Consider the following 43,320-nt stretch of genomic DNA (forward strand, 5'->3'; position numbering starts at 1 on the left):
CGGTTATAGTATTTAACCCTTTAGGAACATCCGTTAAGTTGATTAGAAGATTTTTCCCAGCCGCACCCACCTCAACAGGTATATTGAAAAACACCTGCCTGTAATTATGGATCAACAAGTAATATTTCCCTTCGTATTTACTTACCAGGCGTATCCTGAGCGAATCATCGATTATTGCCTTACTCACCGTTATCACCGGGCCTTTGCTTAATATTTTCGGCAGCTGATAGATAGAATCATTTGTCCCGATCAATCTTACTTCATATTTACTATCCTGCATTGGTATCAGCTTAAATCGGCCCATGCCATAGCTATCGGTATAAATGGTATCAATGGGGTGTTTGTCTTTATATAACACTGCATTCAATTTTACCGGCATTCCATAAGCATCTTTTGCTTCCCAACCAATAACGCTTTGTGTTGCATGAACCAGGCTACCACCTTCCGGATAAAACTTGATATTCAATTTATTTTTAGCAACGGGCATCACAATCTGAACATTTTGATTGTCTTTTTTGTACACGATATCAGCAGATAATATATTGTTGTTCGCTTCTACTTGTCCGGTTGAGATCAACAATTCCGACTGCCCAATTTGATCTGTTTTTGCCTTACCCAATATCTTGCCAAGGCGATAATTTATCATCGCGCCGGACAGAGGTCGTCCATCCTTGTCTGCCACCTTTACCATCACTTTGTGATAACCTAATTTAGACGTATCATCCAGGGTTAATACAGCCGAGATTGCAGGTTTTGAAGTAGCTTTTATTGTAATGTGTTGGGTGAACGTATCGGCAGGTCTACTGTTACGCAATTCGTTGGTGTAAAGAATAAAACTGTAATCTCCTGGCGGAATCGTATCTGGTATTAAGATATTACCAAAGGAAAGGCCATCTGCCATTACAAATCTTTGTTCAATTGAGATTGACTTATTTCGGTCGCTTACCAGCAACGCTGTAAGAAAGGTGGGATTATTCTTTGCTTTGTTATAGTTCAACAAATAAGCAGTGAACCATGCATTCTCATTGTTTACATAAATAGTTTTATCAAAATGCGCGAACAAAACAGATTGCGATTTTTTTATACCATAATAAGTGATCTTTGACAATAACGAATCTGGAGCCCCAGACCCTGTTTGTGCATAAATGCAACAAGGACTAAGAATTACATATAGCAGTAGAATAAAAGAGACGGCAGAATATTTTCTCATTAAAACCCAGGCTTAGATAAAACTCCGATCAATTGGAAAACCGGAACATTAATCAAATATAAATTATTGAAAATATATTTTAGTTGTTAAGGCACCTGTAATGTAGTGGTTTTGTATTTTTACAACCCAAATCCGCTTATGGAAAACAAACCCATTGCCCGTACGCTCCGACTGCTGTCGCAACTGATGGAATTGCACGATGAGAACCCGTTTAAGGTGAAGTCGCTGGCCAATGCTGCGTTTAAGGTGGATAAGCTCCCGTATCGCATTGCAGGTAAAAGCCTGGCCGAGATGGAGAAAATTGACGGCATAGGGAAAAGCACTGCTACCAAAATAGTGGAGTTGCTGGAAACTGGCGCTATAACAGATCTAACAGATTTGCTTGCAGCTACACCGGAAGGGATTGTGGAGATGCTAGGAATCAAAGGCATTGGGCCTAAAAAGATCGGCATCATATGGCACGAGCTGGGCATCGAAACTGTTGGCGAATTATACTATGCCTGTAACGAAAACCGATTGATAGAAGCCAAAGGTTTTGGGTTAAAAACACAGGAAGAGATTGTTAAAGTCATCGAATTCAGGATGGCGAGTAATGGCAAATTCCTGTATGCCCAAGTAGATGCATTAGCTGGTGAGTTGTTCCAAAAGTTACAGGGCATTCTCACTAATTCCAGTATAAGCTATACCGGTGAATTCCGTCGCTGTTGTGAGATCATTAATGAATTGACTTTCCTGGTGGGTTCTGATAATCCGAGATCAGATATAGAAATACTAACGCAATCGGATATTTTACAGAACCTAACGATTAATGAACATACTGTCAGCGGTGAAACTGCGAATGGTTTATTGGTGAGTATTTCAGTAGTAAATAACTTGTCGTTCCATTACGAATTGTTTGTGCAAACGGGTGCTGACGATCATGTTCAGGCTGTTTTGGCTCGAATATCTGATGATACTAAACAGGCAGAAAGCGAAGAAGCGATCTACAAAAAGGCTGGTTTGCCTTATATGCTGCCTGAACTTCGTGAAGGCAATACCTTTATAGAAAAAGCAGCAAACAATGCCTTACCGCAGCTGGTTACTTACCAGGATTTGAAAGGCACATTGCACAACCACAGTACCTGGAGCGACGGTGTAAATACGCTGGAAGATATGGCCTTGTATTGCCGTGATGAGTTAAAGTTGGAATATTTGGGGATTTGCGATCATAGCAAAAGTGCATTCTATGCAAAAGGTTTAAGTATAGAGCGGGTATTGCAGCAGCATGAGGAGATCGACCACCTGAATAAGAAGATTACAGGCTTCCATATTTTCAAAGGGATCGAGTCGGACATTTTGAATGATGGCTCATTGGATTATCCTGATGAAATATTGCAGCGCTTTGATTTTATCGTAGCCTCAGTTCACTCCAACCTGAAAATGGATAAAGAAAAAGCGACTGTACGTTTGATAAAAGCGGTTGAAAATCCTTATACCACTATTTTAGGACACCCTACTGGCCGATTATTACTGAGTCGCAAAGGTTATGAGTTTGATTACCAAAAAGTAATTGATGCCTGTGCTGCAAATAATGTGGTTATCGAGATCAATGCGAACCCCTTGCGTCTTGATTTGGATTGGCGGTGGCATCAATATGCGCTGGATAAGGGTGTAAAACTATCTGTCAATCCGGACGCACACCGCGTAGAAGGTTTTTCTGACATGCATTATGGTGTTTTAGCGGCACGAAAAGGTGGCTTATATAAGGAAATGTGTTTAAATACGTTCTCCCTTGAAGAAATTAAAAAAGAATTTGAATCAAAAAAGCAGGTAAATGCTCATAGATAAAGTACGTCACATTCAACAACAGCAAAATCCGCCTGCTATCCTCGTCATCGGCGATCTGATGATCGACCATTATATCTGGGGCGACGCCACCAGGCTCTCTCCCGAAGCGCCGGTTCCGATAGTCAATGTAAAAAACGAATCAACAACTCTGGGCGGAGCGGCAAACGTTGCCCAAAACCTGGTTGCTTTAGGCGCAAAAGTGACACTTGGGGGATTGATTGGTGACGATGCCTATGGCTTGAGGTTGATTGAAATATTAGAAAGTGAAGGCATTGCCACAGATGCTATTTTGAAGGATGCCAACCGTCCAACGACCGTAAAAACGCGCGTTGTGGCTGGTAGCCACCAATTGGTTAGGGTCGATAGGGAAATTACCGATCCGGTATTGAGCGAATTGGAAGATGAACTTGTTAATCAGTTAGATCATTATATCAATGAGGCTAATATTGTGCTGTTTTCCGACTACGGCAAAGGTCTGTTCTCAGAAGATCTGACCCAGCGACTAATCAAACTTGCCAAAAGCAAAGAAAAGAAAGTGATCATCGATCCGAAAGGATTGAATTACGAGAAATATAAGGGTGCCTTCATCATTAAACCTAACCGTAAAGAATTGGCAGAAGCTGCCAAAACTGAGCGGATTAAAAATATTGACGATCTGCAAAAGGCATCAAAAGTGATATTTAAGCAAACGGGTGCTGACTACCTGATTGTTACCCTGTCTGAAGAAGGCATGGTGATATTAGATGAATTGGCATACAAGCTATTACCTGTAAAAGCAACTGCCGTATTTGATGTGACAGGTGCTGGTGATACTGTATTGGCAACTATCGCCTACTTTATGGCTTCAGGTTTGACTATTGAAGAATCCTGCGAGCTGGCGAACCATGCAGCAGCTATTGTGATACGCCGTGTAGGCAGTGCAACCACAACTATTGACGAAATTTTAGAAGACATAACTAACGGTCAAAACTAAAGACCAACGATGTACAAAATGAATAAACTGGTTATTGAGGAACTAAACGATCATCAGCAATTGATACAAAAAGTGATTGATTCGCTTAGTGCAGATATTGAGAAAGCATGCGAAATAATTGTGAGCACCCTGAAAGAAGGCAAAAAAGTTTTATTAGCCGGAAATGGCGGTAGTGCCGCTGACGCCCAGCACATTGCAGCTGAATTGAGTGGAAGATTTGTGAAAGAACGCAGGGCGTTACCGGGTATTGCTCTAACTACTGATACATCCGCTTTAACCTCTATAGCTAATGATTATGGCTACCAGTTTGTGTTCTCACGTCAGTTGGAAGCTTTAGCTCAATCTGGTGACTTATTTATTGGAATATCTACCAGCGGAAACAGTGAAGGAATATTAAAGGCCTTTGAATCAGCACAAAAGATGCAATGTAAAACATTAGGCCTGTCCGGCAGAAATGGCGGGAAAATGAATGGCATGTGCGATCTGAACATCATAGTTCCATCCGATATTACCGCCCGAATACAGGAAATGCATATCCTGATCGGCCATATTCTGTGCAAGGCCGTTGATAATGAATTTTAAATAACAAACTTACGAAGTTTTTAAAACTTCGTAAGTCTTATGCGATATAGATGAGAAACAACCTTGAAAAAACCTTGCTCAGCAAAATTAGTGATCTGCAATCACTTAAAACCTCTATTGCTCAATGGCAAAGTGAAGGCAAGAAGGTTGTTTTTACTAATGGTGTTTTTGATCTGCTGCATATTGGACATATTACTTACATGGCGAAAGCAGCAGATCTGGGTGATAAATTGGTGATCGGCTTAAATTCAGACAGCTCTGTAAAACGGATCAAGGGTGAAGATCGACCTGTTAACGACCAAAATAGCCGGGCTGCACTACTGGCCGCTTTATTTTTTGTGGATGCGATCATAGTATTTGAAGAAGATACTCCGATTAATCTAATTACGACCCTGATGCCTGACATTTTGGTTAAGGGTGCAGATTATTCCATCGAAAATATTGTAGGCGCCAAAGAAGTAATAGCCAACGGCGGCGAAGTAAAGACAATTGATTTTGTAGAGGGCTACTCCTCTACTTCTATCATCAAAAAGATCAGGGAACAGTTCACGAAATAACATGAAGATACTGGTTGTCCGCTTCAGCTCGATGGGTGATATTATTTACACAACGCCTGTGGTGCGATGTCTGAAGACGCAACTACCTGATGCAGAAATACATTTTCTGACCAAGCCAGCCTTCAAGTACATTTACGATAATAATCCCTACCTAGACAAACTGCTCTTATTAAAACCGACTTTAGCCGAGACCATTGAAGAGATAAAAGCAGAAAAATATGATTACCTGATCGATCTGCATAATAACTTGCGAACTTCATTGATCAAATTGCGGACGGGAATTAAATCATCTACCTACAAAAAGCAGCGTATTCGTAAGTGGCTGAGTCTCAAATTTAATTTAAAGCTTGTTCCACCGGTGCACTTGGTGGAGCGTTATATGAAAGCTGTCAAATTTCTGGGAGTCAAAAATGATGGCAAACCTATAGATTACTATATAAAAACGGAACATGATCTTGCAAAACTGCTGCCTGTTTCTCATCAGTCTGGCTTCGTAGCTTTCATTATTGGAGCCACACATTTTACCAAGCGTATGCCAAATGAGAAGATCATCAGTATATGCCGTAGGATCAATTTTCCCGTTATTCTACTTGGTGGAAATGATGTAAAAGAAAACGGAAATGAGATTGCAAATGCCATTGGATCAAATATTTACAACGCCTGTGGCATTACTTCACTGGATGAATCTGTATATTTAGTTTCGAAAGCGAAACGGGTGTTGGGGTTTGACACGGGGCTAACACACATTGCCGAAGCATTTGACAAGCCGATTGCTTCTATATGGGGGGGGACTGTACCGGAATTACTTGGTGTACAGCCTTATATGGTAAAAGATGCGGAAGTGATCGGGATAAATTTACCTTGTCGCCCATGCTCAAAGTTCGGCCTTGAGAAATGTCCGCTTGGGCACTTTAAATGCATGAACAATATACCCGAACAAACTGTTATAGATTTCGCTAACGAAGCTTAAACCCAGGCAGTATGAAGAAGTTATTATTGGTTCGCCATGCCAAAGCTGTTCACGACGACAGTTATGGTGATTTTGAAAGGCCCCTTAAACATTCCGGTATGCGGGATACTACCATCATGGCCGAACGGATAGAAAGTGCGGGGGCGGTTCCTCAAATATTGATAACCAGTCCTTCCCTGCGCACTTTAGCAACAGCTAATATACTTTCAGAACATTTGAGCCTGCACAAACCAACAGAAGATTCGCGGATTTATGATGCCAGTCAGCAATCATTGCTGTATGTGATCAGCGAATTCCCTGATAACCAAAATTTCATTGGATTGGTCGGCCACAACCCTGGAATAGCACAATTAGTTCATTATTTTACCGGGGAGATACGAGAAGTATCGCCTGGTGCAGCTGTTCTGATCAGGTTTGAGTTTGACTCGTGGCAGGAATTAACCTATGATTCGGGTAAATTGGAGTGGTTTAGCTCACCAAAGGAAGGTCAATAATTTGAAGATTGGTTAGTTTGAAGATTTGAAAATTGTTTATCTCTTATAATTTTCAAATTGGTACATTTCCAAATTTTCAAATTAATTAATACAATACGTTTTTCCCGGCAACGATCGTATAAATCCCTGCATTTCCATATTTAACAGGTTCATAGCGAGTTGGCTCATCGGCATATTAGCTTTCAATGTTAGTTCATCAATAGCCAAAGGTGATTTATGCTGATGGATTATATCCAAAATAACCCTTTCCTCATTAGACAAGTCCATTGGAAGGGATAATTGCTCCACAGCAGGCCTTCCATCATCCATCTTTTCCCAACCTAAGCAATAGGCCAGATCAGCAGCGCAGGTTAATAACCCCGCTTTATTGTGACGGATCAGGAAATTACAGCCTTCCGAGAATTCATCATCAATCCTGCCGGGAAAAGCATAAACGTCACGATTATAGGAATTTGCGATCTCTGCGGTGATCAACGCACCGCCTTTAATACCGGCTTCCACCACAATGGTCGCGTCGGCCATACCCGCTACTATGCGATTGCGTTGCGGAAAATTCTCACGATCTGGTATGGTTCCGGATGGATATTCGGTTAATACACCACCATTTTCTTGCATTTTCTCGGCTAATGAGCGATTTTGTACCGGGTACATTCGGTCAAACCCATGTCCCAGTACGCCAACCGTCTGTATGCTATGCTTTAAGCATTCTTTATGAGCATATGTATCAATTCCTAGGGCGAGTCCACTAACAATCAAAACATTGTATTGCTGCAGTTCTTCTACTAATTGGCGGCAAAGCTGTTTGCCGTACTCGGTTGCTCTTCGGGTGCCTACGATGCTTACCACATGACGAGGATTGAGATTAAAATTACCCTTCCCATACAGTAATATTGGTCCATCAATACAGTTCTTCAATCTTTTGGGGTATTCCGGATCAGTATAAAAGATAGGCTTGATATTATTCTTTTCAATATAATTCAATTCCTCTTCTGCCCGTTCAAGTGCAGCTTTGAAATTGATATCGAAGTATCTTTTCTCTCCAATGCCGGGTATTTGTGTCAGCTTTGCCTTGGACGCTTTAAATATTTGCTCTTCATCACCAAAATGAAAAAACATAGATTTGGCCAGCGCAGGGCCAATATTTTTAATAAAAGTTAAAGCAAGACGATGAAGTAACGACATATTTTAAAGCTCAGGTATCTGGCGTTGAAATTACAAAAAAATATAATTTGCTCAAATTTTTAGCAATTTATTATTGATAAAAATTAACATAAAAGCATTATGAAATGTGGCTTTTCAGAATAATTTTTTAATAATTTAGATCATCTCAAAATCAGGAGGCATGATGAAGAATACTACAAAAAGAAAAGGTTATTCAGCCGGGCTGAAATACCTGCTTATTGTTCCGTTATTCCTGGCTTTTCTTTGCATTTCAACCCACGCATTTGCGCAAAGCCAGCCATCACCTCCTCCCGGTGGACCGCCGCCTCCACCACCTCCAGATGAACTTTTTAAAAAGATCAATCCTTTTAAAAAGCATAAAAAGGACACAACCGGTAATAAAAAGAGCGACGATAAAACTACTACGACAACCAATAATCCACCGTCCGGACCGGCTGCACAACCTGCAGGGCCGCCTCCGCCGCCAAATCCTTTGAATATTTTCAAGAAGAAAAAGAAGGATACAACGAAGAATGGTAAGAGTTAATGCGGTGAATTATTAAAAAATGTCATTTCGATGAGCATGTATGGGGAATGAAGGGCCGGGGCGAAGAGAAATCTTCTGCTATTTGCAAAGTCCGCTATGCATGTCGTATAAGATTTCTCCTCACGCCAAACGTAACCCAACGCTGTTCGTTCGAAATGACATTTTTTTATTTACCTCCGATGTAGATCACCTGCTTGGTATCGAAGAATTCTTCAGCAAAATAATCCTTGAGATGATATTGCTTTACCTGCAAGCCCGACTCTTTAATCTCTTGTGATAGGTCTCCGCCTTTTAAATATAATATACCGTTGGGCAGTTTATTTTTTGATTCTTTATTGAATTTCCCTTTCACCCAGGGATAAAAATCCTTTAACTGAGTTACCGCACGGGAAACCACAAAATCGAACTTTCCGGGTACCTGTTCAGCCCTGATATGTTCAGCTTTCAAGTTTTTCAGGCCGATGACTTTGGCCACTTCGTTTACCACTTTTATCTTTTTCCCGATAGAATCGACCAAAAAAAACCGTGTTTCAGGAAACATAACGGCCAACGGTAAGCCTGGAAAACCGCCTCCCGTGCCCACATCTAATACGGTTTCACCAGGCAAAAAAGGCATTACTTTGGCTATGCCCAATGAGTGCAGAACATGCCGTTCCAATAAAGATTCGATATCTTTCCGGGATATAACGTTGATCTGGTTGTTCCAGAAATTGTATAGTTCGGGCAGTTGCTGGTATTGTTGCTGTTGTGCAGGACTTAGATCAGGGAAATATTTGAGTATGATATCAGATGTCATCCCTGTTAAAGCGGTTAATGATATTGCCCAACAGATATCTTGCCCTAAATAGCTGTGCTTTAACCGTACCCAAAGGCAGGTCAAGTTGCTGTGCTATTTCTTCATAAGAGAGCTCGTCAAAATATCTCAGGGTGATCAGGTTACGATAACGGGCCGGTAAGCTTTCTATCAATACTTTTAACTCCTGTGTTTGTTGCTTCTTTATAGAAGTTTCTTCAGGGTTCAGCACATCTGCTTTTATCTGCAACGTTTTTTCTTCTCCGTCATCATCCACCATTCCGTGAATGGACATGGTGTTCAGCTTTTTTTTGCGGATGAAGTCGATACAGTTATTGGTAGCTACACGGAACAGCCAGGTGCTGAATGCATAATCAGGCTGATATTTATCCAGTTTTTCAAACGCTTTGGCAAAGGTTTCAACGGTGAGGTCCATAGCGTCCTCCTTGTTATTCACCATCTTAAGCGCCATAAAGTAAATGGAATCCTTATACCTGTGCATCAGGTCGGCATAAGCTTTTTGATTTCCCTCGCGTGCTTTCACAACAAGGTGAAAATCGTTTTTCGCGTTTTCGGTAAAATTTGCGTTTACTTCCACTGTGTAGTTTTTATAAAAGTACCTATCAATCCAAAAATATTTAAATAAACGTAATAAACAAGGTCGAAAAATGGCAAACTCCACAATAAGTTTTTCACATTCAGTTTGGCGAACACCTTTGAATATACGATTAATTGCGCAATAAGCCTGAACAAAAATAATCCCAAAGCAGGCAGCGGATCATAATCCAGAACCAGGGATAATATAAGCAGTATATAGAAGAAAAAGCCTGTTAGAGCATCGAAACTCAGCATACGGCGATGATTATTCTTATACAGCTTCCCTACGCCCATGTGCCTCCTCTTTTGAACAAAGAAAGTGGCAAAAGTGTTTTTGGCCGGACTAAAAGTGAAGGACTCCGGATGTATTTCGATCGTTGTATTCTCAGCAGTAGCGTTCTGATTTACGAACAGATCGTCATCTCCTGACATCACGTGCATATGTGATGCAAAGCCTTTATTCTTAAAAAACAATGTTTTGGTATACGCCAGATTACGGCCTATGCCCATATATGGGTTACCTGCAAGCGCGGCCGAAAGATAATTGACAGCAGTCTTTGTGGTCTCGAATCGTATAAGTGAATTGAGAAATCCTTTGGCTTTATAATAAGGAGAATAACCCAAAACAATCTGCGTATCGCCTGTGAAATTTGCCGCCATACGGGCAATCCACTCATCAGAAACCGGTTTGCAATCTGCATCTGTAAATAACAAATGTTCGTTTTTAGCTGCTTTAATGCCCATGGTCAGGGCGAATTTCTTGCCTGTTTTATGGCGCTCGTTCTCGTTAATGGTACACACCTTTAAACGAGGGTATTTTGCACTTAGCTCCTTTAAAACAAGCTCTGAATCATCCAGCGAACAATCATTTACCAGGATCACTTCAAAATCGGGGTAATTCTGTTCTAATATTAAAGGTAGATTTTCTGGTAATTTTTCAGCCTCGTTACGGGCGCTGATGATCACCGAAATAGGAAGTGTGGAACGTACCAATTCATGAGCTGGTTTATATACCCTCAGCCTGTTATGGTAATAAATAAGATAAAACAGCTGAACAATAAAACAGAAGGTTAGCAGTATAAATAGCGCGTCGGGTAAATAGGTTTCCAATATCGGGTGAATATATAATGGGTAAAATTGTAAAAAAAACCATGATTGTTTAGTAGTGGTGGATAAGTTTTGGCCCGAAAGCGCCTATTGTGGAAAAATTGGGGAAGGTTGGAATGGTTGTAAGGGTTGTAGTGGTTGCAAAAGATAGAATAGTTGCAAATGTAGAATATAGAAAATAGTGAGAATCAATCCACTTCAACCTCTACAACCCTTACAACAACTTCAACCCCATCTACATCAAATCAAACATAAATGACTAATTTTGCAGCCTCGAAATGAAATTCAGTTTAACAGCACAAGACCCGTTATCAAAGGCACGCGCAGGCGAAATCACCACCGATCACGGCACTATACAAACACCGATTTTTATGCCTGTAGGTACCGCAGGCACCGTAAAAGCCGTTCATCAGCATGAGTTGAAGGACGATATAAAGGCGCAGATCATATTGGGCAACACCTATCATTTATATTTAAGACCGGGGCTGGATACACTTGAAAAAGCGGGCGGATTGCATAAATTTAATGGCTGGGACAAACCCATTTTGACTGACAGCGGCGGTTACCAGGTTTATTCGCTTACCGAAGTGCGTAAAATAAAGGAAGAGGGTGTTACGTTTCGTTCACATATTGACGGTTCAAAGCACCTGTTTACGCCTGAAAATGTAATGGATACTCAACGCACCATCGGCGCCGATATCATTATGGCTTTTGATGAATGTACGCCTTATCCGTGTGAGTATGGCTATGCGCGAAAGTCTATCGAAATGACTCATCGCTGGCTTAAACGTTGTTGTGACAGATTCGATAGTACGAAGCCTAAATATGGATATAGCCAAACGCTGTTTCCTATTGTACAAGGGTCGGTTTATAAGGATTTGCGTATCAAATCAGCTGAAGTTATCGCTTCTTTTGAACGCGAAGGCAATGCGATAGGCGGTTTATCCGTTGGTGAACCGGCTGAAGAAATGTATGCTATGACCGAATTGGTTTGCAATATATTACCGCAGCAAAAACCGCGTTATCTAATGGGTGTGGGTACACCTGTAAATATATTGGAGAACATTGCTTTAGGTATTGATATGTTTGATTGCGTAATGCCTACCCGCAATGCCCGCAATGGCATGCTTTTTACCAAAGAGGGTATTATCAATATCAAAAACGAAAAGTGGAAGAACGATTTTAGTCCGATTGAAGCTGATAGTGACCTGTTTGCAGACAGAAATTACACAAAAGCCTATCTTCGGCATTTGATTCACTCGGGCGAGATATTAGGGGCGCAGATAGCTACCTTACATAACCTGCATTTTTACCTGTGGTTAGTGAAAACAGCACGTGAAAAGATCATTTCGGGAGAGTTTTATAACTGGAAAAATATAATGGTAAACCGCCTGGGCCAACGACTATAAATGAGAAGCTTTTTAAGAAAATATCTAAGGGTTATTGACCGGTATATTATCAGAAAATATCTGGGCACATTCATATTTACGCTGGCTATTTTCTCGGTGGTGATGGTGGTTTTTGATGTGTCTGAGCACCTTGATAACTTCCTGAAAAAGGCAACTACCTTTCATGATATCGCCTTTCAATACTATGCCGGCTTTATTCCGTTCTACCTTAATTACCTGTCGCCGCTGATTAATTTCCTGGCGGTAATCCTGTTCACAGCCAAGATGGCTAACCAGACAGAGATCGTACCGATACTGACATCAAAGGCCAGCTTTAACCGTTTTTTGAGACCCTATTTTATAGCCGCATCATTGCTGTTTATCGTATCATTTTTCGCTAATGTATACCTTATACCTTACACCAATCGCCTTAAAGTAGACTTTGAAGCCACACACTTTAGCGATAGCGACCCAACAAAAAATGAGGTGCACATGCAGCTGGATAAGAATACTTTCATATACGTACGATCATTCGACCCTGCTTCAAAAACGGGTTATGAGTTCATTTTAGAGAAGTTTAAGGGCGATGTAATGACCCGTAAAATTGTCGCCAGCAACGTAGTATACGATTCTGTAAAACGTGTATGGACAATGAAAGCTTATTCTGACAGGCAAATCAACGGCTTAAAAGAAAACATGCTGTGGCATGGCGGATCAAAAGATACAGTACTCGATATGCGCCCGGAAGATTTTGAAATAAAAGATAATCAGTACAGCGCCATGTCTATGAGCGTTCTGAACAAGAATATTGATAAGGCAAAATTGCGCGGAACAGGTGAATTATTGGATATGGAATTTGAAAAATATCACCGTTTTGTGTACCCTTTATCTACTTATGTGCTCACATTAATCGGTGTTTCCATGTCGTCCAGGAAGGTGCGCGGAGGGGTTGGATTACCACTCGGAATAGGCATAATTTTATGTTTTACCTACATTATTGTCGAGCGATTTGCGCTGGTTTTCTCCGTAAAAGGTGGTGCTCCGCCATTGATTTCGGTATTCATGCCTAACCTTTTATTCTTCGCATTGGGCTACTATTTACTGGTAAAAGCGCCTAAATAATGGCAGAAAAAGAGGCACCGGCGCAACTAAATAAGAACCTGGTCATCCTCCATTTTACGGTTTTTATCTGGGGCTTTACAGGAATTTTAGGCAAGCTAATTTCCATCTCAGCGGTGCAGTTAGTGTGGTATCGCGTGCTCATCGCATCGGTCACTTTGTTCCTATATTTTAACTTTAATAAGACTACTTTCCGGGTAAACCGGAGCACATTTTTTAAGCTGATTTTTACCGGTGCGCTGGTCGGCGGACACTGGATTTTATTCTTCCTTTCTATCAAATTATCTACCGTTTCGGTGAGCCTGGTATGCCTTTCATCTATCACATTATTCACTGCTATTTTTGAACCTTTGATCAATAAAAAGAGGATATCAAAGCTCGAGATTATTTCAGGAGTTTTGATCGTTTTAGGCATCCTGATCATTTTCAAATTTGAAACCAAATACACTAAGGGCATCATAGCAGGGCTAACAAGTGCTGTTTGTGCGAGTCTTTTTGCCATCATCAACTCACGGCAAGTACAGAAATACGAAGCTCCGGTGATCGCATTTTATGAGCTATCCGGAGCCTTCGTTTGGATCTCGATCTTCCTTGCGGTGACTAGTGGATTCGATAAATCGATGATACTTGGCCGTGCTGATATCGGCTACCTTTTGCTCCTTGGCACCATCTGCACGTCGCTTGCCTACGTCGCCGGCGTGTCCGTAATGCGCGAACTTTCTGCCTTTCGGGTGGCCCTCATCACCAACCTCGAGCCGGTGTATGGCATCATTATGTCCTTCCTGTTTTTTGGTGACATGAACAAAATGACCATGGGTTTCTGGGTCGGAGCAATCATTATTTTGTCGACAATTTTCCTCTTTCCAATCGCCCAAAAGCAGGTGGCCAAGAGAAGAAACGGATAAACATTTCTCACTAATTTCCTTTTAAATTCCCAGATAAATTCTCAAAATCTGACGCCGATTTCTCGTCGCCAACAGCGTGATATCCCCAAAATACGCACCCCTTAAAACGCATTTTAAGGCTCTATAAACGACTCTAGAAAAATACCTGTCTGATGCCAACCAGAATCACTTCGAGCGACAAGGCGCAAAAATCGTTTTTGACTTAGTGTAATTAATCCTGATTAGAAAACCGTCAGCTTACCGGCCAAAATTTATGTATAAATCACAAATAAATTTTGAAAATTCAATTTATATAAAATATATATTTACATTAAAATCAAATAGTTAAATTGTTTATATAAAATTATAGTTTAACAAATCAAATTTTGAAAATTTTATAAAAACTAATATTTTTAGCATTTAAATTAACAGGGGCAAATATAAATACATATAAGTTTTATAATAAAGTATTTATTAAAAGTTAATTAACAAAAAACTTCACTCATGCAATTTGACTCGCATTTTCTTAAAGTGTGTACTGAATCAAAAAATGAGAGTTTCAAAAAAATCGATGCTTATGTAACTTTGTATGCGAAACAGATTTTAGCACGAAGATTTTCCTCCAATTTTCACCGGAGTTTTTGGCAAGAAATTGGCCAAGAAACGATGCGGATTTTTTGGACTCTGATGAATTATCCGACACCTTCTCTCCCACTTCAGCACAAAAATTCCCGAAAGAAATTTCGGCCCAAAAAAGTGCCCTTTCTTTAATTTTTTGATTTTCGATTTTTTGTAAAAAAGGAACGCGTACTTTATCAATTTGTGAGACCTCTGCCCTTTTTGTAGATTTATAAAAGGAGCGAAAGTTCATCGTGATTTTTTTGAGTTCCTAAAACCGCATCCGTTTCACAACAATTAAAATTGAGATCGTCATGAGAATAAAAACGATGTTCATCATCTTCGTCACGGTGCTGCTTACCGTGGTAGTGATGCAAAACGCTAAAGAGGTTCCTTTTACTTTTTTATTCGCCACCTACCATGTTTCCCAATTGATCATGCTGCTGGCAGTGGCTGCTGTTTCGTTTATTGTTGGCGTACTGGTTGGCCGGCCGGGCAGACCGAAATATGTCCCGGGTCGAGATGAGGAGATGGATGAATCAAAAACCAAACCTGATACACTAAGTCAGGAAGACAGAGATTATATAAGTTAAACTATGGAAAACAAACTAGGATTTATTGGACTGGGAAACATGGGCCTTGAGATGGCCAGAAATCTTATCGAGGCGGGCTATCATTTGCAAGTCTACAACCGCAGTGCGAACAAGGCAGATGAGCTGGAACAATCAGCCATCACCCGGTGCAAAACGCCTGCCGAAGCAGCGGCAAATGTACCGGTGGTGATCACCATGCTTTCGGACGATGAAGTGGTCACAGAAACCGTAATTGGCAAGGATGGCATACTGCAAACTTTGCAGCCTGGAGGCATTCATATTTCGATGAGTACCATCTCTCCTGACGCATCAGAAAAAATGGCCGCAGCACACGAAAAAGCAGGCAGCAAATACCTGGCTTCACCGGTATTTGGAAGACCCGAATCGGCTGCTGCTAAAAAGCTCTGGATTTGCGTATCCGGGGACAAGGAAGCAAAAGCAACCGTACAGCCGATTCTCGATGCATTAGGACAAGGCGTAATTGACTTTGGCGATAGCACCGGAGGCGCCAACGTGGTGAAGGTTATAGGAAACTTTATGATCTTCGCTTCTGTGGAAATGATAGCTGAAGCATTGGCATTATCAGAGAAGCAGGGACTGGATCGCGCACAGGTGGCCGACTTCTTCGGCTCGACTTTATTCAATGCGCCAGTCTATCAAAATTACGGCAGGCTCATCGCCAATAAATCTTACGAGCCTGTAAGGTTTAAAGCGAAGCTGGGTTACAAAGATGTCAGCCTTGCTTTTGATCTTGCCCAGCAAAGCGGCACACCAATGCCTTTTGGATCTGCCCTACTAAACCGAATGCTCACCGCTGTAGCCAAAGGCTGGGGTGACCGTGACTGCGTAGAAGCATTTGACCGGGGAGTTGCAGAGGATGCAGGACTGGCTTGATTTCGGAATGCGGATTTGGGATTTCGGAATTTTGTTATTTCGCTTTTTAAATCCGAAATCGAACATCCGAAATCCGAAATCAATAAAAAACCTGGTTTGTCTTTTCCAATCCTGACAGATCAGGTTTTTTGTTAAATATGCCGAATACTGAGGCTCCGCTGCCGCTCATGCTGGCGTAGATGGCACCGGCTTCATAGAGTACTGCCTTCACTCCTCTGATGACCGGATGATTTTTAAAAACGGATTCCTCAAAATCATTTTTGATATGATACTTCCATTCTTCAACAGGAAGTTGGATCAACTCTTTCAAAGATTCTTTTACAGGTGCAGGTTTCACTCCCCTATAGGCCTCGGCAGTGGACACATGCGCAGGAGGCATTACGAGGGCTATGTGGTAGCTTGAGAGATCAAGTTGGATATCTTCGAACCTGTCACCCTTCTCAAACGCAAATACAGGCTTATTTTCGATGAAGAAGGCACAGTCGGCACCCAACTGCCGGGCGTAGTCCAGCATTTGCTCAGTAGTCAGCTTTAAGTCGAATAAATTATTGATCAATTTAATAAAGAACGCTGCGTTCGCTGATCCACCGCCAAGCCCTGCCCCTATCGGGATATGTTTTAGCAGGTGAATGTTCACCGGAGGCAGATCATGATCCTTGCTCATTAAATGATAACCCTTAATGCACAGGTTATCCTCGATCCTGCCGGGGATATCCAGTCCGGACGAATGAAAGGTCAGCTCATCACCTGGTAAGGCCTCTAAAGCGTCGTAAATGGGCATAGGATAAAAAATGGTTTCGATATTATGATAGCCATCCGGCCGACGGCCGGTAATGTTTATGCCGATATTGATCTTGGCGCTTGGAAATACGATCATTCAGATTGATTAACATCGGATGTATTTTTGCACATCCGTAGGATACCAAAAATAGATTATTTTTATTTGTGATTGGAAATTAGTTGAAGAGGTTATAAATGTTGTAGTGGTTGAAGAGGTTGAAATACCAAACCAATACAACTTTTACAACTACTTCAACCATTACAACTCTTACAATTAACATGAAACAGTACCTCGATTTGATGAAGCATGTTTTGGAGACTGGTACCCAAAAGCATGACCGTACCGGAACCGGTACCCTTAGCGTATTTGGCTACCAGATGCGTTTTAACCTGCAGGAAGGCTTCCCGCTGGTTACAACCAAGAAACTGCACCTTAAATCGATCATACACGAGCTGATCTGGTTTTTGAAGGGCGACACCAATATTTCCTACCTGAAAGAGAACGGCGTGCGCATATGGGACGAGTGGGCCGATGAACAAGGCAACCTTGGCCCGGTGTACGGTCACCAATGGCGGTCGTGGCCAAAACCCGATGGCGGGCATATCGACCAGATCACCCAGGTGGTAAACACGATCAAAAAAAAACCGGACTCACGCCGCATCATTGTTTCTGCATGGAATGTTGCCGAAGTGGAACATATGGCCTTGCCACCATGTCATAGCCTGTTCCAGTTTTATGTGGCCGAAGGAAAATTGTCGTGCCAGTTGTATCAGCGCAGTGCCGATATATTTTTAGGTGTTCCTTTTAATATTGCATCTTATGCGTTGCTTACCATGATGATGGCCCAGGTATGCGATCTGCAACCCGGTGACTTCATCCATACTTTTGGCGATGCCCATTTATACAACAACCATATTGACCAAGCCAATCTTCAACTAAGCCGCGAACCGAGGCCGCTGCCAACTATGAAGATTAATCCTGAAGTAAAAGATATCCTCCAGTTTAAATATGAGGACTTTACTTTGGAAAATTACGATCCGTGGCCGCACATTAAGGGGACAGTTGCGGTTTGATAATAATTCCTAAATTTGTATATGACTTCCATTGAGATAAAAACCGAAATACAAAAGGTCCTTGATCAAGTTCCGGAAAGTGTGCTTCAAAACGTATTGGATTTTTTGAAGGAGCTGCAGACTAAATCTGCAGATAATATAAAATTCGCCAATAATTTAAGAAGGATTATTTCTGAAGATAGGGAATTGCTCGAAAAGCTTGCCCAATGATCGATTTATTAAAAGCGAACTATGCTCATAGTGAATTGATAGACGAATTTGGCGGCAGCAAAGGCATTAGAGACCAAGGTGGGCTAGAAGCTGCTCTTCATCGTCCATACGCTACTTTCGACGGAATCGATCTTTATCCAACAGTTGTTGAAAAAGCTGCAGCAATCTTCGAAAGCATAATTATCAATCATCCATTTATTGACGGTAACAAACGTGTCGCTTATGCACTAATGCGATCGATGCTAATTGAAAGCGATTTTGATATAGCAGCTTCTAAAGATGACAAATATGAGATGACCATTGCAGCAAGTAAAGGGGAAATTGGATTTGATGAAATAAAACAATGGTTAGCTATACGAATAATAGAAAACAATCAATGACTGTCACCATAGTAGTAGCCATCGCCGAAAATTACGCCATCGGTAAAAACAATCAATTGCTTTGGCATATGCCTGCCGATCTGAAACACTTTAAGCAGATCACTTCCGGGCATACGGTTATTATGGGCCGTAAGACCTATGAATCCGTTGGTAAGCCGCTGCCTAATCGCCGCAATATCATCATCACACGTCAAGGTATTACTATTCCCGGATGCGAAGTGGTGAAATCAGTTGAAGAGGCACTGGAGCTTTGCGCCAATGAAGAAGAAGTATTTATTGTTGGTGGCGCCGAGATTTACAAACTGTCTATGGACAAAACCGACCGCATTTATCTTACCATCATCCATCACTCTTTTGATGCTGACAGCTTTTTTCCCGAAATTGATTATATGGAATGGAAAGAAGCTTTAAGAGAAGACCACCAGTCGGATGAAAAACATAAATATTCCTATTCATTCATCACACTCGAGCGCGTTTAACATCTGAATGCAATAATTTGTTTGAAGATAAAATTTTATGGTTATAAAATTTTATTAGATTTGCCGTCTTGTTTAAAAAAGCTTATAGACTAATTTATTACATATTCTAATTTACAATGCAAGGTAAAGGGGTTATTAAATTTTTTGCAATTCTACTGGCACTCGTATGCTTATACCAGCTGTCATTTACATGGGTAGCAAATAAAGTAGAGAACGATGCAAAAACATACGCCAAAGGCAATTATGCCAAAGAAAGGGCGTACCTGGACTCGATGGAGACACAACCCGTGTATCCAATATTCAAACACACTTATCAATACTGCAGGGCTAAAGAGCTGCAGCTCGGCCTCGACTTGCAGGGTGGTATGAGTGTAACCATGCAGGTATCGCTGCGCGACCTGGTGAAAACCTTATCCGGTAATAACCCTGACGTTGTGATGGCCCAGGCTTTGGACAAAGCTGATATTGACAGCCGGACCAGTCAAAGCGACTATATCACACTTTTTGTAAGTGAGTATGAAAAATTAAATCCAAACGGTAAGCTGGCTTCTTTATTCGCTACACAGGCGAATAAGGACCATGTAAAGTTCAATTCAACCAATGCTGAAGTCGAAGCTTTCCTGAAAGATCAGGCTGACGTTGCGGTACAACAAACCTACACCGTATTAAATACCCGTATTGACCAATTCGGTGTTGTTCAGCCAAACATCCAGCAGTTAAAAGACCGCAACCAGATTTTGATCGAGTTGCCTGGTGTTACCGAACCTGACCGTGTTCGTAAACTGTTACAGGGAACTGCAAAACTGGAGTTCTATAAAACTTTTGATAACTCAGAGGCCTATGGTATTTTGAACAATGTTAACAGCATCCTTGCCGCAAAAGCAAAAAGCGCAGAAAAAGATACTGCTGCTAAAACCACTGCTGCAACAACTGCTAAAAAAGATACTTCAAAAGCCGGCTTGTCTTTATTGAATAAAGTAAACAAGAGTGCATCTAAGGATACTTCGCTGTTAAACAGCAAAGCCAAATTTGCGACTCAGAACCCTCTATTCTCTGTGTTGTCGCCTGCTATGTACCAGGGACAAAACGGACAAGCAGCCTTGTTGCCGGGTCCTGTAGTAGGTTTTGCTGCACAAAAAGATACAGCTAAAGTTAACGCTTACTTACATAGCCCTGATGTAAAATCGCAATTGCCTCAAAATATTAAATTCCTGTGGGGTGTAAAACCACGCGAGAATACTAAAACATTCGAACTGTATGCAATGAAGCTTGCAGGCGCCGATAACGGTCCTGTCCTTACCGGTGACGTTGTAAACGATGCAAGAAGCGATATCGACCAAACCAAGGGTGGCTGGGAAGTAACCATGTACATGAACCCTCAGGGTGCCCAGAAATGGGAAGAAATAACTGGTGAAGCCGCTCCGGCAAGTCCTAACCAGCCGGGTAAGGCTATCGCTATCGTCCTGGACGATAACGTTTACTCTGCTCCTTCGGTAAATGGTAAAATCTCTGGTGGTATCTCCTCTATCTCCGGTGGCAATTTTACCCAGGAAGATACAAAAGACTTAGCAAACGTATTAAAGGCAGGCCGTTTACCGGCTCCTGCAATTATCGTATCAGAATCAACTGTAGGTGCTACTTTAGGTCAGCAAGCTATCCATGCCGGTTTATTATCATCGGTAATGGGTTTTGTGGTGGTACTGATCTTCATGATCGCCTACTATAACCGCGCAGGCACAGTTGCCGTTATTGCAGTATTGATCAACGTATTCTTCCTGATGGGTGTACTGATCAGTCTTGGTTCGGTATTGACCATGCCTGGTGTTGCAGGTATCGTATTAACGCTCGGTATATCGGTTGACGCCAACGTACTGATCTATGAAAGAGCACGTGAAGAGCTGTTATTGGGCAAGTCGATTAAACTGGCAATAGCGGATGGTTTCAGACATGCATTATGGTCAATTCTTGACTCGAACATCAGTACATTCCTTACCGGTTTGATCCTGTTCACATTCGGTAGCGGACCTATCAAAGGTTTCGCGGTGGTATTGATGATCGGTATTGTAACTTCATTATTCTGTTCGTTGTTGCTTTCAAGGATCATTCTCGAATGGATGATCACCAAAGGCTGGGATATCAAATTCTCAAACCCATGGAGCTCGCACACATTCAAGAACGCCAATTTTGGATTCGTAAAGAATCGCTTCAAATTCTATATATTTTCTGGCGTGTTTATCACCGCCGGTATTATATCTATGTTTACACAAGGGTTTAACTACGGTGTGGATTTCGTCGGCGGGCGTAACTATATTCTCGAGTTTGATAATAAAAATGTGACTACCGAGCAGGTGCACAGCGCTATTGATAAAGTACTTGGCGCCACTGAGGTTAAAACATTCGGAGGTAACAAGATAAGTATTACCACTAAGTACCTAATAGAGGAAAATACAACAACTGCTGACGCGAAAGTTAGACAAACGCTGTTCAATGCTTTAAATGCGAACCCTGCAACAAAGGTTACTGACGATCCGGCAAAGACCCAATATCAAAAAGTTAAAGCTACTATTGCTGAAGGGCTTAAACGCTCCGCTTTCTGGACTGTGGCTTTCGCCATTATAGTAATATCAGCTTACATCCTGCTGCGTTTCCGTAAATGGCAGTTCAGCCTGGGCGCGATGGTGGCTACTGCACACGACGCATTGATGGTATTATCGTTCTTTACATTGTTTAGGCAATGGATTCCGTTTTTGGATATCGACCAGTCGTTTATTGCAGCCATATTGACAGTAATCGGTTATTCGATCAATGATACGGTGGTGGTATTCGACCGTATCCGCGAATTCCTGAGCCTGCACCATTCAAAAGCTGACGATCCTAAGGAAGTGATCAACCATGCGATCAATAAGACCTTAAGCCGTACCATTATCACTGCTTTAACGGTATTATTCGTGCTGATCGTGTTATTTATCTTCGGTGGTGAAGTGATCCGGGGTTTCTCGTTCGCCTTATTAGTAGGAGTATGTTTCGGTACCTACTCATCTATCTGTATCGCAACTCCGATCATTGTAGATTTTGGCAAAAAAGACCTGAAATAAAGTCAGATAACATTTATTAAAAGGCTCCAAACAACATTTGGAGCCTTTTTTGTTTAGAATAATATATACCTTCTAAAATATATTATTATGGAAACAACAAATTCATCCCGGTTCCCTTTGGTGGTGATAGTTGGAGGTGGTTTCGGGGGACTTGAAGTAGCTAAAGCTTTAGCCGATGAACCGGTAGAAGTATTAATGCTCGATAAACACAATTACCATACTTTTCCGCCTTTGTTATACCAGGTGGCAACCGGTAGTCTTGAGGCGGGTTCTATAGCCTTTTCTCTCCGTAAGAACTTTGACAACCAAAAAAACTTCCGCTTCAGGGTAGCTGAAGTGACTAAAATCAACCCTGAGAAAAACACCATTGACAGCTCTATTGGTGAGATCAAATATGATTACCTGGTAATTGCTACCGGATCGACAACAAATTTTTTTGGCAACAAGGAAATTGAATACAACGCTATGCCGATGAAATCGGTTCCTGAGGCATTGAACCTGCGTTATATGATACTGCAGCACCTGGAAGAAGCTGTTTTAAAGACTACTCCTTACGAACGCGAGCCTTACCTCAACTTTGTACTAGTCGGTGCAGGTCCTACAGGTGTTGAATTGGCCGGGGCTTTGGCTGAGTTAAGAAATAATATTCTTTGCAAAGACTACCCTGAGTTAAAGAAAGAGGAAATGAAAGTTTACCTCGCCGATTTTATGCCGAGGGTATTGGGTGCTATGTCGGAAGAAGCTTCTGAAGCTGCCAAAAACTTCCTGACTAAAATGGGCGTTGAAGTGATGCTGAATGCCAAAGTAGAGAATTACGATGGCGAAGTGATCACTTTTGAAGGCGGCAAAAGCATCCGGACCAAAAATGTGATCTGGTCGGCTGGCGTAATGGGTAATGTTCTTGAGGGGATCGATAAAGACATCATCCAACGGGGCAACCGTATAAAAACAGACAGCATCTGCCGTGTGGAAGGAATAAGTAATGTATTTGCCATAGGCGACGTTGCCGCAATGATAACTAACGATACGCCTAAAGGGCATCCCGGAGTAGCACAGGTAGCTATACAAATGGGTAAAGCTACCGGTGAAAACATCCTTCATATCATAAAAGGTGAAGCAACAAAACCTTTTAAATATTTTGATAAAGGCTCATTGGCCACAATTGGCCGAAACAAAGCTGTTGCCGATTTAGGCAAGGTCAAATTCCAGGGATTTTTTGCCTGGGTGGTATGGATGTTTGTCCACCTGATCTCGCTTTTAGGTTTCAGGAATAAGGCTATCGTTTTCATCAGCTGGATAGGAAGTTACTTTACTTATAACGGGGGTTCACGTTTAATTATCCGGAAATTTGTAAGGGGGAATCCATTGCATGACGAGGCTGAATTGGTCGCTCATGAAGAATAAGGAATATCCTGCTATATTTGCCTAAAATACGCTTATGAAAACATTGCTAATATGCATCGGTCTGGCCTTTATTACATTCGCAGGGTATGCGCAGGATGGAACAACGCGAAGTTACCAGGTAAACAGTTCATTACCTGTGCCTGAAGGAGATTCGGTAAAGCTGGTAATTGATGGCACCAGCGCTTACTATCAAAAAACGGTTAAAGTAGATACAGGGATTGGCGTTAGTTTGATCTATCTGCGCACACTACAGTTCATGGCAGCTAAAAACTTTCAGCAAACTTATGGTTATGAGCAGGAAGGGAAAGAGATATTCACCACTACGCAGGACTTGAATACCAATCCTTTTACAATTGGAAATTATTCGGATAATATCGATCCTTTTACTGTTCAATTTGCGGTAACTGTTGATATGAAGAAGCAACGGTACCGTTATACTATTCATAACGTGACATTTTACAGGCCGACTGAAACCGGCAATCTAAGGATGAGTCTTTATGAAGTGTATTTAAGGGCAACAAATGGTGATTCGCGATCTATAAAAAAGGACTCCAAAAAAGTGATCGATGCTTTTGAAAAATATATTGGTTCATTAACAGCCGAGCTCAGGGAAAGCATTGATCATAAGGCCATGATCTATAATACCAAATTTTAAATACATGGCCTCAGCTATCCAGATCACTGAATGTCCACGGGATGCCATGCAGGGGATACATAATTTTATTCCTACGGAGATTAAAGCGGAATACATCAATTTGCTATTACAAGTGGGTTTTGATACCATCGATTTTGGAAGCTTTGTTTCACCTAAAGCCATACCGCAGATGCAGGATACTGCCCAGGTATTGGAGAAGCTGGATTTGAGTAATTCACGGTCTAAATTATTAGCTATTATAGCGAACTACCGGAGGGCTGAAGAAGCTGCACAACATGAGGAGATCACTTACCTGGGGTTTCCGTTTTCCATATCAGAAACCTTCCAACAGCGTAATGCCAATACCAGTATAGCCGAGGCCTTTGAAATTGTAAAGCGAATAAAAGAGCTTAGTGATAGCAAAGAAAAGAAACTACTGATTTATCTTTCAATGGGTTTTGGCAATCCTTACGGTGATGAATGGCATAATGACATTGTATTGCGATGGGCCAAAAAACTTGTTGATGAGGGAGTTGAGTATATCTCTCTGGCGGATACTATTGGTATTGCCGCACCTGAGCAAATAGAGGGTTTATATTCGTCTTTATCAGGCAATTTTAAAAAAACAACCTGGGGTGTTCATTTGCATTCTACGCCGGATACCTGGAAACCCAAAATAGAAGCCGCATACAAAAGCGGCTGCAAAAGATTTGATACCGCTTTAAAGGGTTATGGGGGCTGCCCGATGGCAAAAGACGAGCTTACCGGAAATATCGCTACAGAGAATGTGATTTCTTACCTGCAAAGTCAAAACGTCGATCTCGGGCTTAATTTAGATAAATTGAAGGAGGCGATGGATTACTCGGGAAGGGTATTCAGTTAATATCTGCAAACGTCTTTGCGAGGAACGAAGCAATCTCTACTTAGGACATTCATGGACCTGAATTTTTAACTGAACGTTCCTCAACAAATTTCTTCTCCCTGATCTGCATAGCAAAGAGATTGCTTCGTTCCTCGCAAAGACGGCTTATTAATATTTTATGCTCTCTCCATCTTAAAATGCTGTATCCCCGCCTCTTCAAACTGTGGACCGGTCTTTACAAAACCAAACCGCTCGTATAATGATACCGCCTGTATTTGTGCATGCATATACACATAAGTAGCATCCTCAGGCAAATCATCCAAAACCGTTTGTACCAGTGCTTGCCCTACTCCATGCCCTCTGAATTTCTTCAGAACTGCAAAACGTTCCAGTTTATAGCCCTTGTCTGTTTTGCGCCAACGTGCTGCCCCAGCGGGTTCTCCGTCAACTTTGGCTAAAAAGTGTGTAGATTCATCTTCGTGCTCCCATTCCAGTTCAGGCGGGCAGTTTTGTTCGCCTACAAAAACTTCGCGGCGTATGGCGAAGACTTTTTCCAATTCAGCGGGATCGACAACTTTCTTTACTTCAACTTTTGACATGGGGCTTTTAGATTTGGGTTCGAAATTACTTAAAATAACAAACGCCCCAACAACTATCGGGGCGTTTGCATTGTAAAATTGTCCTGATATTACAATTTGCTGTTCACGTCAAGGCAATTCAAATCGTCGAATGCATGGGTCAGACGCTTAACGAAATTTTCTTCAGCTTTGCGAAGCCATACACGCGGATCATAGTATTTTTTGTTTGGTGAATCTTCTCCTTCAGGGTTACCGATCTGCGATTGCAGGTAACCTTCTTTTGATTTGTAGTAATCTTTAATGCCTTCCCAGAACGCCCATTGCATATCGGTATCGATATTCATTTTGATAGCGCCATAAGAAATAGCCTCGCGAATCTCTGCCTGGGTTGAGCCAGAACCACCGTGGAATACAAAGTTGATTGGCTTCTCAGCAGCAAGGTTATAATGTTGTTTAATATACTCCTGTGAATTGTGCAGAATGATCGGCTGCAATTTTACGTTACCCGGTTTGTAAACACCATGTACGTTACCAAAAGCAGCGGCAACTGTAAAGCGAGGGCTAACTTTTAAAAGGTTTTCATAAGCATAAGCCACATCTTCCGGCTGTGAGTATAAGTGATGGCTTGCAACATTACTGTTATCCACGCCATCTTCCTCACCGCCTGTTACACCTAACTCGATCTCCAGCGTCATACCCATTTTAGCCATACGCTCCAGGTATTTTGCTGAGATTTCGATATTCTCATGGATAGGCTCTTCAGAAAGATCCAGCATGTGTGATGAGAACAATGGTTTGCCGGTCTCAGCAAAGAATTTCTCACCGTGATCGAGCAGGCCGTCGATCCATGGTAATAATTTCTTAGCGCAGTGGTCGGTATGCATAATTACAGCTACACCGTAATGCTCAGCTAAAAGATGAACGTGACGTGCAGCAGAAACAGCGCCTAAAATGGTTGCCTGCAACTGCGAGTTATCCATTGATTTACCCGCATAAAACTGCGCACCACCATGTGATACCTGTATAATTACCGGTGAATTAACTGCTTTTGCAGTTTCCATTACGGCATTGATAGTATTGGTACCGGTTACGTTAACAGCGGGTAACGCAAATTGATGCTTTTTAGCGATCTCAAACAGCGCCTGCACCTGGTCGCCATGCAAAACGCCTTTATAATTTTTTAAATCCATATTAGCTTAAAATTCCTTGGTTTTGTTAAATTCCTTAGTACTTATTGGGGCCTCGAAGTTATAAAATTTCCTGGTTTAAGTAATGCAAGTAACTAATATTTAACACACATGACTATGTTTTGCATTATTTCCATTTTACAGTCATCTCATTTTAATTTCTTCAAAATTTAAATTTACAAGGCATTCTATTTTGACATTTTTGCAATAGCTTTAACTATGCAAAACATTTAGGTGGTTTGCAAGCTTTAATGCATAATCACTTCTATAATATTTTTTGTTTCTTTGCACAGAAATTGGAGGCACAACTAACAAATGACCTGGTTTAAAAGAGAATCAAAAGGGATAATAACTACGACCGAGGAAAAAAAAGAAGCCCCGGACGGCATATGGAACAAATGCCCGAATTGTAAAAAGCCATTGCATTACAGCGAACAAGTTGAGAACCAATACGTTTGCCATTACTGCGGTTATCACATCCGTATCGGTTCAAAAGAATATTTTTCTATTTTATTTGATAATAACGAGTTTACCGAGCTATATCCAAACCTAAAATCGGGCGACCCACTGAATTTTGAGGATACTAAAAAATATACCGACAGGATAGCCGAAACCACCAACAAGACAGGTCTGAAAGACGCAATCCGCGCCGGAGCCGGTAAAATTGATGGTCAGGATATCGTAATTGCCTGTATGGATTTTAATTTTATCGGCGGCTCAATGGGCTCTGTGGTTGGTGAGAAGATCGCCCGCTCTATCGATTATTGCATCGAGCACAAAGTGCCTTTCCTGATGATATCCAAATCGGGTGGTGCACGCATGATGGAAGCAGCTTTCTCATTAATGCAGATGGCCAAAACATCGGCTAAACTGGCTTTATTGGCTCAAGCAAAAATACCTTATATCTCATTACTTACAGACCCTACTACCGGTGGTGTAACCGCATCTTATGCAATGCTGGGCGATATCAACATTGCTGAGCCTGGTTCACTGATCGGCTTTGCAGGTCCGAGGGTTATTAAGGAGACGATCAAGAAAGATCTTCCTAAAGGCTTCCAAACTGCAGAGTTTGTTCAGGAGCATGGTTTCCTTGACTTTATTGTTGATCGCCGGGAAATGAAAGAGAAGTTGGCTACTTTTTTAAAAATGATGGCTAATTAATCATCAGGATTAAATATAAAAAGGCTCTGGTTGTGATCAGAGCCTTTTTTCTTTTTTGATGCGCCTTGTCGACGCCCGTCGGATATTCGGCTACCCGACTGATTTGCAATAACTGGATTTTGCTCCGAATTATTTGCTATGTTAATACCAAGTTACGACTTTATTTGATCTTTCCGAGGTATTTTTTCATTTTATGTGCCGATGCCTACAGTACCCTCTAATGCACCTCCCCCGGGCTCATTATTGTAAGGCAGATCGGCAAGACTTCCGTCTTCATTCAACACTTTTTTCGGTTTATCCTTATCCGGGCCGTTCTTTTCAAGTGACTCGCCGGACTTTTTATTTCCGGATGGATTGTCTGATTTTTTAGCTTTATTTTTTTCCTGAACTTCATCTTCAGGATCAAGATACTCACTCATGACAGATAGATTTTAATAAAAAGACAAATCACAAGATTTGTAAGTCCTGCAATAGCCTTTTTCGGTAAATTATATATTTTCAGTTCCAGGCTCGTGACCAATCATGCGGCCGGTTTTACGCCCCAGTTTACGGCTCTCAAAGTCCGTTTTAGCCGCACCAACTGAAGGGAATTCTTTCTGATTCGGCGGCGTTACATCGTTACGCTCGGTAAATGAAGAGTCTGCTCCCTCCTGTTGCGGGCTTGTCTCACTTTCGTGAGGGTAGATCGCCTCTTCTTTGGAGTTACCTTTTCCGGAGTTTTCGTTCGGCATTTTACCGTCACCCCGGTTTTCGGGCTTTTTATTTTTATCCTGCGCGTGGCCGGATTTTTCTTTTGCAGTTATCATAGGTTTATACGTTTAATATACTTTTATATAAACCCTTTGAGTTGCCTTATTGTTTTTGTTTATTTCTTAATCAGAAATAAATTTACCCATAAATCCAGGCTGTTTAGGCATAAGCCATACATAGTTCTTTCAGCTTCGATACGGTGTAATCCACTTCCTCTTTGGTATTGTACTTTGAGAAAGAGAAACGAACTGAAGGGCGAGTAGGATCGCCGCCGATGGCAGTTAATACATGTGAACCTATATCGCTGCCCGAGCTGCATGCGCTGCCACCAGATGCAGATATTCCTGCAATATCCAAATTGAACAGCAGCATATCAGCCATGTCGCTGCAAGGGAACGATACATTTAGAACTGTGTACAAGCTTTTTGCAGGATCGGTCTCGCCGTTAAACTCAATAGCCGGGATATTTTCCTTCAGCTGAGCGATCATATAGGTCTTAAGCGCCTGTATCTGGTTGTGATGCTCATCCATATTGGCATAAGCCAATTCCAGAGCTTTAGCCAAGCCTACAATGCCGTAAACATTTTCGGTACCGCCACGCATATTGCGCTCTTGCGAGCCGCCATAAATAAACGGTTTGATTTTTACCTTGTGATTGACATGTAAAAAGCCTACCCCTTTAGGGCCATGCAATTTATGGGCAGCACAAACCATAAAATGAGCTTTCAGTTTATTCAAGTCATGCCTGTAATGACCCATAGTCTGCACCGTATCCGCATGATAAATGGCATTGTGATGTTCGCACAAGTCACCGATACGCTCCATATCGCTAAGGGTACCGACTTCGTTATTGGCATGCATTAGTGATACGAGGCTGCGGTCATTACCTTTCAATAGTTCTTCCAGGTGAGTATAATCGATATTGCCTTTGTCATCTGTATCAACAAAGCTCAGTTTGATGGTGCCTGCCTTTTGCATAGCTTCGAGTGTGTGAATCACCGCATGGTGCTCTAAGCGACTAGATATAGCGTGCTTTAAGCCATTATCTACAATTCCGCAACGAATGGCAGTATTATCAGCCTCGGTGCCCCCCGAGGTAAAGAATATCTCGGCAGGTGAGGTGTGCAATAAATTTGCGACAGTTTTACGGGCTTTTTCTACAATAGAACGAACCTCGCGGCCGTGAGCATGTATGGATGATGGATTACCATAGTTGTTTTCCATCACCTTAAACATTTCCTTTAGAACTTCAGGGTCAATAGGCGTAGTAGCAGCATTATCAAAATAGACACGCATGGGATAGTAATTATTGAGTTAGTTAATTAATTAGTGAATTAGTGAATGACTGAATGAGTGATTAACTGGATTCGCTAATTATTTATTGAGTTTAAAATTATTCTTCTCTGATACAGTTTTTCATTATTCTTCTCTGATACAGTTTTTCGGGCTGATGAAGTTACTTTTAGTATCTCATTTGCCTCGTTCATCAGAGTTATTATTTGAGCCTTTTGAACAACCTCTGCTTCAATCAACACTTCCATCCAAAAAATACTTTCATCAGCTTCTTCAACTACGATAGAAATTTTAGAATGAAATTCTGCTTGTGACCTTGCTCTGCAGGCAGCCCTATAATTTGCTCCTACAGAAGATGATGACCGCAACAATTGCTTACCAATTATCCTTGCTTCTTCAGTCTTCGGTAGTGATCTGTACAATTTTATATTGTCGACAACAAATTTCTTGGTGCGATTTCTGAATTGTTCTGCGAATTCGTTTTTCTCAAAGTTTTCCATTATCAATCACTCATTCGCTAATTCACTCATTCGCTAATTAAATTACAGATTGAGAATTTCTTTTATGTCAGTTATGATCTTGTTGGCCAGATTATCCGCGATCGTTTCTGAATTTCCCTCAGAGTAGATACGGATGATCGGCTCGGTATTTGATCTGCGCAAATGTACCCATTCTTTATCAAATTCTATCTTCAGACCATCGATAGTCGTATGAGGTTGCTTTTTGTATTTATCTTCAACCTTAAGCAGCAAGCGGTCAATATCCATTTCCGGAGTCAGCGTGATTTTATTTTTAGAAATAAAGTAGCCCGGATAAGAAGCTCTTAAGCTTGAAACTGATTTGCCATATTTGGCCAGATGGGTTAAAAACAAAGCGATTCCCACCAAGGCGTCACGACCATAATGCAGTTCAGGATAGATCACACCGCCATTTCCTTCGCCGCCAATCACAGCATTTACTTCCTTCATTTTGTTCACCACGTTCACCTCGCCTACCGCTGCAGCATGGTATTCGCCGCCCGCTTTTTCGGTAACATCGCGTAATGCACGTGTTGATGAAAGGTTAGAAACCGTATTTCCTTTTTTGTGCTTTAATACATAATCTGCAACAGCAACCAGGGTATACTCTTCGCCGAACATATTGCCGTCCTCGCAAACAAATGCCAGGCGGTCAACATCCGGGTCAACAGCAATACCCAAATGTGCTCCTTTTTTAACTACTTCGTTTGAAAGTGCGATCAGGTTCTCCGGCAGAGGTTCCGGGTTATGCGGGAAGTTACCATCCGGATCACAATATAATTTATGAACAGTTTTTACACCTAATGCCTTTAATAAAGCCGGTACAAATATGCCGCCGGTTGAGTTGACACAATCGATAACGATCTTGAATTCAGCTTTGGCAATAGCAGCTACATCAACCAATGGTAGCGCCAAAATACTGTCGATATGCCTTTGAACATAGCTATTATCAACTGTAATCTTGCCCAAGTCGTTTACCTCTGCGTATTTCACATCGCCTTTTTCTGCAATATCTAATACTTCTTTGCCATCTGCATCACTGATAAACTCGCCTTTTTCGTTCAGCAATTTAAGCGCATTCCATTGTTTTGGGTTGTGACTGGCAGTTAATATAATACCTCCGGCAGCTTCCTCCCACGGCACGGCGACTTCGACGGTTGGTGTGGTAGAAAGGCCCAGATCAATCACATCGATACCCAAACCCTGCAAGGTGCCTACCACCAGGTTATTCACCATAGTACCTGAGATACGCGCATCACGGCCCACCACGATCTTCTTTTTACCTGATCGTTTTACAGCCCAGGCACCATACGCCGAAGTAAATTTTACGATATCCAATGGCGTTAAACCATCACCTGCTGCGCCACCAATGGTGCCGCGAATCCCTGATATTGATTTTATTAAAGTCAAAGTATTAAATATTTGAGTGCAAAATTAAAAATATTTGAACGATAGCCGTACAAATTCCGAAGGCTTAGACCGGATTTTGATATTTAGCTATATTTGTGACTATACAAAAACATTATGGCCAACGAATGGTTCTACGACTGGTTTAATTCTCCGTATTACCATCTTCTTTATCATAAACGTGACGATGCTGAGGCTCAGTATTTCATCGACAATTTACTTTCAAAACTTCATATCCCGCTCCATTCAAAGCTATTGGACATAGCCTGCGGACGCGGACGGCATGCTATTTACTTGAATACGCACGGTTATGATGTTACCGGCATCGATCTATCCGTCGAAAACATTCGCTTCGCCAAACAATTTGAAAACGATACGCTGAGGTTTTTCGTGCACGATATGCGCGAATTATCCTATGATCGTTACTTTGATGTTGCCTTCAACCTGTTCACCAGTTTTGGCTATTTCACAATAGATGAGCAGCATATCGGTTCGCTTATCAATTTCCACAATGCTTTAAAACCGGGCGGGTTGCTGGTGCTGGATTATTTCAACAGTGAGAAAATATTGCGAAATCTGGTGCCAAATCCGGTGAAAACGGTGGAGGATGTTGAATTTCATATTCAAAAAACCATTAGTGGGAATAAGATCATCAAAACTATTTCGTTCGATCATGGCAATGAAAGCTATACATTTAAAGAAATGGTAAGCACTTTTATGGAAGCTGATTTTATGAGATTTTTTAAACAAAGTGGTTTTGAAATTATAAGTACTTTTGGCAGCTACGGACTGGACAGATTTGATGCGGAACACTCAGACCGATTAATATTTATTTGTAAAAGATCCGATGCTTGAACATCTTATACAGTTAGACCGGCACCTATTTTTTTATATCAATCACGATCTGACCAATCCTTTTTTTGATTGGCTGATGCCGATTTTGCGCAACCCACGCACCTGGATACCGCTGTATATTTTCATTTTGGCCTTTTGCCTGTGGAAGTATAAGAAGACGGGCGCTCTTATTGTGATCTTATTTGCACTTTCTGCAGGTTTTGCAGATTTTACCAGCGTACATTTGATAAAGAACAATGTACAGCGCCTCCGCCCCTGCCGTGATCCGATAGATTCAGAAACTGCAACTATCCGCGTGCCCTGCGGAACTGGTTATAGTTTTCCATCAACGCATGCCACAGATCATTTTGCTATGGCTGCCTTTATCAGCTTTGTATTTTTCAGGCGATGGAAATGGATATGGTTATGGGCGGTTTTGTGGGCCGGATCGATCTCATTTGCACAGGTGTATGTTGGTGTCCATTTTCCTATAGATGTTACCGTAGGCATGCTCTATGGCATTTTTGTGGGATGGTTATTCTACCTGGTATTTAAAAAATTTCAACCTGATTTTTAATGGCTCTCTGGAAGATATTGGTTTTGTTTTTTGGCGCTTTTTCGGGCGGCATGTCTGTATTTCTTTTTAAGGGGGATAATCACAAAAACCTGAAATTAGTCCTGTCCTTTAGCGGCGCCTATCTGTTTGGCATCACCGTTTTGCACCTGATACCTGATGCCTATCATGGCAATGACAATTACGTCGGTGTATTTATCCTAATCGGCTTTTTATTCCAGATCGTACTGGAGCAATTCTCAGAAGGTATCGAGCACGGTCACATGCATAAACCCAATCATGAGCATATCGCTTTTCCTTTGGGTATATTGATCAGCCTTTGTATACACGCCTTTTTGGAAGGTATGCCACTGGCTGAAGGTAATCAAAATCAATTGGTTTGGGGAATTGCATTGCACCATGTGCCTGCAGCTTTTGCGTTGGCTACAGTTTTGCTGGCTAATCAACAAAGCAAAGGCAAAACCATATTCTTTGTCATCCTATTCGCCATTATGGCTCCGGCTGGTTATTTTTTTAGCAATGCTTTAAGTACAGGCGGCATAGGAAATTTGCAGCAATATTTTAACCGGATAATGGGTGTAGTGATCGGGATATTTTTGCATATATCCACTACTATTTTGTTTGAATCAGGGCCTGATCATAAGTTTACAGTAAGGAAGTTGGTTGCGGTGTTGGTGGGTGTAGGTTTGGCGTTAGTGGGGTTTATCAGCGAGTTATAGATTGTTTGTGAAGACACAAACAATGGGAAAAGAGAAATCCGAAATCACAATTCCGAAATCCGAAATCAAACTATCCTCTCAACTTATCCAGCAAATCACTCAATTTCCCTGCTTCTTCTTCAGTGAGGTTATTTTTCAGCATATCCTTAGTCTTGAATTCCTCATCCATTTTGGACAGGATCTCTAACCCAGCTTCGCTGATGCGGATATCTACAGCGCGGCGGTCTTTGTTATTGGTGCAACGGGAAACCAGTCCTTTTTGAATCAGGCGGTCAACAATGCGGGAAGCGTCAGACATTTTATCGAGCATACGCTCTTTGATCATGTTGATGGTAGCAGGGTTTGGGTATTGCCCGCGAAGTATGCGCAACACGTTGAATTGCTGCTGGGTAAGGTTATGCTTTTCAAACCGGCAACGGAATGTATTACTTAACCAGCCATAGGTATAAGTAATATTGATAACGGCTTTATGGTAGTTATCCTCAAACTTGTTGCTCTGTATTTCTTCCCCTATTTGCATACCGTCTTTCACTTTAATAATCCCTTAATGCAAAGATGTTGATTATTTCTTAATTTGTTTATGTTCAGACTCCTTTTGTTTTCCGAAGTCCCACGGACAATGCAGACATTTGTTTTTACAGCAATGGCCACGCTTTAAATGGTACTCCCTGGTGAAAACAAAATTTCCATCTTCATTGATATAATAATCAACATTCTCTACCAGCATCTAGTTCAAAATTTTCACAAAGATAGCATCGCCGAAATGTTTTCTTAAATGATTTCCGTCGCCGTGCAAGGTCCAGATTTGTTTGGGTTGAGTTTTTTCTATAGTTAGTAAGATATCGTTCCAATCCACGTGATCAGAGATAAATAATGTGTCATTCTGATTTACTTGCAAGTTTTTCCAGCCAGAAGCAAATAAGCGCTTAACTCCAGTCGCCCTGATATAGCTATCAAAAGTGAATGGCGGAACGATGTATACATATTCCTGCTGTGTCTTCATCAATTTACGGCTGTATAACTGATACTTCCCTAAAGAAAATCCCATCTTTTCATAGATCGCATTCAATGGCATGATCTTGTGATGAATCAGAATGGTTTTCTGCGGTACATACTCAGTGATGAGGTTTATTAAGCGCTGACTTTTTCCAAGACCATAGGCTCCTAACAGGATATTGCTTTTGATATCATTCAACTTTTTTATTTCATCAACAGGATCGGGATGGATAACATTAGGATCGGCAAAAGTACTTTCGGTGATCAGCACATCTGTTTTCACCCATTCGATAGGCTCACAGGTAGCGTCAGATTGCAGTTTATAGTCGCCTGTATAAAGATATCTTGTACCCTGGTATTCCATTAATATCTGGGCCGAGCCCAGCATATGTCCGGCAGGGATAAAGGTTATCTGTATATTGCCAATTACAAATGATTTATCATAAGTTACAATATTGAATTCCTTTGCAGCGGTTTTGCCGTACCGCAGTTGCATAAAAGCAGCCGTTGCTTCGGTGCAATAAACCTGGTTGTTATTGGCGACAGCGTGATCGGCATGGGCATGAGAGATGACAGCCGTTTTCACTGGTTGCTGCGGATCGATATAAAACTGACCGTATTTGCAGTACAGGCCATTAGTATCAAAGTAAAGGAAATCGTCTAAAATCATAATTGGTTCACTAGTTCATTGGTTCATTAGTGGGTTATAGTATATTGAACATAAGAACAACAAGTACCAATGAACAAGTGAACTAATGAACAAATGAACTAAACCGTTTATGCAATTCCAGAACTTGTGGTATCACCAACTCAGTATCATCATTACGGATAACAAAATCGGCAAGCTGAATTTTCTTTTCTTCTGAAAATTGCCTTGCATTGCGGCTTTCTACTTCTTCACGTGTCAGTTTATCACGCTGCATTACCCGGTTGACACGCAGCTCCAATGGCGCGGTAATCATAATGGTTTTATCACACATTTGGTACGACGAGCTTTCAAATAACAAAGCCGCCTCTTTCATTACATAAGGTGCGTTCTTTTGGACAGCAACCCAATTATCAAAAGCCCTGAAAACGGCTGGATGAACGATGGCATTCAGTTTGGCCAGTTCTATTTCGTTATTGAATACGATACCAGCAATATGTTTTCGGTTTAATGATCCATCATTGAAATAAGATTCATTACCGAACTCTTTCGTTAAAGCATCGATCAGGATTGGGTCTTCCACCATCACTTTTTTGGCGGCATCATCAGCATAAAATACAGGAACGCCCAATATTTCAAATATCTTGCTTACGGTAGTCTTTCCGCTGCCTATGTTACCTGTTATTCCTACTTTAAGCATCTATTTTCTGACGATGAAATCGATATTTTGAGGTTCTATTTTTACTATTTTGCAGTAAGCCGGTCGCCTGGAAAGTTTTACCGGCAAGGTGGTATAGCCCCGGTCTTTCCATAAATTCAGATCGGCCGTTGCTTCGAACAGGTCCTCATCCATTTGGGCATAACGGCTAAGCGAGGTTGTAAATGTTACCGTCACTTTTAACGGAAACATCTTCACTTTGTAATAGTCGTGATTGTTTACAAGCTTTACAGGGATGGAAATTTCCTTTTCCGTGTACTCATCAACAGGCACTACCACCTGCACTGATTTTGGATAGATGCTGACGTTCCCTTCTTTCGATGCCTGAAGCTCAACACTTGTTCTTAATGTCTCATCAACACTATCAGCTGTAAGTGAATCCGTATCCCATGATTCAATGTGCTCCAGCGCATTGCCCGGACCGCTTAAGGTCACATACGATGGTTTTATCACCACATCGTTCGACTGTGCGTATTGCTGCTGGTAATTGATACTGGAAATTAGGTGGACAGGCACCCGTTTTACAGCCCTGTTAGAAAAATCAAAATAAAGCGTATCAGGATTAAAGCTGACAATCGGGTTGTCAAAATCCTTGCGCTCATTGATGTCTTTCAGTTGTGAACTTAGAACTACATAATCCTTAGTATCGAGCGTGTGCAAATCAACAGTGATCTTCCTGTTCTCAAAGTTCATTTTGGAAAACAGCATGTCCCAGCCTGTGCCCTGTATAGTGGTATTGATTGTATCCGGCTGTAAGGAATGGAAGGCACGCTTCTGAGGCATATTTTTATAGGTCAACACCTCTTTAACCGTAAAGTTGTAGTTATTGGACAGCGTAGTAAAAACCCAGGCCACCGCTGCTAATATTAAGCAGGTAAAGAAAGCCGAAAGCCGCCTCCGTTCCGATGCCGATAGTTTTACAATTGCCATTTTTGAGGTAAAGCTTTTTGAGGTGAAAGCTTAAAGGCGAAAGGTGAAAGGTGATTATTCACCCTTCACCTTTCACCTTTCGCCTTTTACCTCTTAATTTACTTCGCTACTGCCGGTGGCGTGTTTAACGCTTTTGAGGCTTCCAGCGAAATAGCTGATTTTTCAAAACGTATTTTGTGGCCGCCTTCGGTTTCAACCAAAAAAGTTGTTTCAGACACATCTACGATCTTACCATGTATACCTGCAGTAGTGATCACTTTATCGCCTTTTTTTAGTTCTTCAACGTATTTTTTCTGATCCTTTTGTTTTTTAACCTGCGGGCGGATCATAAAGAAGTAAAATACCACTATGATCAGCAGCAGCGGAACAAATGAACCAAAACCACCTAAACCACCGGCACCTGCCTGTAATAAAATTGTCGCTATCATTTATATAAAAATTAAATTCCTGTTACTTCGCCAATTAAATGAACCAGGTTTTGCGCCGGGTTAGTGTTGGCTGTTATTGTTATCATTTTGTCCTGTAAACCCATTTTACCTGCACTATTAAAAGTAACTTTAATTACTCCGCTTTCGCCCGGTTTTATCGGGGCTGACGGCCATTCGGGTTTGGTACAACCGCATGAAGCAATTGCATCTTTTATGATCAATGGCGACTTACCGGTATTAGCAAATTTAAATTCATAGGTTACTTTGTCGCCCTGCTTTATTTTGCCAAAGTCATGCGTATCTTTTTCAAACTTCATGACCGGCTTATCAGCTGTCGCCGAGCTAGCCGAACCATTATCTGCCACATTGTTCCCATTCGAATTACAAGACACCATCAGCATGGTTACTGCTATAAGTGCCAAAAACAAATTTTTCATTGATCTTTAATTATTGTGTACTAATTATCAGTTCAAATTTAATTAATCTTCAATTAAGCCGCGCCCTACTTTTTTAATTACGTTGTCGGCTTTCAATTCGTATAAAATCTTATCTAAAATACCGTTTATAAATGAATTGCTCTTAGGCGTACTGAACTCTTTGGAAATCTCCAGGTATTCGTTAATCGTCACTTTAACAGGGATAGAGTTAAAGTTAATAAATTCAGCGATAGCCATTTTCATCAATAGGGTGTCCATCATAGCAATTCGCTCAGGTTCCCAGTTCTGTGTTTTTTTGCTGATCATTTCCTGGTACGCCTCATCATGACGTATGCTTTGCTGGAACAGGTTGATAATAAACTCCTTGTCTTCGGCCCAGTTACCGGTAACCTCAGCCAGTTTATTCTCTTTATAATTATCGCTTGAAAAATTCTTGAACGTCTTCGCGATCAATGCCTGCAGCACGTCCTTATCAACCGGCCAGAAAATAAATTTATCCTCAAAAACCTGTTCAGCCAGCAGCGATTTCAGGATAACCTTTTTGAAAATAAATTTGATGACATCCTTATCTGTCTGCAGCGTATCATCTGTTTTTTTCAGGTATTCAGCGTACTCAGGTGAGTTTTTCAGGATAGTGAACAATGATTTTGCCAGCTCTGGCTCAAAAGTCCAGGATACTTTGTATTTCTTCAGTGCAGATTGATACTCCGCATTCTCATTTAAAGAGAGAATAAACCTGTTGGTAAGAATTTTAAGCTGAGGGTTAAGATCTTCGGCGGTAGGCAGGTGTTTATGCTTGCGCTCTTCGGCATCGATTTCTGCATACTCCACCACTTCCGAAATGAGGGAAAGCATCCAGATATACATTTCGTATACCATATCAACACTTTGGAGCAGATTTTTTTCGTGTTGTTTTATTTCCTTGTTATCAGACTGATGGTAGGCATATAATGCCTGCAATACTTTTACACGTAGATGTCTTCTGTTTAGCATAGTTGTAAAGAACGATTAGGGGGCAGCCCGTTAATATTTATTGTGTTAATTAATAGGTTGATTTTACTTTTTTGATGTCTGATATACGTTTTTCGGCAATTTTGTTCGCGGCCTCGATAGTTGAAATATTTTCGGCCTTTGATAATTTTAACACATTACGTGTTGCTTCATAAATGTTTTCTGTAAGTTGTAAGGTACGCTTTTTACTGAAACCCATCAACTCTGAATAACAATTAATTACACCACCCGCATTGATCACATAATCGGGTGCGAATAATACGCCCTGCTCCAACAACCTTCTACCATGAATATACTCATCCTCCAGCTGATTGTTTGCCGATCCTGCAATTATTGCAAATTTAAGTTTATTTATTGTTTGATCGTTAATTGTTGCTCCTAAAGCGCATGGCGAATAAATATCGGCGTCGATATCAAAAATGGTATTGTTGGATACAGCCTTTGCGCCATACTTTTTTGCCACCTGTATGGTACGCTCTTCGTTAATGTCACTCACATACACCATAGCGTTCTCATCGCGCAGCAAACGGGTTAGGTTTTCGCCTACGTGGCCTATTCCCTGCACTACTACCGAACGGCCCGCCAATGTATCGTTACCATAAAGTTCTTTCACAGCAGCTTTTATACCCATAAAAACACCTTGTGCAGTAATTGGTGAAGGATCGCCGCTGCCACCTATGGTTTCAGGCACGCCCATTACATATTGCGTTTCCATACGGATAAACTCCATATCGCGGGGGTTAGTACCTACGTCTTCAGCTGTGATGAATTCGCCATTCAGGTTTTTAATAAAACGCCCGAATTTGCGTAGCAAGGCCTCAGTTTTATCCTTGCGTGCATCGCCTATAATTACTGCTTTGCCACCGCCCAGGTTAAGGCCAGCTACTGCAGCCTTGTAGGTCATGCTTTTTGATAGGCGCAGCACATCATTTAGTGCATCTGCTTCGGTTTTGTAGGCCCACATGCGTGTGCCGCCAAGGGCAGGGCCCAATGTAGTATCATGTATGGCAATGATGGCTTTAAGGCCGGAATCAGGGTCATTACAAAATACAATTTTTTGGTGGCCAAAGGCATTCATCTGGCCAAATATGGATTCGCTGGTATTTTGCTCTGACATTAGACGGTAACCTATATATTTATATTAGGGGACGCAACAAAAGTATAGGTTTTTTTGATTGTGGCAAACTAATTTAATTAGCGAATGAGTGAATTGGTGAGTTGGTGAGTGGTGAATAGTGAATGGTCAATGATTTAAATCTGATAATTTTCATGTCGGTCCAACTACTCACCATTCACTATTGACTATTGGCTGACTTACCGACTTTCCGACTTCCGGACTAAACATTACCTTTGCTAAAGAACCATGAAGAGTCTTGCTTACCTAAATAAATTCTTTTATAAATACCGTTGGCGACTTATACCGGGCGTGCTGTTTGTTATTATTTCCAACGTTTTCGGGGTATTGACGGCGCCATTGATCCGGGTGGCTTTTGACCTGGTTTCCGAAAACATCTCGGTTTATCATTTATTTGCTAATTTTAACCGGCAGACCATTATTTATAACCTGTTTGGATACAGCATGCTGCTTTTCGCTGGTATTGTGCTGGCGCTGGCTGTTTTAAGGGGTCTGTTCCTCTTCCTGATGCGTCAGACTATCATCCTCATGTCACGGCATATCGAATATGATCTCAAAAACGAGATTTATAACCATTACCAATTGTTGTCCCTTGCATTTTACCGCCGCCACAATACAGGTGATTTGATGAACCGTGTAACGGAAGACGTAAGCCGTGTGCGCATGTACCTGGGTCCGGGCATTATGTATACCATTAATACGGTCACGCTTTTTATCATCGCCATTTGTTTTATGGTGACGGTGGATATCAAGCTGACTATATTCTCCATTATGCCGATGCCTATTTTAGTAGTAACCATTTATTATGTAAATAACATCATCAACTTCCGCAGCGAAAAGATTCAGCAGCGACTATCGGCTCTTTCAAGTTTTGTGCAGGAGAATTTTTCGGGCATACGCGTGATCAAATCCTATGTGCGCGAGGAAACAGTTCGTGAAAGTTTTGCTGAGGAGAGCGAGAATTATAAAACCCATTCAATGGAGCTGGTAAAAGTTCAGGCGATGTTCTTCCCTACAATGTTGTTATTGGTAGGCTTGAGTAATGTTATTATTATGTATGTGGGCGGTGTTGAGGTGATGAAAGGAAATATCACCGCGGGTAACATCGCTGAGTTTATCGTCTATTTGAATATGCTGACCTTCCCGGTGATGTCATTGGGATGGGTGACCTCGCTGATACAAAGGGCTGCTGCCTCACAGAAAAGGATCAACGAGTTTTTACATGAGCGGCCGGAGATCATATCACCAATCGTTGCACAGCGTACGATAAAAGGTAAGATCAGCTTTAACAACGTTTCTTTTTATTATCCGGATACAGGCATCCACGCCCTAAAGAATGTGTCATTTACTGCCGAGCCGGGGCACATGATCGCTATCATCGGGCGCACAGGGTCTGGAAAATCAACCATTGCCAACCTCATTATGCGTATGTATGATGTTACAGGCGGACAAATCCTGATCGACGATCAACCTGTACAGCAGCTCAACCTCGAGAACTATCGCTCGCAGATAGGCTTTGTGCCACAGGAAGTTTTCCTGTTTTCGGATACCATCGCCAATAATATTGCTTTTAGCGCCGACACGTTGAACATGCCTTTAGTAGAACAAGCTGCTAAAGATGCCGCTGTTTACACCAATATCATGGAATTGGAGCATGGCTTTGAGACATTGATCGGCGAACGTGGCGTTACCTTATCCGGCGGACAAAAACAACGCGTATCCATAGCCCGGGCCATTGTAAAGCATCCGCAGATATTGATCTTTGACGATTGCCTCTCTGCTGTGGACACCCGTACTGAAGAGGAAATCTTGCGCAATTTGGGAGGAATAATGGAAGGCAAGACAAGCATTATCATTGCTCACCGAATCTCAACCATAAAAAATGCCGACAAAATATTGGTAATGGACAATGGCGAAATCGTTGAACAGGGCACCCATGACGAACTGATGAACCGCAAACAGGTTTATTTTGAATTGTATGAAAAGCAATTGCTGGAAGAAGAGGAAAATGCCCAATAATTAACTTTTAATATAAAATAAGGCCTAAATATTGAAAAAAGCACAACAATATTGTTTTTGATGCTTGTACTTTGAAAAATTATTTATATTTATGCCAAATCAAAAACTAATTACAATTTTTTAACATGGGTGATTTCGACAATAGAGAGCGTGAGGAAGTATTCTCAAAAAAAGTCAGAGCGGGTAAAAGGACGTACTTTTTTGATGTAAAGGCGACTCGTTCAAACGACTATTATATTACTATTACAGAAAGCAAAAAACGCCTTGAAGATGGTGTTTTCATCAAGCACAAGATCTTCCTTTACAAAGAAGATTTCGAAAAATTTGCGGAAGGACTCAAAGACACAGTTGAGTACATCAAAGCCAACCAGGAAGTTGTAGAAAAACGCTATGAAATGAGCGAATCACCCGAAGTAGCCAAAGCCGCCGCTGATGACGACGATTTCTCTTTTGACATTTAAAACTAACTAAACTAACCCATATAAAAACCCTGCTTTTGGCGGGTTTTTTTGTTTTGTATTTTACTCTGTGAAAAACCTCCGTGTCCTTTGTGGTTTAGAATTTTACCAAATGCTGTCCGAAGTCTCTGACTTCGGGCGGTTATGTATGTCTTGTCCTGAAATAGGTTTACACAAAGTAAACAAAGATGAAAGGACAAAAGACAGCAAAAGAGCGTTTGCCAGCTCAGATTTTTAATGAGGCATTTAAGCGAAAAGTGTGCGATGAATATTTGCGTACAGGTGTTAC

The 43,320-nt window shown here is 41.4% G+C and carries 47 protein-coding genes; 25 read left to right on the plus strand and 22 right to left on the minus strand.

From position 1 onward, the window contains the following. A partial coding sequence (locus VIM89_RS08690; protein ID WP_488155761.1) for a hypothetical protein occupies window positions 1-1,210 on the minus strand: 1,210 nt, incomplete at its 3' end. A 138-nt stretch (window positions 1,211-1,348) separates the two neighbouring features. Between VIM89_RS08690 and VIM89_RS08695 the strand changes: the two genes are divergently transcribed. From VIM89_RS08695 to VIM89_RS08720, 6 genes are read left to right on the plus strand one after another with little or no spacing between them, the layout of a single operon-like run. Continuing rightward, window positions 1,349-3,037 (plus strand): DNA polymerase/3'-5' exonuclease PolX, encoded by a 1,689-nt coding sequence (locus VIM89_RS08695; protein ID WP_488155762.1) that lies wholly within the window; start codon window positions 1,349-1,351, stop codon window positions 3,035-3,037. Beyond that, a complete protein-coding gene (gene rfaE1 / locus VIM89_RS08700) occupies window positions 3,024-4,010 on the plus strand; it encodes a D-glycero-beta-D-manno-heptose-7-phosphate kinase (RefSeq protein ID WP_488155763.1) in 987 nt (328 codons plus the stop codon). Before VIM89_RS08695 ends, rfaE1 begins: the two co-directional genes overlap by 14 nt. An 18-nt stretch (window positions 4,011-4,028) precedes the next feature. Further along, window positions 4,029-4,592, plus strand: a complete 564-nt coding sequence (locus tag VIM89_RS08705) for a D-sedoheptulose 7-phosphate isomerase (protein WP_488155764.1) — start codon at window positions 4,029-4,031, stop codon at window positions 4,590-4,592. Window positions 4,593-4,642: 50 nt separating this feature from the next. Continuing rightward, window positions 4,643-5,149, plus strand: coding sequence for a D-glycero-beta-D-manno-heptose 1-phosphate adenylyltransferase (rfaE2, locus tag VIM89_RS08710; protein ID WP_488155765.1), 507 nt, complete (start codon window positions 4,643-4,645; stop codon window positions 5,147-5,149). Between the two features lies 1 nt (window position 5,150). Then, entirely contained in the window at window positions 5,151-6,119 is a 969-nt protein-coding gene (locus VIM89_RS08715; protein WP_488155766.1) for a glycosyltransferase family 9 protein, read from the plus strand. 11 nt (window positions 6,120-6,130) lie between these two features. Then, the gene (locus VIM89_RS08720) at window positions 6,131-6,613 is read left to right on the plus strand and encodes a SixA phosphatase family protein (protein ID WP_488155767.1); all 483 of its coding nucleotides are present in this window, start codon (window positions 6,131-6,133) and stop codon (window positions 6,611-6,613) included. Between the two features lie 81 nt (window positions 6,614-6,694). On the opposite strand, the gene dprA is transcribed toward VIM89_RS08720, so the two are convergent. Then, on the minus strand, window positions 6,695-7,795 hold the full coding sequence (gene dprA / locus VIM89_RS08725) for a DNA-processing protein DprA (RefSeq protein ID WP_488155768.1): 1,101 nt from the start codon (window positions 7,793-7,795) through the stop codon (window positions 6,695-6,697). A gap of 160 nt (window positions 7,796-7,955) precedes the next feature. Between dprA and VIM89_RS08730 the strand changes: the two genes are divergently transcribed. Further along, window positions 7,956-8,321, plus strand: coding sequence for a hypothetical protein (locus VIM89_RS08730; protein ID WP_488155769.1), 366 nt, complete (start codon window positions 7,956-7,958; stop codon window positions 8,319-8,321). A 166-nt stretch (window positions 8,322-8,487) separates the two neighbouring features. Here the strand turns inward: VIM89_RS08730 and rsmG are convergent, their stop codons facing one another. The 3 genes from rsmG to VIM89_RS08745 are packed head-to-tail and all read right to left on the minus strand — an operon-like array spanning window position 8,488 to window position 10,821. Further along, window positions 8,488-9,117: a 16S rRNA (guanine(527)-N(7))-methyltransferase RsmG gene (rsmG, locus tag VIM89_RS08735; protein ID WP_488155770.1), complete on the minus strand. Its 630-nt coding sequence runs from the start codon at window positions 9,115-9,117 to the stop codon at window positions 8,488-8,490. Continuing rightward, complete coding sequence (locus VIM89_RS08740; protein ID WP_426668203.1) at window positions 9,107-9,712, minus strand: RNA polymerase sigma factor; 606 nt, start codon at window positions 9,710-9,712, stop codon at window positions 9,107-9,109. The genes rsmG and VIM89_RS08740 overlap by 11 nt, the downstream gene beginning before the upstream one ends. Beyond that, entirely contained in the window at window positions 9,703-10,821 is a 1,119-nt protein-coding gene (locus VIM89_RS08745) for a glycosyltransferase (protein WP_488155771.1), read from the minus strand. The genes VIM89_RS08740 and VIM89_RS08745 overlap by 10 nt, the downstream gene beginning before the upstream one ends. A 275-nt stretch (window positions 10,822-11,096) precedes the next feature. On the opposite strand from VIM89_RS08745, the gene tgt reads away from it, so the two are divergent. From tgt to VIM89_RS08770, 5 genes are all read left to right on the plus strand, one after another. Then, on the plus strand, window positions 11,097-12,227 hold the full coding sequence (gene tgt, locus VIM89_RS08750; protein WP_488155772.1) for a tRNA guanosine(34) transglycosylase Tgt: 1,131 nt from the start codon (window positions 11,097-11,099) through the stop codon (window positions 12,225-12,227). Beyond that, a complete protein-coding gene (locus VIM89_RS08755) occupies window positions 12,228-13,328 on the plus strand; it encodes an LptF/LptG family permease (protein ID WP_488155773.1) in 1,101 nt (366 codons plus the stop codon). After that, window positions 13,328-14,230, plus strand: a complete 903-nt coding sequence (locus VIM89_RS08760; RefSeq protein WP_488155774.1) for a DMT family transporter — start codon at window positions 13,328-13,330, stop codon at window positions 14,228-14,230. Before VIM89_RS08755 ends, VIM89_RS08760 begins: the two co-directional genes overlap by 1 nt. Before the next feature lie 911 nt (window positions 14,231-15,141). Then, entirely contained in the window at window positions 15,142-15,420 is a 279-nt protein-coding gene (locus VIM89_RS08765) for a LapA family protein (protein ID WP_488155775.1), read from the plus strand. A gap of 3 nt (window positions 15,421-15,423) precedes the next feature. Continuing rightward, window positions 15,424-16,314 carry an NAD(P)-dependent oxidoreductase gene (locus VIM89_RS08770; protein WP_488155776.1) on the plus strand — a complete coding sequence of 297 codons (891 nt, stop codon included), beginning with the start codon at window positions 15,424-15,426 and terminating at the stop codon, window positions 16,312-16,314. Window positions 16,315-16,393: 79 nt separating this feature from the next. On the opposite strand, the gene ispE is transcribed toward VIM89_RS08770, so the two are convergent. Beyond that, window positions 16,394-17,191, minus strand: coding sequence for a 4-(cytidine 5'-diphospho)-2-C-methyl-D-erythritol kinase (ispE, locus tag VIM89_RS08775; RefSeq protein ID WP_488155777.1), 798 nt, complete (start codon window positions 17,189-17,191; stop codon window positions 16,394-16,396). Window positions 17,192-17,373: 182 nt separating this feature from the next. Here ispE and VIM89_RS08780 point away from each other — a divergent pair, with 182 nt between their 5' ends. The 7 genes from VIM89_RS08780 (at window position 17,374) to VIM89_RS08810 (ending at window position 25,253) form a co-directional block, all read left to right on the plus strand. Beyond that, window positions 17,374-18,168, plus strand: coding sequence for a thymidylate synthase (locus VIM89_RS08780; RefSeq protein ID WP_488155778.1), 795 nt, complete (start codon window positions 17,374-17,376; stop codon window positions 18,166-18,168). Between the two features lie 206 nt (window positions 18,169-18,374). Next, entirely contained in the window at window positions 18,375-18,758 is a 384-nt protein-coding gene (locus VIM89_RS08785) for a type II toxin-antitoxin system death-on-curing family toxin (RefSeq protein ID WP_488155779.1), read from the plus strand. Then, window positions 18,755-19,237, plus strand: a complete 483-nt coding sequence (locus VIM89_RS08790; RefSeq protein ID WP_488155780.1) for a dihydrofolate reductase — start codon at window positions 18,755-18,757, stop codon at window positions 19,235-19,237. Before VIM89_RS08785 ends, VIM89_RS08790 begins: the two co-directional genes overlap by 4 nt. 116 nt (window positions 19,238-19,353) lie before the next feature. Further along, a complete protein-coding gene (gene secDF, locus VIM89_RS08795; protein WP_488155781.1) occupies window positions 19,354-22,332 on the plus strand; it encodes a protein translocase subunit SecDF in 2,979 nt (992 codons plus the stop codon). Window positions 22,333-22,419: 87 nt separating this feature from the next. Beyond that, a complete protein-coding gene (locus VIM89_RS08800) occupies window positions 22,420-23,736 on the plus strand; it encodes an NAD(P)/FAD-dependent oxidoreductase (protein WP_488155782.1) in 1,317 nt (438 codons plus the stop codon). A 34-nt stretch (window positions 23,737-23,770) separates the two neighbouring features. Then, window positions 23,771-24,391, plus strand: a complete 621-nt coding sequence (locus tag VIM89_RS08805) for a hypothetical protein (protein ID WP_488155783.1) — start codon at window positions 23,771-23,773, stop codon at window positions 24,389-24,391. Between the two features lie 4 nt (window positions 24,392-24,395). Further along, complete coding sequence (locus VIM89_RS08810; RefSeq protein ID WP_488155784.1) at window positions 24,396-25,253, plus strand: hydroxymethylglutaryl-CoA lyase; 858 nt, start codon at window positions 24,396-24,398, stop codon at window positions 25,251-25,253. 155 nt (window positions 25,254-25,408) lie between these two features. On the opposite strand, the gene VIM89_RS08815 is transcribed toward VIM89_RS08810, so the two are convergent. Both VIM89_RS08815 and fbaA read right to left on the minus strand, forming a co-directional pair. Beyond that, window positions 25,409-25,831: a GNAT family N-acetyltransferase gene (locus VIM89_RS08815; protein WP_488155785.1), complete on the minus strand. Its 423-nt coding sequence runs from the start codon at window positions 25,829-25,831 to the stop codon at window positions 25,409-25,411. 89 nt (window positions 25,832-25,920) lie between these two features. Then, window positions 25,921-27,000, minus strand: a complete 1,080-nt coding sequence (gene fbaA, locus VIM89_RS08820) for a class II fructose-bisphosphate aldolase (protein WP_488155786.1) — start codon at window positions 26,998-27,000, stop codon at window positions 25,921-25,923. A 312-nt stretch (window positions 27,001-27,312) separates the two neighbouring features. Between fbaA and accD the strand changes: the two genes are divergently transcribed. Then, window positions 27,313-28,158 carry an acetyl-CoA carboxylase, carboxyltransferase subunit beta gene (accD, locus tag VIM89_RS08825; RefSeq protein WP_488155787.1) on the plus strand — a complete coding sequence of 282 codons (846 nt, stop codon included), beginning with the start codon at window positions 27,313-27,315 and terminating at the stop codon, window positions 28,156-28,158. Between the two features lie 191 nt (window positions 28,159-28,349). Here the strand turns inward: accD and VIM89_RS08830 are convergent, their stop codons facing one another. The 5 genes from VIM89_RS08830 to glmM all read right to left on the minus strand — a co-directional run bounded on the left by VIM89_RS08830 (window position 28,350) and on the right by glmM (window position 32,129). Further along, window positions 28,350-28,577 (minus strand): hypothetical protein, encoded by a 228-nt coding sequence (locus tag VIM89_RS08830; RefSeq protein ID WP_488155788.1) that lies wholly within the window; start codon window positions 28,575-28,577, stop codon window positions 28,350-28,352. Window positions 28,578-28,646: 69 nt separating this feature from the next. Next, a complete protein-coding gene (locus VIM89_RS08835; protein WP_488155789.1) occupies window positions 28,647-28,964 on the minus strand; it encodes a hypothetical protein in 318 nt (105 codons plus the stop codon). Window positions 28,965-29,067: 103 nt separating this feature from the next. Continuing rightward, window positions 29,068-30,204 carry a cysteine desulfurase family protein gene (locus tag VIM89_RS08840; RefSeq protein ID WP_488155790.1) on the minus strand — a complete coding sequence of 379 codons (1,137 nt, stop codon included), beginning with the start codon at window positions 30,202-30,204 and terminating at the stop codon, window positions 29,068-29,070. A 74-nt stretch (window positions 30,205-30,278) separates the two neighbouring features. Continuing rightward, the gene (locus VIM89_RS08845; RefSeq protein ID WP_488155791.1) at window positions 30,279-30,701 is read right to left on the minus strand and encodes a four helix bundle protein; all 423 of its coding nucleotides are present in this window, start codon (window positions 30,699-30,701) and stop codon (window positions 30,279-30,281) included. A gap of 42 nt (window positions 30,702-30,743) precedes the next feature. Further along, a complete protein-coding gene (gene glmM, locus VIM89_RS08850) occupies window positions 30,744-32,129 on the minus strand; it encodes a phosphoglucosamine mutase (protein WP_488155792.1) in 1,386 nt (461 codons plus the stop codon). A gap of 114 nt (window positions 32,130-32,243) precedes the next feature. Between glmM and VIM89_RS08855 the strand changes: the two genes are divergently transcribed. From VIM89_RS08855 to VIM89_RS08865, 3 genes are read left to right on the plus strand one after another with little or no spacing between them, the layout of a single operon-like run. Then, window positions 32,244-32,981 carry an SAM-dependent methyltransferase gene (locus tag VIM89_RS08855; protein ID WP_488155793.1) on the plus strand — a complete coding sequence of 246 codons (738 nt, stop codon included), beginning with the start codon at window positions 32,244-32,246 and terminating at the stop codon, window positions 32,979-32,981. Beyond that, complete coding sequence (locus tag VIM89_RS08860) at window positions 32,974-33,537, plus strand: phosphatase PAP2 family protein (RefSeq protein ID WP_488155794.1); 564 nt, start codon at window positions 32,974-32,976, stop codon at window positions 33,535-33,537. Before VIM89_RS08855 ends, VIM89_RS08860 begins: the two co-directional genes overlap by 8 nt. Next, on the plus strand, window positions 33,537-34,253 hold the full coding sequence (locus VIM89_RS08865; RefSeq protein WP_488155795.1) for a ZIP family metal transporter: 717 nt from the start codon (window positions 33,537-33,539) through the stop codon (window positions 34,251-34,253). Before VIM89_RS08860 ends, VIM89_RS08865 begins: the two co-directional genes overlap by 1 nt. A 70-nt stretch (window positions 34,254-34,323) precedes the next feature. On the opposite strand, the gene VIM89_RS08870 is transcribed toward VIM89_RS08865, so the two are convergent. The 9 genes from VIM89_RS08870 to VIM89_RS08910 form a co-directional block, all read right to left on the minus strand. Then, window positions 34,324-34,785, minus strand: a complete 462-nt coding sequence (locus VIM89_RS08870) for a MarR family winged helix-turn-helix transcriptional regulator (protein WP_488155796.1) — start codon at window positions 34,783-34,785, stop codon at window positions 34,324-34,326. Between the two features lie 30 nt (window positions 34,786-34,815). Beyond that, window positions 34,816-34,980 (minus strand): DUF5522 domain-containing protein, encoded by a 165-nt coding sequence (locus VIM89_RS08875; RefSeq protein ID WP_488155797.1) that lies wholly within the window; start codon window positions 34,978-34,980, stop codon window positions 34,816-34,818. After that, window positions 34,981-35,919, minus strand: a complete 939-nt coding sequence (locus VIM89_RS08880; RefSeq protein WP_488155798.1) for an MBL fold metallo-hydrolase — start codon at window positions 35,917-35,919, stop codon at window positions 34,981-34,983. An 82-nt stretch (window positions 35,920-36,001) separates the two neighbouring features. Next, entirely contained in the window at window positions 36,002-36,595 is a 594-nt protein-coding gene (gene coaE, locus VIM89_RS08885; protein ID WP_488155799.1) for a dephospho-CoA kinase, read from the minus strand. Next, entirely contained in the window at window positions 36,596-37,543 is a 948-nt protein-coding gene (locus VIM89_RS08890; RefSeq protein ID WP_488155800.1) for a CdaR family protein, read from the minus strand. A 98-nt stretch (window positions 37,544-37,641) separates the two neighbouring features. After that, the gene (gene yajC / locus VIM89_RS08895) at window positions 37,642-37,971 is read right to left on the minus strand and encodes a preprotein translocase subunit YajC (RefSeq protein ID WP_488155801.1); all 330 of its coding nucleotides are present in this window, start codon (window positions 37,969-37,971) and stop codon (window positions 37,642-37,644) included. An 11-nt stretch (window positions 37,972-37,982) separates the two neighbouring features. Then, entirely contained in the window at window positions 37,983-38,408 is a 426-nt protein-coding gene (locus VIM89_RS08900; protein WP_488155802.1) for a DUF1573 domain-containing protein, read from the minus strand. Between the two features lie 42 nt (window positions 38,409-38,450). Beyond that, a complete protein-coding gene (gene nusB / locus VIM89_RS08905; RefSeq protein WP_488155803.1) occupies window positions 38,451-39,401 on the minus strand; it encodes a transcription antitermination factor NusB in 951 nt (316 codons plus the stop codon). Window positions 39,402-39,450: 49 nt separating this feature from the next. Next, the gene (locus tag VIM89_RS08910; RefSeq protein ID WP_488155804.1) at window positions 39,451-40,536 is read right to left on the minus strand and encodes a Glu/Leu/Phe/Val family dehydrogenase; all 1,086 of its coding nucleotides are present in this window, start codon (window positions 40,534-40,536) and stop codon (window positions 39,451-39,453) included. 246 nt (window positions 40,537-40,782) lie between these two features. Here VIM89_RS08910 and VIM89_RS08915 point away from each other — a divergent pair, with 246 nt between their 5' ends. Both VIM89_RS08915 and VIM89_RS08920 read left to right on the plus strand, forming a co-directional pair. Beyond that, on the plus strand, window positions 40,783-42,573 hold the full coding sequence (locus tag VIM89_RS08915) for an ABC transporter ATP-binding protein (protein ID WP_488155805.1): 1,791 nt from the start codon (window positions 40,783-40,785) through the stop codon (window positions 42,571-42,573). A 125-nt stretch (window positions 42,574-42,698) separates the two neighbouring features. Beyond that, the gene (locus VIM89_RS08920) at window positions 42,699-43,034 is read left to right on the plus strand and encodes a DUF3276 family protein (RefSeq protein ID WP_488155806.1); all 336 of its coding nucleotides are present in this window, start codon (window positions 42,699-42,701) and stop codon (window positions 43,032-43,034) included. The last annotated feature ends 286 nt before the right edge of the window (window positions 43,035-43,320 follow it).

This window comes from Mucilaginibacter sp. (assembly GCF_036568825.1).
Lineage (GTDB): Bacteria > Bacteroidota > Bacteroidia > Sphingobacteriales > Sphingobacteriaceae > Mucilaginibacter.

What these genes read in the sequence shown, in the direction of transcription:
- VIM89_RS08845 (WP_488155791.1), bottom strand. Translation starts at nt 30,701, where the DNA reads ATGGAAAACTTTGAGAAAAACGAATTCGCAGAACAATTCAGAAATCGC.
- dprA (WP_488155768.1), bottom strand. Translation starts at nt 7,795, where the DNA reads ATGTCGTTACTTCATCGTCTTGCTTTAACTTTTATTAAAAATATTGGC.
- accD (WP_488155787.1), top strand. Translation starts at nt 27,313, where the DNA reads ATGACCTGGTTTAAAAGAGAATCAAAAGGGATAATAACTACGACCGAG.
- VIM89_RS08830 (WP_488155788.1), bottom strand. Translation starts at nt 28,577, where the DNA reads ATGAGTGAGTATCTTGATCCTGAAGATGAAGTTCAGGAAAAAAATAAA.
- VIM89_RS08835 (WP_488155789.1), bottom strand. Translation starts at nt 28,964, where the DNA reads ATGATAACTGCAAAAGAAAAATCCGGCCACGCGCAGGATAAAAATAAA.
- VIM89_RS08890 (WP_488155800.1), bottom strand. Translation starts at nt 37,543, where the DNA reads ATGGCAATTGTAAAACTATCGGCATCGGAACGGAGGCGGCTTTCGGCT.
- yajC (WP_488155801.1), bottom strand. Translation starts at nt 37,971, where the DNA reads ATGATAGCGACAATTTTATTACAGGCAGGTGCCGGTGGTTTAGGTGGT.
- VIM89_RS08875 (WP_488155797.1), bottom strand. Translation starts at nt 34,980, where the DNA reads ATGCTGGTAGAGAATGTTGATTATTATATCAATGAAGATGGAAATTTT.
- VIM89_RS08705 (WP_488155764.1), top strand. Translation starts at nt 4,029, where the DNA reads ATGAATAAACTGGTTATTGAGGAACTAAACGATCATCAGCAATTGATA.
- VIM89_RS08860 (WP_488155794.1), top strand. Translation starts at nt 32,974, where the DNA reads ATGCTTGAACATCTTATACAGTTAGACCGGCACCTATTTTTTTATATC.
- VIM89_RS08900 (WP_488155802.1), bottom strand. Translation starts at nt 38,408, where the DNA reads ATGAAAAATTTGTTTTTGGCACTTATAGCAGTAACCATGCTGATGGTG.
- nusB (WP_488155803.1), bottom strand. Translation starts at nt 39,401, where the DNA reads ATGCTAAACAGAAGACATCTACGTGTAAAAGTATTGCAGGCATTATAT.
- VIM89_RS08770 (WP_488155776.1), top strand. Translation starts at nt 15,424, where the DNA reads ATGGAAAACAAACTAGGATTTATTGGACTGGGAAACATGGGCCTTGAG.
- VIM89_RS08755 (WP_488155773.1), top strand. Translation starts at nt 12,228, where the DNA reads ATGAGAAGCTTTTTAAGAAAATATCTAAGGGTTATTGACCGGTATATT.
- VIM89_RS08800 (WP_488155782.1), top strand. Translation starts at nt 22,420, where the DNA reads ATGGAAACAACAAATTCATCCCGGTTCCCTTTGGTGGTGATAGTTGGA.
- VIM89_RS08760 (WP_488155774.1), top strand. Translation starts at nt 13,328, where the DNA reads ATGGCAGAAAAAGAGGCACCGGCGCAACTAAATAAGAACCTGGTCATC.
- rsmG (WP_488155770.1), bottom strand. Translation starts at nt 9,117, where the DNA reads ATGACATCTGATATCATACTCAAATATTTCCCTGATCTAAGTCCTGCA.
- fbaA (WP_488155786.1), bottom strand. Translation starts at nt 27,000, where the DNA reads ATGGATTTAAAAAATTATAAAGGCGTTTTGCATGGCGACCAGGTGCAG.
- VIM89_RS08695 (WP_488155762.1), top strand. Translation starts at nt 1,349, where the DNA reads ATGGAAAACAAACCCATTGCCCGTACGCTCCGACTGCTGTCGCAACTG.
- VIM89_RS08815 (WP_488155785.1), bottom strand. Translation starts at nt 25,831, where the DNA reads ATGTCAAAAGTTGAAGTAAAGAAAGTTGTCGATCCCGCTGAATTGGAA.
- VIM89_RS08785 (WP_488155779.1), top strand. Translation starts at nt 18,375, where the DNA reads ATGATCGATTTATTAAAAGCGAACTATGCTCATAGTGAATTGATAGAC.
- rfaE2 (WP_488155765.1), top strand. Translation starts at nt 4,643, where the DNA reads ATGAGAAACAACCTTGAAAAAACCTTGCTCAGCAAAATTAGTGATCTG.
- VIM89_RS08865 (WP_488155795.1), top strand. Translation starts at nt 33,537, where the DNA reads ATGGCTCTCTGGAAGATATTGGTTTTGTTTTTTGGCGCTTTTTCGGGC.
- VIM89_RS08780 (WP_488155778.1), top strand. Translation starts at nt 17,374, where the DNA reads ATGAAACAGTACCTCGATTTGATGAAGCATGTTTTGGAGACTGGTACC.
- VIM89_RS08715 (WP_488155766.1), top strand. Translation starts at nt 5,151, where the DNA reads ATGAAGATACTGGTTGTCCGCTTCAGCTCGATGGGTGATATTATTTAC.
- VIM89_RS08810 (WP_488155784.1), top strand. Translation starts at nt 24,396, where the DNA reads ATGGCCTCAGCTATCCAGATCACTGAATGTCCACGGGATGCCATGCAG.
- VIM89_RS08915 (WP_488155805.1), top strand. Translation starts at nt 40,783, where the DNA reads ATGAAGAGTCTTGCTTACCTAAATAAATTCTTTTATAAATACCGTTGG.
- VIM89_RS08720 (WP_488155767.1), top strand. Translation starts at nt 6,131, where the DNA reads ATGAAGAAGTTATTATTGGTTCGCCATGCCAAAGCTGTTCACGACGAC.
- VIM89_RS08765 (WP_488155775.1), top strand. Translation starts at nt 15,142, where the DNA reads ATGAGAATAAAAACGATGTTCATCATCTTCGTCACGGTGCTGCTTACC.
- VIM89_RS08880 (WP_488155798.1), bottom strand. Translation starts at nt 35,919, where the DNA reads ATGATTTTAGACGATTTCCTTTACTTTGATACTAATGGCCTGTACTGC.
- VIM89_RS08840 (WP_488155790.1), bottom strand. Translation starts at nt 30,204, where the DNA reads ATGCGTGTCTATTTTGATAATGCTGCTACTACGCCTATTGACCCTGAA.
- VIM89_RS08805 (WP_488155783.1), top strand. Translation starts at nt 23,771, where the DNA reads ATGAAAACATTGCTAATATGCATCGGTCTGGCCTTTATTACATTCGCA.
- VIM89_RS08730 (WP_488155769.1), top strand. Translation starts at nt 7,956, where the DNA reads ATGATGAAGAATACTACAAAAAGAAAAGGTTATTCAGCCGGGCTGAAA.
- tgt (WP_488155772.1), top strand. Translation starts at nt 11,097, where the DNA reads ATGAAATTCAGTTTAACAGCACAAGACCCGTTATCAAAGGCACGCGCA.
- coaE (WP_488155799.1), bottom strand. Translation starts at nt 36,595, where the DNA reads ATGCTTAAAGTAGGAATAACAGGTAACATAGGCAGCGGAAAGACTACC.
- ispE (WP_488155777.1), bottom strand. Translation starts at nt 17,191, where the DNA reads ATGATCGTATTTCCAAGCGCCAAGATCAATATCGGCATAAACATTACC.
- rfaE1 (WP_488155763.1), top strand. Translation starts at nt 3,024, where the DNA reads ATGCTCATAGATAAAGTACGTCACATTCAACAACAGCAAAATCCGCCT.
- VIM89_RS08910 (WP_488155804.1), bottom strand. Translation starts at nt 40,536, where the DNA reads ATGTCAGAGCAAAATACCAGCGAATCCATATTTGGCCAGATGAATGCC.
- VIM89_RS08920 (WP_488155806.1), top strand. Translation starts at nt 42,699, where the DNA reads ATGGGTGATTTCGACAATAGAGAGCGTGAGGAAGTATTCTCAAAAAAA.
- secDF (WP_488155781.1), top strand. Translation starts at nt 19,354, where the DNA reads ATGCAAGGTAAAGGGGTTATTAAATTTTTTGCAATTCTACTGGCACTC.
- VIM89_RS08855 (WP_488155793.1), top strand. Translation starts at nt 32,244, where the DNA reads ATGGCCAACGAATGGTTCTACGACTGGTTTAATTCTCCGTATTACCAT.
- VIM89_RS08790 (WP_488155780.1), top strand. Translation starts at nt 18,755, where the DNA reads ATGACTGTCACCATAGTAGTAGCCATCGCCGAAAATTACGCCATCGGT.